Genomic DNA, 57,671 nt, shown 5'->3' on the forward strand with positions numbered 1-57,671 from the left:
GCCCGTTCTTCAGCGCCTTGCCGTCGTACGGACGCAGCTCGACCACATCGCCGTGCTCCATCTGCGACACGTCCAGCTCGATCGGCAAGGCGCCTGCGTCTTCCATCGTGTTGTAGAAGATCGGGGCGATCTTGCTGCCCAGGCACACGCCGCCGAAGCGCTTGTTGGGAATGTACGGAATGTCTTCGCCGGTCCACCACAGCACCGAGTTGGTCGCCGACTTGCGCGAGGAACCGGTACCGACCACATCGCCCACGTAGGCGACCAGATGGCCCTTGTCCTTGAGATCGGCAATGGCCTGGATCGGGCCGCGCTTGCCGTCTTCTTCCGGCTCGAAGGCCGCGCCGTCGCGCTTGTTCTTCAGCATCGCCAGCGCGTGCAGCGGGATGTCCGGGCGGGTGGTCGCATCCGGGGCCGGCGACAGGTCGTCGGTGTTGGTTTCGCCCGGCACCTTGAACACCGTGACGGTCATGCTCTGCGGCACTTCCGGCTTGCTGGTGAACCACTCGGCATCGGCCCAGCTCTGCAGCACGGCCTTGGCGTGCGCATTGCCGGCTTCGGCCTTTTCCTGCACGTCGTGGAAGGCGTCGAACACCAGCAAGGTGTGCTTGAGCGCTTCGGCGGCGGTGGCGCCCAACTCTGCGTTGTCCAGCAGGTCGATCAGCGGCTGGATGTTGTAGCCGCCCAGCATGGTGCCGAGCAGCTCGGTTGCACGCGTGGGGCTGATCAACGCGGTTTTCTCGGTGCCAAAGGCGACAGCGGCCAGGTATGAGGCCTTGACCTTGGCAGCGTCATCGACGCCGGCCGGCACGCGCTGGCTGAGCAGATCGACCAGGAATTCTTCTTCGCCCGCCGGCGGAGCCTTCAGCAGCTCGATGACCTCGGCGGTCTGCTGCGCGGTCAGCGGCAGCGGCGGGATACCGAGCGCGGCGCGCTCTGCAACGTGGTGGCGATAGGCTTCCAACATGCGGGTTCTCCAAAAAGGACAGCAGTGAATGTGTAAAAGGTCAGGCGTGGATCGGAAGGCGTGGATCAGGCAACGGGCTTGGGGACGGTGATCTTCAAGCCCTTGAAGTAGTCGCGGAAGAAGCCCTCGTCGCGGGTGATCAACCCATCGCACTGCAGCATCGCGTGGGCGCCGATCAGAAAATCCGCCACCACCCGCTCGCGCTTGCCGCCGCGTGCACGGAAGCGCTTGTTCATATGGCCGGCGCGCACCGCCGCCGCTTCCTGGGTGGCTTCGTAGCGCACCCCGATCGAGGCCAGGGTTTCCATCAGGTCGACCTGGGTGTCGAGCATTGCCAGCACCTCGGCCACCACCGCATCGCAGACCACCACCTCGTCGCGCGCCAGCGCATCGCCGATGCAGATTTCCGACACCTCGCCGTAGACCGGGTCGCCGATGAGGATGTCCAGCAACACCGAGGAATCCAAGGCGATCATGGGTCGAACGGATCCCCGGGCGCGCGGCCGCGAATGGCGCGCATGGCCTCGTCGGTGCTGGTCAAGCCATCGACCAGCTTGAACTTGCCGCGCACCTTGCGCAGCGCCTCGCTGACATCTTTGCGCAAGATGATGCGGCCACCATCGAGTTCGATCTTGAGGGTGGTGCCCTTGGTCAGGCCCAGGGCATCGCGCACGGCCTTGGGCAGCGTGATCTGTCCGCGTTCGGCAACAGTGGCTTCCATGAGCATGCTCCAGAAAGTATGCACGCATGATACGTACTTATGCGATCGTACTCAAGCCGGCAGATCGACCTGGACACACCGTGCGTACACACTGAATCGCTCAGAATGGGGGCCTACCTAAAGCCTTCGACGCCATAGGAGTGACGCATGAGCGATTCCTTTTCCACCCGCACCTCATTTGAGGTCCACGGCAAGCGCTACGACTATTACAGCCTGCCCAAACTGGGCGAGCGCTTCGATATCGCCCACCTGCCCTACTCGATGAAGATCCTGCTGGAGAACCTGCTCCGGCACGAAGACGGCGGCGTGACCGTCGGCAAGGACCACATCGAGGCGGTTGCCAAGTGGGACCCAAAAGCAGAGCCGGATATCGAAATCGCCTTCATGCCCGCGCGCGTGGTGCTGCAGGATTTCACCGGCGTGCCCTGCGTGGTCGACCTGGCCGCGATGCGCGATGCGGTGGTCAAGCTGGGCGGCAAGGCCGACCAGATCAATCCGCAGATCCCCTCCGAACTGGTCATCGACCACTCGGTGCAGGTGGACGTGTTCGGCAAGCCCGACGCGCTCGACCTCAATGGCAAGATCGAATTCCAGCGCAACCAGGAACGCTACGGCTTCCTGCGTTGGGGCCAGAAGGCGTTCGAGAACTTCAAGGTGGTGCCGCCCAATACCGGCATCGTTCACCAGGTGAACCTGGAAAATCTGGCGCGCGTGGTGATGAGTGCGGACAAGGACGGTAGCTTGGTCGCCTACCCCGACACCGTGTTCGGCACCGACAGCCACACCACCATGATCAATGGCATCGGCGTGCTGGGCTGGGGCGTGGGCGGTATCGAGGCCGAAGCCGCGATGCTGGGCCAGCCCTCCTCGATGCTGATTCCGCAGGTGGTGGGCTTCAAGCTCACCGGTAAACTGCCCGAAGGCGCCACCGCCACCGATCTGGTGCTCACCGTCACCCAGATGCTGCGCAAGGCCGGCGTGGTGGGCAAGTTCGTCGAGTTCTTCGGCGAAGGCCTGCAGCACCTGCCGTTGGCCGACCGCGCCACCATCGGCAACATGGCACCGGAATACGGCGCCACCTGCGGCATCTTCCCGGTCGACGAAGAATCGCTGACCTACCTGCGCCTGTCCGGCCGCAGCGAGGAGCAGATTGCGCTGGCGGAAGCCTACGCAAAGGCGCAGGGCCTGTGGCACGACGCCACCACCCCGCCGGCGCAGTACAGCGCCACGCTGGAGCTGGACATGGGTGAGGTCAAGCCGTCCCTGGCCGGCCCCAAGCGTCCGCAGGACCGCGTGCTGCTGGAAGACATGCAGCGCAACTACCGGGAAAGCCTCAAGCCGTTTGCCGAGGCGCGCAGCAAGAAGCTGACCGATCTCAAGCAGGAAGACCGGCTGAAGAACGAAGGTGGCGGTGGCACTGCCGTTGGCGCCAAGGCCGCACACGCCGAGCACGCCTCCGATAGTGGCGCCGGCTGGCAGTTGCGCGATGGCTCGGTGGTGATCGCCGCGATCACCTCGTGCACCAACACCTCCAACCCGGCGGTGATGCTCGGTGCCGGCCTGCTTGCACGTAATGCCGCGGCCAAGGGGCTGAAGGCGCAGCCGTGGGTCAAGACCTCACTCGGGCCGGGCTCGCGCGTGGTCACCGACTATCTCGAAAAGGCCGGCGTTCTCACCGACCTGGAAAAACTTGGGTTCTATGTGGTCGGCTACGGCTGCACCACCTGCATCGGCAACTCCGGCCCGCTGCCGGAAGACGTGTCCGCCGCGATCGCCAAGGACGATCTGGTGGTGACCTCGGTGTTGTCGGGCAACCGCAACTTCGAAGGCCGCGTGCACCCGGAAGTCAAAATGAACTACCTGGCCTCGCCGCCGCTGGTCGTGGCGTATGCGATTGCCGGCACCACTGACATCGACCTGACCACCGAGCCGCTGGGCACCGGCAGCGATGGCCAGCCGGTGTACCTGCGCGACATCTGGCCGAGCAACAAGGAGATCGGCGACACCATCGCCGCCACCGTCGGCCCGGAGATGTTCAAGCAGAACTACGCCGACGTGTTCAAGGGCGATACGCGCTGGAACACCATCGCCTCGCCGGATGGCGCGCTGTACGAATGGGACGCCGCATCCACCTACATCAAGAACCCGCCCTATTTCGACGGCATGACCATGCAGGTGGGCAACGTGGATGACGTGCACGGCGCGCGCATCATGGGCCTGTTCGGCGACTCGATCACCACCGACCACATTTCGCCGGCCGGCAATATCAAGAAGGATTCGCCGGCAGGACGCTTCCTGCAGGAACGCGGCGTGCAGCCGGCCGACTTCAACAGCTACGGCAGCCGCCGCGGCAATGACGATGTGATGGTCCGTGGCACCTTCGCCAATATCCGCATCAAGAACCTGATGTTCGGCGGCGAAGAAGGCGGCAACACGCTGTACCACCCCGCCGACGGCGGCCAGCCGGAAAAGCTGGCGATCTACGATGCCGCCATGAAGTACAAGGCCGACGGCGTGCCGCTGGTGGTACTGGCCGGCAAGGAATACGGCACTGGGTCGTCGCGCGACTGGGCGGCCAAGGGTACCAACCTGCTCGGGGTCAAGGCGGTGATCGCCGAGAGCTTCGAGCGCATCCACCGCTCCAACCTGGTCGGCATGGGCGTGCTGCCGCTGCAGTTCCTGGAAAACGAGAATGCCCAGACCTTGGGTCTGGATGGCTCGGAGGTCCTGGACATCACCGGCCTGCAGGATGGCGCCAGCCGCCGCGCCACAGTGGATGCCAAAAAATCCGACGGCAGCGTCAAGCAGTTCCAGGTCAAGGTGCTGCTGCTGACGCCCAAGGAAGTGGAGTACTTCAAGCACGGTGGTCTGTTGCAATACGTGCTGCGTCAGCTGGCTGCACGCAAGACGGCGTAATCCCGCCTGCCGTGTCGCTTCGACATTCCCGCCTGCTGGCGGGAATGTCGTTTTGGGAGCGTCACTGCGTCGTGATGCAACGATGGCGGCCTCTGCCCCGTTTTGGCATACGGCGGCCATGCCCGAACCCGCCACGCAGCCCACACGACGACACGGACCCGACGGCTGGGACACGGGCGTTGCTGACCAGCGCAACGCACGCACCACTCTCCGCAAGGCACGTCAGGTGCGGATGCGCGGTCGTGAGCATCTGTCGCGGCGCCCCGCCCTTATCAGCCCTACTGCCCTGCCGGCGCCCATTGCGCGTGGTAGAGCTGCCAGTCGCCGTCCTGCAGACGCCAGCCGGTGGTGAGCTGATAGGTCTGTGCCTGCTCGGGCAGCCAGCGGCCATCGCCCCCGGTGACCAGCGCGGTGAAGCTGGCGGTGGCGGTCGTGCCCTGCAGTTGCACGTCCACCGGTCCCAGGGTGACGCCGATCTTGCGGTTGCCCAGCAGTTGCAGTTGCAGCAGGCGACGCAGGCCGGCGGCATCCAGGCCGTGCTCGCCCACGAAATCGGCCGCCACCGGCTGCATCGCCTTGCCGACATCACGCGCCTCGATCGCCGCCTGCATCTGCGTCACGGTCTGGCGCAAGCGCTGCTCCGGCGCCGGCCGCGCGCACCCGGCAAGCAGCGCCATCCATGCGAGCACCAGCCCCCATTGCCACCAACGAATATTGCCCTGCATCACGCTTCGCCTTTTCCATGCATGACGGTATGCTGCCAGCTGTTGTAGCGCCGTGGAACACACTGCGGCGCGTCGAGAACACCCTGGAGGGGGGCAGATGAATCAGGCACGTCCTTGGTTGCAAAGTTATCCGGCCGGCGTAGCTGCCGAGATCGATCTGGAGCAGTTCCGCACGGTGGCCGAGGTGTTCGCCACCTCCGTCGCGCGCTTTGCCGATCGTCCTGCGTATCACAGCTTCGGCAAGACCATCACCTATCGCGAGGCCGACCAGCTGGTCGAACAATTCGCCGCCTACCTGCTGGGCGAGCTGCAATTGAAGAAGGGCGACCGCGTTGCGCTGATGATGCCCAACTGCCTGCAATATCCGATCGCCACCTTCGGCGTGCTGCGTGCCGGGCTGACCGTGGTCAACGTCAACCCGCTCTACACCCCGCGCGAACTCAAGCACCAGCTAATCGACTCCGGCGCCAGCGTGCTGGTGGTCATCGATAACTTCGGCACCACCGTGCAGCAGGTCATCGCCGATACGCCGGTCAAGCAGGTGATCACCACCGGCCTGGGCGACATGCTGGGCTTTCCCAAGGCAGCCGTGGTCAACTTCGTCGTCAAGTACGTCAAGAAGTTGGTGCCGGACTACCGCATCAACGGCGCGATCCGCTTCCGCGAGGCGCTGGCGCTGGGCCGCAGGCACAGCGTGCCCACCCTGCAGATCGAACCGGACGACATCGCCTTCCTGCAGTACACCGGTGGTACCACCGGCGTGGCCAAGGGCGCGATGCTGACCCACCGCAACCTGGTCGCCAACATGCAGCAGGCGCACCAATGGCTGTCCGGCACCGGCGAGCTGGAAGAAGGCAAGGAGGTGGTGATCACCGCCCTGCCGCTGTACCACATCTTCGCATTGACGGCCAACGGCCTGGTCTTCATGAAGATCGGCGGCTGCAATCACCTGATCAGCAATCCGCGCGACATGCCTGGCTTCATCAAGGAACTGAAGAAGACTCGCTTCACCGCGTTTACCGGCGTCAACACGCTGTTCAACGGCCTGCTCAACACGCCCGGCTTCGACCAGATCGATTTTTCTTCGCTCAAGATGACCCTGGGCGGCGGCATGGCGGTGCAGCGTTCGGTGGCCGAGCGCTGGAAGAAAGTCACCGGGCGCACCCTGGTCGAGGCCTACGGCCTGACCGAAACCTCGCCGGCCGCCTGCATCAACCCGATGGACCTGAAGGACTACAACGGCTCGATCGGCCTGCCAATTCCCTCCACCGATGCCTGTATCAAGGACGACGCCGGCACGGCGTTGGCGATCGGCGAGATCGGCGAGTTGTGCATCAAGGGCCCGCAGGTGATGAAGGGCTACTGGAAGAAGGCCGACGAGACCGCCAAGGTGATGGATGCCGAAGGCTGGCTGCACACCGGCGACATCGCCCGCATGGACGAGCAAGGCTTCGTCTACATCGTCGACCGCAAGAAGGACATGATCCTGGTCTCGGGCTTCAACGTGTATCCGAACGAGATCGAAGACGTGATTGCCACCATGCCCGGCGTGCTGGAAGTGGCAGCGGTCGGCGTGCCGGACGAAAAGTCCGGCGAGATCGTCAAGGCGGTCATCGTGAAGAAGGACCCTGCTCTCACCGCCGACGACGTGAAGGCACACTGCCGCGCCAATCTCACCGGCTACAAGCAGCCCCGGGTAATCGAATTCCGCAAGGAATTGCCCAAGACCAACGTCGGCAAGATCCTGCGCCGCGAATTGCGCGACGCACCCAAAAGCTAGTCAGGCGCGCCGCGAAGGCGGTCATTCAGCCTCAAACAACGCCCGCAACGCCGCCAGGCCTTGCGGGCGTTCGCTTTTGCACGCATAGAATCAGCAGTCGGCGCACATTCATGCCTCCATCATCATCTCCGTCCGCAAGGCGGCCGGCCGGACGGTCTTCACGGAGAATCACCATGTCTGCAGTTCAACCTTTCATTCGCACCAACATCGGCTCGACCCTACGCATCATCGAAGAACCGCAGCGTGACGTGTACTGGATCCACATGCATGCCGACCTGGCCATCAACCCGGGCCGTGCCTGCTTCTCGACCCGCCTGGTCGACGACATCACCGGCTACCAGACCAACCTTGGGCAGCGCCTGACCAGCGCCGGTGTGCTGGCGCCGCACGTAGTGCTGGCGTCCGACAGCGACGTCTTCAACCTGGGCGGCGATCTGGCGCTGTTTTGCCAACTCATTCGCGAAGGCGACCGCGCGCGCCTGCTGGACTACGCGCAGCGCTGCGTACGTGGCGTGCACGCCTTCCATGTCGGCCTTGGCGCACGCGCGCACAGCATCGCGCTGGTCCAGGGCAATGCGCTCGGCGGCGGTTTCGAAGCGGCCCTCAGCTGCCACACCATCATTGCCGAGGAAGGCGTGATGATGGGCCTGCCCGAAGTGTTGTTCGATCTGTTTCCCGGCATGGGCGCCTACTCCTTCATGTGCCAACGCGTCAGCGCGCAGCTGGCGCAGAAGATCATGCTTGAAGGCAATCTGTATTCGGCCGAGGAGTTGCTCGGCATGGGCCTGGTCGATCGCGTGGTGCCGCGCGGTCAGGGCGTGGCCGCGGTGGAACAGGTCATCCGCGAAAGCAAGCGCACGCCGCATGCCTGGGCCGCGATGCAGCAGGTGCGTGAAATGACCACCGCCGTGCCGCTGGAGGAGATGATGCGCATCACCGAGATATGGGTGGATACGGCGATGCAACTCGGCGAAAAATCGCTGCGTACCATGGACCGCCTGGTGCGCGCGCAGTCGCGTCGCTCAGGGCTCGACGCGGGCTGATGCGCCGGCGGTCTATTCGCTTCTACGGGGGGAGCACTCGTCGTCCTTGACGCCTTGCAGGCGTGCGCCGAGTGCATCCTTTCCCGCTTGCAGGTGCTCACGTAACGCGGACAGCCGCTGCCGCCACTCCGCCTGCAGCTGCCAGTCGGCCATGCGCATCAGCTCGCCACCGTGGGTGGCCACCTGCGCCAGCCCCAGGTTACTGGCCACGCCGCGCAGCGCGTGCGCGCTTTCGCGCAATTGTTCCCAGTCCGAACGCATGCCGTCGCGCTCGATCGCGTCCACGCAGTTATGCGCGTCGTCCAGGCATTGCCGGATGAACTGACGTTCGAACTCATCGCCCATGCCCAGCGCGGCAAGTTCGTCCAGCACGCTCACGTCGAGCACGCCTTCGAAACTGGCGGGGGCCTGCACGCCGGTGGCCGGCGTCGCCAGCGGACGGGTACTGACAGCCAGATCGGCCAGGGTGTCGAGCAGCTTGGTTGCCACCACCGGCTTGGCCAGGAACGCGCGCGCGCCGGCCTGTTCGCAACTGCGGATGGCCTCCGGCGTGACATCGGCGCTGAGCACCACCACCGGGGTGTAGCGCATGCCGCTGGCCTGCATCACCCGCAACTGCTTGAGCATGTCCAGGCCATTCATGCCCGGCATGTGCAGGTCGACGATCACCGCATCGAAATCCTCTTCGGCCATCGCATCCAGCACCTGCTCGGCACCGTTGACGCACAGCACCTTGTGTCCGGCCTTTTCCAGCAGGCGCTGCAACACCATGCGGTTGGCCTCATGGTCGTCGGCCACGAGCATGCGCATGCTGCGCACGCGGGCACGATGACGCAGGAACGGGTTGGAGAATGCAATGACGTTGGACGCTTCCAGCTCGTCGGGAGCGTCTGCCGGCTCGCCGGTCGACGCCCGCGCAGGCGTGGCCTTGACCGCCTCGCCAAGCGTCATCGGCAGTTCGAACCAGAAGATGCTGCCGCCAGGCCGGTTTTCCTTGAACCCGATAGTACCGCCCATGGCCTCGACCAGCCCCTTGGCGATCGTGGTGCCCAGGCCAGTGCCCTCGTAACGACGCGACAGACCGACATCGGCCTGCTCGAACGCTTCGAACAGCCGCGGACGCATGTCCATCGGCACGCCGATGCCGCTGTCTTCGACATCGAAACGCAGCCGCACCGTCTCATCGCCACTGCCGCCGATGCGCGTGACCCGCAGCAGCACGTGGCCATGTTCGGTGAACTTGACGGCATTGCCGAGCAGGTTGAGCAAGACCTGGCGCAGGTGGCCGGTGTCGCCCTTGAGCAGGTCCGGCACATCATCGGCCACCTGCGTGCCGTACTCCAGCCGGCGCCCCCTGGCCTGCGGCTGCAAGATCATGTTGACCGAGCCGATCATCTCGCGCAGCGAGAAGTCACGGCGATCGATACGGATCTTGCCGGCCTCGATCGCCGAAATATCCAGCACCTCTTCCACCAGCGACAGCAGGCTGCGCGCCGATGCCTGGATGGTGTTGAGGCACTCCTTCTGCTCGGCATCCAGGCGTGTGGTCGCCAGTACTTCGGTCATGCCCGACAGCCCGTTGAGCGGCGTGCGGAACTCATGGCTCATATTGGCCAGGAAGCGACTCTTGGCCTGGTTGGCATGCCGTGCCTCGCGCACTGCGCGGGTCATCGCACGCAACAGCGAATCGAAGTACAGGGGCACGGCGATCAGGCCCAGCAGCAAGCCCCAACTCAGATAGGGATTGGCTTTCCAGTAAGGCGAAATCAGGATGGCGCTGAGAAAACACAGGCTGCCCATCGCGGTCGCCGCCCGCAGATAGTTGCTGCCGTAGCGCAGGCCGTTGCCGATGGTCACCCACATGCACACCGCATACAGCGGCGAGGCCGGCTCGCCCTGGATGGCCATGATCGCGCCGGTGCAGGTGTAGTCGAGCAGCATGCCGATCAGCCGCCGGGTGTGCGAAACCTGCGGCCGCAACAGGATCGCCACCATCAAGCCCAGTGACACCACCAGCTCGCCGACCAGGATCAACCAAGTGGCCATCAAGGTGTCGCCATGGGTGTGCTGATAGCGCCAGCCCAGGTAGGAGATGAACAGCGTGGTGATGATGATGCGGATCAGGTTCTGCGCGTGTTCCGAATCCGCCCGCCCCGAAAGGCGCTGCTTGAGCCATGGCAATGGAGACTTCATAGACGCCTCAGACGCACGGCGGCGTCGATGGGGTTGGGATCCTTCCGTGCTGCAATTGCAGCGTCGATACCTGCTACAGGCGTCGCCCCGGCCATTGCCTGGTCGCGCTCGCGTAGCGTACGCAACAATGACATAGGAACCATGATCAACGCACCCAGGAGCGCGATCCCCAGACCTAGCTGGCCCTGCCAGTAATCGCTGTTCGCAAGCGTCGTGCCAAAGCTAAGCGTGGCCATCGACATCGCAGTATGCAGCGCCTCGCTGCCGAAACGCAGCCCGTTGCCGATCGTGATCCAGAGCAGCACCACGTACAGACAGGCCATCGGAGCGCCCATCCAGGTCATTGCCAGCCCGATCAAGCCATAGTCGGCGAGCATCCCCAGTGTGCGCCGTAGATGCGAGCGCTGCGGACTTGCCACGATCCAGCAAAAGATCAGCAGTGCCGTCGCCTGACCGATCGCGATCAGGCAGAACAGCTGCTGCAACCTGCGCCCGGAGATCTCCCACCGGGGCGCGCAGATCAGCGTGTAGGCCAGGATCAGCGCAACCAGCGTGATGCGTACCAGGGCCTGACCGTGCTCGCTGTCGGAACGACGGGCAAGTCGAGCACGTAGCTGGCCGAGCACCGCCCTCACCTCACACCCCGGGACGCGCCGATGCGGTGGAGAACTCGCCGCAGATCTGCTCCAGCTGCGCACGACCGCGCAACAGCGCATCCACGCAGCGCGGGTCGAACAGGCGGCCGCGCTGCGCATACAGATAGGCCAGTGCAGCGTCCATGGTCCACGCTTCCTTGTAGGGCCGCGGCGACAACAGGGCGTCGAACACATCCGCCACTGCAACGATGCGCGCCTCCAGCGGAATCGCCTCGCCAACCAGGCCGTCGGGATAGCCGGTACCGTCGTAGCGCTCGTGATGGCGCAGCGCGATCAGCGCGCCCACCTGGATGAAACGGTTCTGGCTGCCGCTGAGCAACTCGTAGCCGATGCGCGGATGGCGCTTCATGATGCTCATTTCGTCGTCGGTGAGCTTGCCCGGCTTGAGCAGCACCGAATCGGGAATGGCAATCTTGCCCATGTCGTGCAGCGGTGCGGCCATCTCGATGATGCGCACCTCTTCTTCAGACAGCCCTAGTTGCTCGGCGATCAGGCCGGCCACATGCGACATGCGCTCAAGGAACGCACTGGTGCCCGAATCGCGGTATTCGATGGCGCGTGCCAGCCGCGACAAGGTTTCGCGCTCGCGCTCCTCGACCTCGTTCATGCTGGCCAGCAGCCGCTGCTCCAGCGACAGCGCGCGTTGCTTGACGCTCTCGCTCTGCTGGCGCAGCTGCAACAGGTTGGCGCAGCGCGCGCGCAATTCGCGCGGGCGGATCGGCTTGACCAGGAAATCGATCACTCCGGCTTCCAGCGCGGCCTGCCGGATCGGCTCATCGCCGACGATGGTGATCAGGATGATCGGGATGTCGCGGTGGCTGGGCAGCCGGCGCAGGCGCCGCGCGAACTCCAGGCCATCCATGCCAGGCATGCGGTAGTCGAGCAGCAACAGGTCCACGCGCCCGGCCTCGCACCAGGCCAGCGCATCCAGCGGGTCGCCGAAGTCATAGACCTTCAGTTCCGGCGCGATGTCCTCGATGACATGGCGCAGCATCGTCCGCGCGGACATCTGGTCATCGACAATGACGATGTTCAATCCCAGATCCGCCTTTTCCGCCCAGCTTCCCCATGTATCCGCCGACACCACGCCGTGCGGACTCCCTGAAACATCCTGCATAGCCGTTGCTCCTCTATCTCGAGAACGGAAAAGCGATGACGTCGACCCCTGTGTCGACTCCCCCGGACGATACGCTGTCCGGGGCTCTGCCCTAGCATATGCAGTATCTGTGCCGTCGGCACGCGGTTCGCACAAAAAAGTCAGGCTTCCGGGCGCATGTAGGGAAACAGCAGGACGTCACGGATCGAGGTGCTACCGGTCAGCAGCATCACCAGGCGGTCGATGCCGATGCCCAGGCCGCCGGTCGGCGCCATGCCGTACTCCAGCGCACGGATGTAGTCGGCGTCGTAATGCATCGCTTCGTCGTCGCCACCGTCTTTGGCCTGCACCTGCGCCTGGAAGCGCGCGGCCTGGTCTTCGGGGTCGTTGAGCTCGGAGAAGCCGTTGGCCAGCTCCTTGCCATTGATGAATAGTTCGAAGCGATCGGTGTAGCCAGGCTCGGTATCGCTGGAACGCGCCAGCGGCGACACCTCGACCGGATGGTCGGTGATGAAGGTCGGCTGCACCAGGGTGTGTTCCACGGTGGCCTCGAAGATTTCCAGCAGCAGCTTGCCCCAGCCGTAGGACGGTTTGACCCGGATCTTGAGCCGCTCGCAATGGCGCAGCAGCGCCTCGCGATCGGTGCAATCGGCCGCGCTGATCTCCGGATTATGGTGACGAACGGCCTCATCCATGCGCCAGCGCCGGAAAGCCGGCGCCAGATCGATGGCGGCGCCGTCCCAGCTGACCTGCGTGGTGCCCAGCACCGACTGGGCGGTGTCGCGGATCACCTGCTCGGTCAGGTCCATGATCTCGTGGTACGTGGCGTAGGCCTCGTAGAGCTCGAGCATGGTGAACTCGGGGTTGTGCCGGGTCGACACGCCTTCGTTGCGGAAGTTGCGGTTGATCTCGTAGACGCGCTCCAACCCGCCGACCACCAGGCGCTTGAGATACAGCTCCGGTGCCACGCGCAGATACAGATCCAGATCCAGCGCGTTGTGGTGGGTGGTGAACGGCTTGGCGGTGGCGCCGCCGGGGATGTAATGCATCATCGGCGTCTCCACTTCCAGGAAGCGGCGCGCGTCCAGCCAGGCGCGCATGGCGCGGATGATCTTGGAGCGCTTGATGAAGACCTCGCGCGCCTCCGGCGTCACGATCAGGTCGACGTAGCGCTGGCGGTAGCGCTGCTCCACGTCCGACAGCCCGTGCCACTTGTCCGGCAACGGCCGCAGCGACTTGGTCAGCAGCCGCAGCGCAGTGGCCTTGACCGACAGCTCGCCGGTCTTGGTGCGGGTCAGCCCGCCCTCCACTGCCACGATGTCGCCCACGTCCCAGCCCTTGAACGCGGTATAGGCATCGCCGAGCACATTGCCCTGCAGGAACAGCTGCACGCGCCCGGACTCGTCCTGGATCTGCGCGAAGCTGGCCTTGCCCATCACCCGCTTGGCCATCAGCCGGCCGGCCATGCGCACCTGGCGCCCGCCGGCTTCCAGCGCATCGGCGGTCCAGGTGTCGGCATCGGCAAATTCGGCCTTCAGGTCGCCGGCGAAGTGCTCGCGGACGAAGTCATTCGGATACGCGATGCCCTGGCCGCGCAATGCGCCCAGTTTCGCGCGACGCTCGGCGATGAGGCTGTTCTCGTCGGCGGGGATCTGTAGCGCGGGGGTCTGCTCGGTCATGGCGGGAATCGGTCTGCAATAGGTCGGGCGGTGCCCGGTGGGGAGTGAGCAACCGGCAGCGCCGGCACTCTCTTTTACGTTGGAGGTGTGAAGAACGCACGCTGTCGCCGGATCGCCCGGGGCTGCGTGCATTGCCGCCGCTGCGATGCAGGCACCGCAGCGGTGCGCCAGGATGCCGTCTCCGCGACGGCTGCGTGGCGCGGCGGTCAGGCGTCCAGGCGTTTGGAGCCTGCTGCCAGACCGGCTTTCAGGCTGGCCTCGACGAATTCGTCCAAGTCGCCGTCCAGCACTTTCTGCGTGTCGCTGCGTTCGACGCCGGTGCGCAGATCCTTGATGCGGCTCTGGTCGAGCACGTAGTTGCGGATCTGGCTGCCCCAGCCGATGTCGGACTTGGTGGCTTCCAGCGCGTCGCGCTCGACGTTGCGCTTCTGCACTTCCAGCTCGTACAACTTGGCGGCCAGCATCTTCATCGCGTTGTCGCGGTTCTGGTGCTGGCTGCGACCGGTCTGGCAGGCCACCACCGTATTGGTCGGGATATGCGTAATACGCACCGCCGATTCGGTCTTGTTGACGTGCTGACCACCGGCGCCGGACGAGCGATACACGTCGGTGCGCAGGTCGGCCGGGTTGATGTCGATCTCGATGTTGTCATCCACTTCCGGCGACACGAACACCGAGGTGAAGCTGGTATGCCGGCGGTTGTCCGAGTCGAACGGCGACTTGCGCACCAGCCGGTGCACGCCGATCTCGGTCTTCAACCAGCCATAGGCGTACTCGCCCTCGATGCGCACCGTGGCCGACTTGATGCCCGCGACTTCGCCGCCGGAGACTTCCATCAGCTCGGTTTTCCAGCCGCGCGACTCGGCCCAGCGCAGGTACATGCGCAACAGGATTTCGGCCCAGTCCTGCGCCTCGGTACCACCGGCGCCGGCCTGGATGTCGACGAACGCATTGGCGCCGTCCATCTGCCCGGAGAACATGCGCTGGAATTCCAGCTTCTCCACATGCGCCTGGTACTTGTCCAGATCGGCGATCACCGCCACCGCGGTGTCTTCGTCCTGCTCGCTGTCGGCCAGCTCCAGCAGATCGCCGGCATCGGCCAGGCCGGCCAGCACATCGGCAATGCCGATGACGGTTTTCTCGAGCATCGACCGTTCACGCCCCAGGGCCTGGGCACGCTCGGCGTCGTTCCACACGTCCGGGCTCTCAAGCTCCCGGCTGACTTCCTCTAGACGCTCCTTCTTGGCGTCGTAGTCAAAGATACCCCCTGAGCGAGAGCACGCGATCGTTGAGATCGGTGATGCGCTGGCGGATCGGATTGGTTTCGATCATGACGAATTTCCGGCAAACAAGCTGGCTAGTTTAGCAAGCGGGCCGCATGCGCGGAACGCAGCAGTGGCCAGCGTGCGCGCCGCGGCCCGGCACCATCCCATTGACTCACCCGCGACGTCCAACCCTCATCCAACGCGCATCGGCTGCCTCGCTGAGAGAGGCCATGCCCGCCGCTTGGTGTCGCCAGCACAAACAACAGGACACGCCGCCGGCGCCTCACTCCCGTACGACTCCGGCTATGCCCGTCAGACAACGGCACCGCCACTCGCGGGCGCCTGCGTCAGACCGTCGCCACGTCCGGCCTGGGCGTGCCGGCCACCTGCCCGGCCCGCGCCCTTAGGCCGGCCAGATGGCTGCGACTGCAGGGCAGCACCGTGGCGTCGCGCAGGTGTACGCGCGCGTCGCCGGAATCGGCCGGTTCGATCGCCTGCACCTGGCCCAGATTGACCAGATAGCTGCGATGGATCCGTACGAAGACGGACGCATCCAGCCTGGCCTCGATCGCCGCCATGGTGCTGCGCAAGGGATAATCGTGACCGCGGACGCGCAGGTTGACGTAGTTGCCGGAGGCCTGGATCCATTCGATGTCGGCAGTGGCCACCAGGAAATCGCGGCCGAGCTTGCGCACCAGAAAGCGTTCCGGGCGATCCAGTGGCTCCACGGGCGGCCCCTCGTCCGGCGCGGCGAGCAAATGTGCCTCGCCCTGACGCCGCCGCGCATACCAGCCCAGCGCATGCTGCACCGCTACCAGCAGCGCAAAGGTGCGCAGGTCCTTGGATAGCTCGTACACCCACTGCAGCCAGCCGCCAAAATCGTAGTGCGCGCCAGCCAAGACGTAGACCAGCTTGCGCAACAGCACCATGCCGGCGACGTGCGCCAGCCACCACCCCAGGGCGGCGGCCAGGTACAGCGGCACACGTCGCAGCCAGGCATCGGCATGCAGCGGCCAGCGCGCGCACAGCCACACCACCACCGGCAGCAGCAACAGCGCGGCGGTGGCGCTGCTCAGCTCCCAGCACAGCACCTGCCACAGCACGATCGGCTGGCCGTCGCGGCGCGCGGCCAGGCAGGCGGTCCAGACGTTGCCCAGCGCACTCAGGTAAAACACCAGCGACCAGATCACGACGGCCCAGCGCGTGGCGGCACGTCCGGCCCCGTCCCGGGCGATTGGCGGGCGCGACCCGGTCGATTCCATTGCACACGTCCGCAGTTATCAGGTGCCGATCATAGAGGCCCGCGCAGCAAGGCGAAACCGCCACCCCGGCTGTCCCCATTCGTCCCTGGGTGGGCGCAACTGGTCACTGCGAGCGGTGGTTTCCACCCCTGGCCCCACCTGCGGCAAGGGCTGGCGGGCAGGATGCGTCCACTCCTCCAGCAACCGCCGACCATGACCGAGCGCCGCCACGATATCGATGCCCTGCGCGTCTTCGCCTTTGCCCTGCTGATCCTCTATCACGTGGGCATGGCCTACGTGGCCGGCTGGGACTTCCATTTAAAGAGTGCCTACACCACCGACTGGCTGCAGCCGCCGATGATTGCGCTCAACCGCTGGCGGATGCCGCTGCTGTTCATGATCTCCGGCATCGCGATCGGCCTGGCGCGTGCCGAACGTGCGCCCTGGCAGTTCGCCTGGCGGCGCTGTGGGCGCTTGCTGCCGCCGCTGCTGTTCGGCATGTTCGTGGTGGTGTCGGTGCAGGCTTACTGCCAGGGCGTGAGCAACGGCAAGGTGGTCCCCGGCTTTGGCAGCTTCCTGCTGCGCTACTGGCAGGTACAGCCGTGGCCGGCCGGCAGCTTCGATGGCTGGGAACATGGCATCACCTGGAACCACCTGTGGTACCTGGCCTATCTGCTGCCCTACACCTTGGTGTTGATGGCGATGATTGCACTGCGCCGCGCCTTGCCGGTCACCCTGCCGCAGCTGCCCGCCTCCATTGCGGCCCCTGCCCTGCTGCTGGTGCCGATCGTGTGGGAAGCCTTCTGTGTGCTGTGGGTGCTGCCACGTCATCCACCGAGCCATGCCCTGGTCGGCGACTGGTTCGTGCATGCCGAATCGTTCCCGCTGTTCGTGCTTGGGTATGTGCTGGCCCACACCAGCCGGTTCTGGACCTGGGTGGTGCAGTTGCGCTGGCCGACGCTGGTTGCCGCGCTGCTGGCGATCGCCACCGAGCTGAGCATTCGTCACCTGGGCCGTACCCTGGAGACGGCCCAGCTCAGCGCGATGCTGGCCAGCGTGCGCTGGGATGTGATCGAACGGCTGGCGCGCGCAGCCTATACCTGGCTGGCCTTGCTGGCGCTGCTGGGCTGGGCGCGGCATCGTCTGAACCGCCCGTTCGCCTGGCTGCCGTACTGCACCCAGGCAGTGTTTCCCTGGTACATCCTGCACCAGAGCCTGATCATCCTGGCGCTGTACTGGCTGGCACCGCTGCAGTTGGGCCCCTGGCTGGAGCCGGCGCTGGTCCTGCTTGCCACCGTGGCGGGTTGCCTGCTGTTGCACGAGTACCTGATCCGCCGCGTGCGCTGGTTGCGGCCGTTGTTCGGCATGCCGATGCGCGCGCCGGAGACCCGCATGCGCCAGACCACACCAGCGATGACGGTGTAATGGCGCGCGGTCCTGTCCTGCGTGGTCGTGCAGACACGTTGGCGTGCGCGACACCGCATGGCAGCGGCCTCGAGGCGATGGGGAACACGCATCGACGACCATGTGTAGGCGTGCGGCACCCGAATCGAGTGTCAGCACTGCCTGCATCCAGCCCGGCTGCAGGCGATCTGCTCCCACACGATGAATGGTGTTCACCGCCTGTCACCGGCCTGGCTGGACGCATGGCGGAGGGCACCGCAAGATGCCGGCCCGACCTGCGTTGAAGGAACCACAATGCGTCCCGCCCTGCTTGCTGCAGCACTGCTGCTCAGCCCCGCGTTCGTCCATGCCGCACCGGCCACCAGCGTCGACTTCACCCATGACGATTGGACCATCGCCTGCGACAACACCCGTACCTGCCGAGCCGCCGGGTATCAGCCGGACGAAGGCGAGCATTTGCCGGTGTCGGTGCTAATCACCCGCAAGGCCGGTGCCGGTGAGGCGGCCACTGCGGAGCTGATGCTGGGCCAGTATGACGAGGTCAAGCTGCCGGCGTCGCTCAGCCTGCAGATCGATCAGCGCAACCTGGGCAAGCTGGCGCTGGATGGGAACAGCGGCACCGCGTCGCTGAGCAGCACCCAGGTCGCCGCACTGCTGGCCGCCCTGCCGCGCAGCAGCACGATCGTCGCACTCGGCAACGATGGCCGCCGCTGGCAGCTGTCCGACAAGGGCGCGTCGGCGGTGCTGTTGAAGATGGATGAGTTCCAGGGTCGGCTCGGTACGCGCGGCGCGCTGGTGCGCAAGGGCGACCGCGACGAATCCGCTGTGCTGCCGCCATTGCCGGTGCCGCAGGTCCGCCAGGCCAGGCTCGTCGCAGCGCAGCCAGGCGATGCACGCCTGGGCACGTTGCCGGCGCTGTATCAGGCGCTGCGTGCCACGCTTCCTGCCGATGAGCAGTGCAAGGGACTCGACACCAGCGAAGCCTCCGAACCGCTGACCATCACCCGCCTGAGCAGCGACAAGCTGCTGGTCTCCACCGACTGCTGGATGGGCGCCTACAACGTCGGCACCGGCTTCTGGGTGGTCAACGCGCGTGCGCCGTTTGCACCGACGTTGATCACCACGCATGCCAGCGATCTGGATGGCTCCTCCATCCTGTCCTCGCAAAAGGGCCGCGGCCTGGGAGATTGCTACAGCGAGGAACGCTGGACCTGGGACGGCCGTCGCTTCGTGCAGACCTCCAAATCCACCTCGGGGCTGTGCCGGTTGGTCGCCGCCGGCGGCGCGTGGGAGCTGCCGACCCTGGTCACCGAGGTCAAGCAGTCGCCTTGATTGAAGCGAACACGCTGCATGCCTGCGCTGTCTTGCGCGAGGACCAATGGCGATGATCACACCCTCGCGCTTTTCGCGTTTGCTGCTGGGCCCTTGCCCGCCCACCGCCGCGGGATACGCTGCAAGTACGTCCTTGTAAGCTCCTTGGCGGCATCCATGCCGCCAAGGGTCCCGCGACGGTGAGCGGGCAAGGACCGGTCGAGATGGTCGGCGCGCAGGGCTTTCAATAAAGCAAGCACCGTTGTCCTCGTTCTCCAACAGCAACCAGCCAACTATCTAGGGGCGGTGCCCTCGCCGATTGCGGGACCGTTGGCGGCATGGATGCTGCCATCGAGCCTCCACGGACGGATTCACGGCGTGTGCCGTGAGCGGTGAGGGCATCGCATCCTCGGGCTTTTCGCATTTGCTGCTGGGCCCTTGCCCGCCCACCATCGCGGGACACGCTGCAAGGACGTCCTTGTAAGCTCCGTGGCGGCATCCATGCCGCCAAGGGTCCCGCGACGGTGAGGGGGCAAGGACCGGTCGAGATGGTCGGCGCGCAGGGCTTTCAATAAAGCAAGCACCGTTGTCCTCGTTCTCCAACACCAACCAGCCAACTATCTAGGGGCGGTGCCCTCGCCGATTGCGGGACCGTTGGCGGCATGGATGCCGCCACCGAGCCTCCACGGACGGATTCACGGCGTGTCCCGCGAGCGGTGAGGGCATCGCACCCTCGGGCTTTTCGCATTTGCTGCCGAGCCCTTGCCCGCCCACCATCGCGGGACACGCTGCAAGTACGTCCTTGTAAGCTCCGTGGCGGCATCCATGCCGCCAAGGGTCCCGCGACGGTGAGCGGGCAAGGACCGGTCGAGATGGTCGGCACGCAGGGCTTTCAATAAAGCAAGCAGCGTTGTCCTCGCTCTCCAACAGCAACCAGCCAACTATCTAGGGCGGTGCCCTCGCCGATTGCGGGACCGTTGGCGGCATGGATGCCGCCATCGAGCCTCCACGGACGGATTCACGGCGTGTCCCGCAAGCGGGTAGGGCATCGCACACCCGACGCTTCGCATTTGCTGCTGGCCCTTGCCCGCCTACCGCCGCGGGACACGCTGCAAGGACGTCCTTGTAAGCTCCGTGGCGGCATCCATGCCGCCAAGGGTCCCGCGACGGTGAGCGGGCAAGGGCCGGTCGAGGTGGTCGGCTTGTCAGGGCAAACGATACTGATTGCGGTGCCTGGATGACGACGCGCGCGAAGCCCTCAGATCAACCCGTGCCCGTTGCCGGCTCGCAATGCTCGACGATCAATTGCACTGCCGTGCCGCCGCGATAGTCATCACTGACCAGCCGATAGGCCAGCCGCACCATGCGCGCCGGCTCGCTGCCGTGCCAGCCGTTGAAATGGATGGCATTGAGCGGCTCGGCACGGCCGGCGCAGCGCAGCGTCAGCTTGAGGTGACGCTCCTTGAGCACGCGGTATTGCAGCACTTCGAACTGCCCGTCGAACAACGGCTCCGGAAAGCCCTGCCCCCACGGACCGGCCACACGCAGCGCTTCGGCATGCACGTGATCGAGTTCGTGCGCGGCCAGTTCGCCATCGCTATGCAGTTCGGCATGCAACAGCGAGGCATCCACCATCGTCTGTACCTGCGATCGAAACGCCTGCTCGAAGGTCGGCAACGCGGCAAGTTCGATGCTCAGCCCGGCGGCCATCGCATGGCCGCCGAACTTCTGGATGACGCCGGGATGCCGGGCATCCACCGCTGCCAGCACATCGCGGATATGCAGGCCCGGAATCGAGCGCGCCGAACCGCGCAACTGGCTGCTGCCCGGCTCGGCCGGGGCCAACGCGATCACCGGGCGATGCAGCCGGTCCTTCAATTTGGAGGCGACCAGACCGATCACCCCGGGATGCCAGTCGGGATCGAACAGGCAGGCGGCGATCGGCAAGGCGCCGTCGGCGTCCAGCACCACCTTGGTCACCGCCTGCTCGGCATCGTCGGTCATCAACTGCTGCACCGCGCGGCGTTCGGCGTTGATTTCTTCCAGGGTGCCTGCGATCTCGCGTGCGCGGTTCCAGTCTTCGCTGAGCAGTAGTTCAATGCCCAGCGCCATGTCTTCGAGACGGCCAGCCGCATTCAAGCGTGGGCCGAGCGCGAACCCGATATCGCTGGCGCTCAATCGCGCCACGTCGCGGCCACTGGCGTCGATCAAGGCGCGCAGGCCGATGCAGCCGCGCCCCTCGCGCAGCCGACGCAGGCCGGCCGATACCAGCGCACGATTATTGGTATCCAGCGGCACCAGATCGGCCACCGTGCCCACCGCCACCAGATCCAGCAAGACCGACAGATCCGGCTCGCTGCGGCCGGCAAACGCGCCACGCCCACGCAGCACACTGCGCAAGGCCAGCAGCACGTAAAAGATCACGCCCACGCCGGCCAGGGATTTGCTGGGGAAATCGTCAACCGCCAGGTTCGGATCCACGATCGCATCGGCCGGCGGTAGCACCTCGCCCGGCAGATGATGGTCGGTGACCAACACCGTCCAGCCGCGCGCCTTGGCCGCAGCCACGCCGGCATGGCAGGCGATGCCGTGATCGACGGTGACCAATACATCCGGCTGCAACACAGCCAGCTCATCCACCAGCGCCGGCGACAGGCCGTAGCCATGCACCATGCGATTGGGCACGGCGTGATGCACGTCCAGCGCGCCAAGCATGCGCAGGCCGCGCACGCCCACGGCGCAGGCGGTAGCGCCATCGCAATCGAAATCGCCCACCACCAGGATGCGTCGTTGCTGGGCGATGGCATCGGCCAACAGGTTGGCGGCCACGTCGCTGTTATGCAGCAGCTCCGGCGAGAGCAACTGCCCCAGTCGCGGCTGCGCGCCTTGCGCGTCGATCACGCCGCGTGCGGCATAGATGCGGCGCAACAGCGGCAACATGGCATCGGGCCAACTTCCGGCCTGCCCCGCAGGGCGCCGGACAATCCGTGGACTGCCCGTCATTGCGCCAGCTGCAACCGCGGCGACCGCCAGAACCGCCAGCGCTGCGTGCGTGCCAGCGACAGCGTTTCGCCGTCCTGGAAATCCAGCACCAGCCGATCCAGCTCGCCGCGGGTCATCGCCGCCAGCAGCGGTGCCACTGCGTCGTCGCCGAATTGCTGCAACGAGCGCAGATGGCGCAGGTCCACCAGCGCATCCACGCGCTGCTCCCCCTGCGCATCGGCACCGGCTGCCAGGGCCAGCGCACGCAGCAGCGACTCGCGGCTGCGCACCTGGCGATGCGGCGATGTCACTGCCTGCGGCAACACGCCGCCGCCCCAAAACCACAGCGAGTTGATCGCCGGTTTGCCGCTGGCCACGCGCCCCTCATTCCAGGGATGTTGGTGCAGCACCACCTGCGCCTCGGTCAGCAGCGCGCGCCAGCGCCGGCCAAGATCGCCGGCCGGCAGATGGTCGAACAGGTCATCGCCGATCGCCACATCCGGCGGCACGAAGTCGGGCAGCTTGGCATCGGGCGAGAGCCGCAGATACCAGCGCGACGGCGTGGGGGCATCGAGCAGGAATCCGGCGTCGCCGAACATCGGCTTGAGGATCGGCAGCAGCATTGCCAGATCTTCGGCGGTGGCGCCGAGCGCCTCGCCATAGCCCATCAGCCGCGCGCCCTGCATGTCCGGCACCACATAGGCCGGGTCGGCGCGCACCCAGGTGGCGCCAGCGGCATCGCCAGCGTCCAGCTGCCGCGTCAACGCGGCCACCGGCCAGTGCGACGGGGTCAGGGTGAAGTGGCGCTGCAGCTGCGCCACCTCGCCTGCCTCGGCGGCGTGCTGGTCGGCGCGCGCCAGCGCACGCGTCACCACCGCATTGTCCAGGGCTCCGGGCAGGCGGCGTTTTTCCGGCAGCAGCAGCGTTGCGGTGGTCATCGCTCAGGCGTGCCTGCGATCAATCCAGGTACGCGACGCTGACCACTTCATATTCGCGCTGGCCAGCCGGCGCGTCGATGGTCACCGCATCGCCTTCCAGCTTGCCGATCAACGCGCGTGCCAGCGGCGAGGAGATCGCGATCAGGCCCATCTTGATGTCGGCTTCCAGGTCGCCGACGATCTGATAGCGTTTTTCTTCGTCGGTCTCGACGTCGGCCAGCGTCACCGTGGCACCGAACACGATCTTGCTGCCGGCACCCAGCTTGGTGATGTCGATGATCTCCGCGTGCGAGAGCTCGCCTTCGAGTTGCTTGATGCGGCCCTCGATGAAGCTCTGCTGCTCGCGCGCAGCGTGGTACTCGGCGTTTTCTTTCAGATCGCCGTGCGCGCGCGCCTCGGCGATCGCGGCGATCACCGCCGGACGCTTGACCGATTTCAGTTGATCCAGTTCCTCGCGCAAGCGCTGCGCGCCCTTGGATGTCATGGGTGCTCTCATGCTTGAAGCTCCTTGTGCAGTTCCTGCAGCGACCAGACGGGGCCGGTGCCGCGGAATTCCAGCGAATGCACCAGCGCCTTGGCGCCGGCGACAGTGGTCGAATAGGTCACGCGGTGCTGCAGCGCTTCACGCCGGATCGAGAACGAGTCGGAGATGGCGGCGCGACCTTCGGTGGTGTTGACGATATAGACGATCTCGCCGTTCTTGATCGAATCGACAATATGCGGGCGGCCTTCGGCCACCTTGTTGACGATCTCGCAGCTCAGGCCATTCTGCTGCAACCAGGCACCGGTGCCGCGCGTAGCCACCAGGGTGAAGCCGCGTTCCACCAGCGCCTGCGCCACCGGCAACACGCGCTGCTTGTCCGGGTCACGCACCGACACGAAGGCCTTGCCCACCGGCGGTGCCTTGATGCCGCCGGCTTCCTGCGCGCGCGCGAAGGCGGCGCTGAAGCTGCGGCCCACGCCCATCACCTCACCGGTGGAGCGCATTTCCGGCCCGAGGATCGGGTCCACGCCCTGGAACTTGGCGAACGGGAAAATCGCTTCCTTGACCGAGTAATAATCCGGCACGATTTCCTTGGTGGCGCCCTGCTCGGCCAGCGTCTTGCCGGCCATGCAACGAGCGGCGATCTTGGCCAGCGGGATGCCGATGGCCTTGGACACGAACGGCACGGTACGCGAGGCACGCGGGTTTACTTCCAGCAAAAACACCACATCGTCGCCGGCCTCGTTGACCTGCACTGCGAACTGGGTGTTCATCAGGCCGACCACGTTCAAGCCTTCGGCCAGCATCACCACCTGGCGACGCAGCTCGGCCTGGGTTTTGGGCGAAAGCGAATACGGCGGCAGCGAGCACGACGAATCGCCCGAGTGCACGCCGGCTTCTTCGATGTGCTCCATCAGCCCGCCGATCAGCACGTTGCCGTCCTTGTCGGCAATGATGTCCACATCCACTTCCACCGCATTGTCGAGGAAGCGGTCCAGCAGCACCGGCGAATCGTTGGAAACCTTCACCGCATCGCGCACGTAGCGCGCCAGATCCGATTCGCCGTACACGATTTCCATCGCGCGGCCGCCCAACACATAGCTCGGACGCACCACCAGCGGGTAGCCGATCTCGCGCGCCAGCACCAAGGCTTCTTCGGCATTGCGGGCAATGCGATTGGGCGGCTGCTTCAGGCCCAGCTTGTCGACCAGCTGCTGGAAGCGTTCGCGGTCTTCGGCCAGGTCGATCGAATCCGGCGAGGTGCCGATCACCGGCACACCGTTGGCTTCCAGCGCACGCGCCAGCTTCAGCGGGGTCTGGCCGCCGTACTGCACGATCACGCCCTTGGGCTGTTCCAGCTCGACGATTTCCAGCACGTCTTCCAGCGTCAGCGGCTCGAAATACAGGCGGTCGGAGGTGTCGTAGTCGGTGGAGACGGTTTCCGGGTTGCAGTTGACCATGATGGTTTCGAACCCATCGTCGCGCAGCGCCAGTGCCGCGTGCACGCAGCAATAGTCGAACTCGATACCCTGGCCGATGCGGTTGGGGCCGCCGCCCAGGATCATGATCTTGTCGCGGCTGGTGGGCAGCGCTTCGCACTCGTCCTCGTAGGTCGAATACAGGTAGGCGGTGCTGGTGGCGAACTCGGCCGCGCACGAGTCCACGCGCTTGTACACCGGGCGCACCTTGAGCGCGCGGCGCAGCGTGCGCACCGATTCTTCGTTGCTGCCGATCAGCTGCGCCAGACGGGCATCCGAGAAACCGGCGCGCTTGAGCAGGCGCAGGCGCGGCGCATCCAGCGCGGCCATGCCGTCGTCGGTCAGCTGCTGCTCATGGCTGATGAGTTCTTCGATCTGGTCCAGGAACCAGGGATCGATGAACGACAGCGCATACACCTCGTCCACCGTCATGCCGGCGCGAAACGCATCGGCCACGTAGAACAAACGCTCCGGGCCCGGCGCCTTGAGCTCACGCTTGAGCGCGGCCATGTCTTCCTCGCTGCCCAGGTCCAGGCCGGTCGGGTCCAGCCCGATCTTGCCGGTTTCCAGCCCGCGCAGCGCTTTTTGCAGCGATTCCTGGAAGGTGCGGCCCATCGCCATCACCTCGCCCACCGACTTCATCTGGGTGGTCAGGCGCGCGTCGGCCTGCGGGAATTTCTCGAACGCAAAGCGCGGAATCTTGGTCACGACGTAGTCGATCGACGGCTCGAACGAGGCCGGGGTCAGCCCGCCGGTGATCTCGTTGCGCAATTCGTCCAGCGTGTAGCCCACCGCCAGCTTGGCGGCGACCTTGGCGATCGGGAAACCGGTGGCCTTGGAGGCCAGCGCCGACGAACGCGACACGCGCGGATTCATCTCGATCACCACCACCCGGCCAGTGGTCGGGCTGATGCCGAACTGCACGTTGGAGCCGCCGGTATCCACGCCGATCTTGCGCAGCACCGCGATCGAGGCATCGCGAAGGCGCTGGTATTCCTTGTCGGTCAGCGTCTGCGCCGGCGCCACGGTGATCGAGTCGCCGGTATGCACGCCCATCGGATCGAGGTTTTCGATCGCGCAGACGATGATGCAGTTGTCCGCGGTGTCGCGGACCACTTCCATCTCGAATTCCTTCCAGCCCAGCACCGATTCTTCCACCAGCACTTCGGTGGTCGGCGACAGTTCCAGGCCACGGCCCACGATCTCGATCAGCTCTTCGCGGTTATAGGCGATGCCGCCGCCGCTGCCGCCCAGGGTGAAGCTGGGACGGATGATGGTCGGGTAGCCGACCCGGGTCTGGATATCCAGCGCCTCTTCCAGCGTGTGCGCCACTTCGGCGCGGGGGCAATCCAGGCCGATCTCGCCCATCGCCACGCGGAACAGCTCGCGGTCTTCGGCCATGCGGATGGCTTCGCGCTTGGCGCCGATCAGCTCGACGTTGTACTTCTCCAGCACGCCGTGGTCGGCCAGATCCAGCGCGCAGTTCAGCGCGGTCTGTCCGCCCATGGTGGGCAGCAGCGCATCGGGCTTTTCCTTGGCGATGATCTTTTCGACCGTCTGCCAGTTGATCGGCTCGATGTACACCGCGTCGGCCATGTTCGGGTCGGTCATGATGGTGGCCGGGTTGCTGTTGACCAGCACCACGCGGTAGCCCTCGTCGCGCAACGCCTTGCACGCCTGCGCGCCGGAGTAGTCGAACTCGCAGGCCTGGCCGATGACGATCGGGCCGGCGCCGATGATGAGGATGGTTTTAAGGTCGGTGCGCTTTGGCATGGGGGTCCTCAGTAAAGTCGGTCCTGCCACGCTGCGGGAGCGCGCCAGGTGATCTGGTCGGGCGATCGGGCATCGATCGCGCCATGGTCGACCGCGGCGCGAACCTCTCGCTGCATCGCGGCCCAGCTTGGAGCGGCCGCGCCGATACGCGCGCCGATCGCATTGTTGTGGGCATCCATCGCCCGGCTGGCATTGCCCTGCCCGCCGCGCTCCATGACCGCCGTGACCAGATCCACGCAGCGCGGGGACAAGGTGTAGGCGACGATGGCGCTTGCAAGGCTGTGTCGATAGGCATCGGCCGGCCCGTTGCGTCCGCCCGCCAGGCCGGCGCCGAGCCACTGCGCATACACCGCAATCAGCACGAACGCCGGATAGGCAGCCAGCACCAGCGCCGCCAACACGATCACACGCCAGCGGCGCGGTCGCGACGGCAGGGCCAGCGCGGCCTTCATCAGGCCGTGGCCGCCATCAGCGCAGTGAACCGATCGAACAACGGCCCCACATCGCGCGGGCCCGGCGATGCTTCCGGGTGGCCCTGGAACGAGAACGCCGGTGCGTCGGTCAGCGCGATGCCCTGATTGGTGCCATCGAACAACGAGCGATGGGTCACGCGCACGTTGGCTGGCAGCGTGCTCTCATCGACCGCAAAGCCATGGTTCTGCGAGGTGATCATCACCCGACCGCCATCCAGATCCTGCACCGGGTGATTGGCGCCGTGGTGGCCGGTGGTCATCTTCACCGTCCTGGCGCCAGCAGCCAGTGCCAGCAACTGATGCCCCAGGCAGATGCCGAAGGTCGGGACCTTCCTGGCGACCAGCTCCCTGATCGCGGCGATGGCGTAATCGCAGGGCTCCGGATCACCGGGGCCATTGGACAGGAACACGCCGTCCGGATTCATCGCCAGCACCTCGGCCACCGGGGTCTGCGCCGGCACCACGGTGACATCGCAGCCGCGCTCGGCGAGCATGCGCAGGATGTTGATCTTGACGCCATAGTCGTACGCAACGACCTTGAATGTTTGCCCCTGTGCGGACGTTCCAGCATTCAAGGCGCCGAGGCCGAGGAAGGCATCGGAGTTCAGATCCAGCGAGCCTTCCTGCCAGGTGTAGCTGGTCTCAGTCGAGACCACCTTGGCCAGGTCCATGCCTTTCAGGCCGGGGAACTTGCGCGCGGCGTCCAGTGCCTTTTCCACGTCGATCTCGCCGGCCATCAGCGCCCCGTTCTGGGCGCCCTTCTCGCGCAGCAGACGGGTCAGCTTGCGGGTATCGATGCCGGAGATGGCGACCACGCCGCGGGCCTGCAGCCATTCCGGCAAGGCCACCTGGCTGCGCCAGTTGCTGGGGCGGCGCGGCACATCGCGCACGATCAGGCCGGCGGCCCAGATCTTGCGGGCCTCATCGTCCTGATCGGTAAAACCGGTATTGCCGATGTGCGGATAGGTCAGCGTGACCATCTGGCGGGCGTAGGAGGGATCGGTCAGGACTTCCTGGTAACCGGTCATGGCGGTGTTGAACACCACTTCGCCGACGGAAAGCCCGTTGGCGCCTACGGATTCGCCCTCGAACACGGTGCCGTCTTCGAGGACAAGGATTGCGGGTTGGGTCACGTGGGGTCTCGCTCTGGCTGCCTGGGACTCCGATGCGCTTCCGGCCAAATTCCGGTTGCAGCAAAGCGCGGACGCGGTGCTGGGGACCGGTCCGACGCTGGTTCGGGCAAGCGAGAATTGTAATGGCAAGTGCTCCGGCTTGCCAGCCTGACGAGCGAGACCAGCGCCTGCACGGCGGCGCACCCGCATGAATACGCGGCACGTACCGCGCGTGTGCGTTCACACGCGGTTGCGCTGCGCTACAGCACCAGGTCGCGCACCCGGTAACTGCCGGCAGGCCGGCCGATCAGGCGCTTGGCGGCATGCAGCGCGCCACGCGCGAAGATGTCGCGGTTGGTGGCCCGGTGCACCAGCTCCACCCGCTCGCCCAGCCCGGTGAACTGCACCGTATGCTCGCCGACGATGTCGCCGGCACGCAGGCTGGCAAAGCGCGGCTGCGCACCGCTGCCGGTGGCCGCCTCGCCCAACGTCAGTGCGGTCCCGGATGGCGCGTCCTGCTTGTGCACGTGATGCGCTTCGACGATGTCGCAATCCCATCCTGGCAAGGTACCGGCGGCGCGCTCGACCAGCTCGGTGAGCACCGCCACGCCCAGGCTGAAGTTGGATGCCCACACCAGCGGAATCTGTTGCGCCGCCTCCAGCAATGCCGACCGCTGCGCCTCGTCCAGCCCGGTGGTGCCGGACACCAGCGGTCTGCCGCGCTGCGCGCACAACGCCAGGATCGGCGCAAAGCCCTGCGGCAAACTGAAATCGATCGCCACATCGAAGGCCGGCGCGCCGCCCAGCTCGCTGGCGGCGAAGAACGGCACGCCGTCCACCACCCGCTGCGCAGGCGAGCGCCCCACCACTGCACCGACGACCTGCAAGGCCTCGTCTTCAGCCGCCAGGCGCAGCAAGGCCTTGCCCATCCGCCCGGAGGCGCCGTGGATCAACACTTTTACAGGGGACGTTGTCATGCCCGCAGGCTAGCGAGGCTGCGGGGGTTGTACAAGGTGCTGGGATTCGGGATTCGGGATTCGGGATTCGGGAATCGGGAATCGGAAAGCATGAGGCCTGAAGCCGCGTGTAGATGCAGGAGCTGTTTTGGAGTTGGCTGCGGGGCCTGGGCTGATGGCGGATGATTTGCTCGTCACTTGGGTTTGCGGTTGATCAGTCGCTTGGCGATCGAGGATCGCGCGTTTGGACTGCCCATGCCTGCGCCGGGCTGGCAGCGGTCAGCGTGTGGTGATGTGTTGGAAAGCGCGCATTGCGCGCCGCTGCAGAGCGCGCTTGCGAGAGAGCACTGCGGGCGCTGGCTGGAGTGTATGCGCCGTGTCGGCGCGGCAGCGTGCGGGACGACGTTGTTGCGACGGTGGTTCGGTGTGCGGTGCGCTGGTGGTTTAGCGCCAGCCCATGAACGAGCCGCATCAATCGAGACAATCCGCGTGGGCGCTGTCAGCACCGCTACCTGAAGCGGGCTACAGAACGCGGCGAGCAGTCGTCTGTTGGGTGTGGACGGAGCGCAGCATTCGAAGTGGAGAAGTGGCCTGCCGATGGCGGGCACCGCCGTACCCGCATGGCTGTCGAGTAACCGCGTTGTCAGCTGGCCTCAGTCTTCCACGCCATCCAGGCGTTTGCTCCAGCTTTCGACCTGGCTGCGTTGCAGGCGGCGTTCGAACAAGATGCGCCACGACGGCACCAACGGCAGCGTCAGCACCTCGGCGATGGCGGTTTCGTCCACCGCGCGTGCGTAGAGCAGGTGTTGCAGGCGCGACAGCGACCAGTGTGGATGCGGACGTGCCTGCAAGGCCAGGATGTCGCCTGCAGCCACGATGCCGGATTGCAGCACGCGGTAGTACCAGCCGGTACGGCCGGTGTCCTGTACCCGGCGTGCCATGTCGCGCACGCCGAAACGGTCCGAGAGTTTCCAGCACGGCTGGCGCACTTGCGACACCTCCACCACCGCCGTGCCCAACGCGAAGCGATCGCCCAGGCAAATATCGGCTTCGGTCAGCCCGACGGTGCTCAGGTTCTCGCCGAAGGCACCGGCGTTCTCCAGCAATGCATGCGCACCGAGTTCGCTGCGCCAGGCGGCGTAGTGGTCGCGCGGATAGTGGTGGATGGCCTTGTCCGGCCCGCCATGAACGCGGCGGTCGCCCTGCTCGTCGCCATCCAGCCCGTGAATGCCCACCCGCACCGGCCCGGGCACCGCACGCTTGTCGATGGCGCTGCGCGTGCCGGGGCGGCTGAAATCGCACGCCACGCCAATGGCCACGCTGTCGATCGGCGTGGACGATGGCGTCTGCGCTGTCTTTGCGGATGCCGTCATGCACCCTGCCCTGGCAGCTCGGCCAATGCCTCGCGCAACACCTCGCCCAGCACCTGAATGCCGGCGTCGATCTTTTCGGCCGGCACGGTCACGAACGACAGGCGCAAGGTGTTGGCCTGCGGCAAGGTGGCGAAGAACGGCGCACCTGGCACAAAGGCAACGTTGCGTGCGATGGCGCGCGCCAGCAGCGCCGTGCCGTCCAGCCCTGGCGGCAGGCTGACCCACAGGAACATCCCGCCTTCGGGGCGGTTCCATTGCACCTGTTCCGGGAAGTGCAGGTCCAGCGCTTCCAGCATCAGGCTGCATTGGCGCGCGTAGAGCGCGCGAATCTGCGGGATATGGGTGTCGAGAAAATCGTCCTGCAAGGTCTGATACACCACGCGCTGGGTGAACGATGGCGTATGCAGATCGGCTGCCTGCTTGGCCTGGATCAGCTTGCCCAGCACCGCCTCCGGCGCAACCACGTAACCCAGTCGCAAGCCCGGCGCGAGCACCTTGGAGAACGACCCCATGTAGATGACGCCTTCGGGGTTCATCGACAACAGGCTCGGCAGCGGCTCACCGCTGTAATACAACTCGCCATACGGATCGTCTTCGACAATCGGCACGCCTGCCCGCGCAGCACGCTCCACCAGCGCCTGGCGCCGGGCCAGCGGCAGACGGCGGCCGGTGGGATTCTGGAAGTTGGGCAGGCAGTACAGAAAGCGTGCATCGGCCAGCAGGGCCGGATCCAGTGCATCCACCACCACGCCCTCCTCGTCCGACGGCATGCCGACGAAGCTTGGCTGGAACAGCGAAAACGCCTGCAATGCGCCGAGGTAGCTCGGCGTCTCCACCAGCACCTTGCTGCCTTCGTCGATGAACACCTTGCCTAGCAGGTCCAGGCCCTGCTGCGACCCGGTGGTGATCAGCACCTGGCTGGGCCGAATGCTGGTGCCATCGCGGCTCAGGCGCGCAGCCACCCACTCGCGCAGCGGCGCATAGCCTTCGGTCGGGCCGTATTGCAACGCGGCCTGCGGCGCATCGCGCAAGACCTGGTCGCTGGCCGCGCGCATGCGCTCCACCGGAAAGGTGGCCGGCGATGGCAGGCCACCGGCGAAGGAAATGACCTCCGGGCGCTCGGTCACCTTGAGAATTTCGCGAATCGCCGAACTGGTCAGCGCCTGCGCACGTCGGGAAATCTGGAAGGAAGTGGTCATGGCATAAGCATACCCAACGGCCGCTGCGCAGGTGCTGTGCACTGCAGCGTGCGCTGGCATCGCCGGACCCGTCAGGCGGCAACGGAGAAAACGTTCGGCACCGTCTGCAAAGGCCATGCGTCAACGACCTGCACTGACGGCGATTGGAACAAGCGCAGCTGCAAGCAGTCTGCACAGCGAACAGCCGGACGCCGGCGGCCTCGGAGTCGGCGTGCTCGTAATCGGCATCATCGTAATCGGCATGCGCCAGTCGTACACCACAGCCGTGAACTCGTCGTCCACGCCCCACTTGGTCACTGCTCGCCATGCGCCAGTGCAATAGACAGCGTCAGCGCCCAGCGCCGCCTCAACAGATCAGCCGGCATGGGAGCGCACTGCGCGGCGAGCTTTCCTGGGAACCCAGCCACTGACGCATCCAGGCAACCAGACAACATCGGCGGGCAGGATCACGGCGCAGACCTTGGGAGCTCAGGCAGCCGGCTCCCGCTACGCACATCGCGAGTCGGCCAGCAAGCGCAGCCACTACCGATGCCTGCGGTCGCCATCGCGCGGCAGCGCGCATTCAATCAATCGAAAATACGCCATCCGCCGCATCTGCAGGCGGCATCGCGCTTCCAGCGCCAAACCCGCAGCGGCAGGCCTGGATCCACGCCGACGATCCGAAGCCCCGCCGCTAGTGCGGGCACCCGGCTATTGGTAAGCCGGCCCGACCCAGGCGGTGCCCTCGCTGCGCGTAATCAACGTTTTCCAGCGTTTGCGAATCAGCTTGTCACGCGAGCGGAAGGTCATGCGCATGCCCGGCAGGCCGAGCGTGGCGCGCGTTTCCACCATCGCCGACTGCTCGTCGGGCGCAATCTCGATCTTGGTGATCGTCTGCTTGTAGTCGATTAGTTCTTCCGGCTCCGCCACATGCCGCATCTGGCTCAGCACCTGCGCCCATTCGCCGTTGGATTTGCAGTATTTGGCGCGGTTGGTGGTCTCGCGCTTCTGGTGGGAATCCATGCGGTACAGGACCACCATTTCGAATTCCGGCGCCGTCATCTTGCACAGGGCCTCGCCATCCTGCCCCATCATCGCCTTGTCCTGGGCGGCGTAGAAATCGCGCACCTGTTTTTCGTCCAGCGAGTTACCGCCGTAGTTGTACAGCCCGGCCACCGCGGCCAGGATCGCCAGCAACACCAGCAAACGCATTCCCATCCCCCTGTCATGCCGCGTCCTGCGGCCGCGCAAGTGTAGCCGAGGTTGCGTGCGTCAGTGCTTGCGTGACGGCGTCGGGCCGCAACTGTCGCAACCGCCGCAGGACGCGCCGCCCTGCGTGGCCGGCGGTGCGATGCGGCGGCCGAGTCCGTGCATCCAGGCCGGCCGGCCGGCGCGCAGCAGAGCGAGCGCAAGCGACCCGCGCAGGCGGCGCAAGATGCCGGGAAACTGCTTCTTCATCACCACCCACAGGCTGAGCAGCACCGCGACCGCGATGACCAGGTATTGCAGGGTGAGCGACAGGTCCATCTCAGCCAGCCCCGAGCGCGACTGCCAGCTGGTAGGTCACCAGCGAGGCCAGGTAGGCCAGCGCGAACAGGTACACCGCGCTGATGGTCATCTGCTTCCACGAATTGGTTTCGCGCTTGATCGTGGCCAGCGTGGAGATGCACATCGGCGCGTAGATGTACCAGACCAGCAGCGACAGCGCGGTGGCCAGCGACCAGCCATCGCTGATCAGCGGCGACAGGGCCTGCGCTGCAGCATCGTCATCGGCGGCCGACAGCGCGTACACCGTGGCCAGCGAGGCCACCGCCACTTCGCGCGCAGCCAGGCCGGGAATCAGTGCAATGCAGATCTGCCAGTTGAAGCCCAGCGGTGCGAAGAACACCGCCATCGCATGGCCGATGCGGCCGGCAAAGCTGTAGTCGATTGCCGGCAAGGTGGCATTGGCCGGCGCCGCCGGGAACGACAACAGGAACCACAACAGGATGGTCAGCGCCAGGATGATGCCGCCCACGCGCTTGAGGAAGATCCAGGCGCGCTCCCACAATCCCAGCGCCAGATCGCGCAGGTGCGGCACGCGGTAGGACGGCAGCTCCAGCATCAGCGGGTGCTCGCTCTTGTCGCGGCGCCACTTCTTCATCGTCCACGACACCAGCAGTGCACTGACGATGGCCGCGGCATACAGCCCGAACAACACCAGCCCCTGCTGGTTGAAGATGCCCCACACCGTTTTTTGCGGAATGAAGGCGCCGATCAGCAGCGCATACACCGGCAAGCGCGCCGAGCACGTCATCAGCGGCGCAACCATGATGGTGGCGAGCCGGTCGCGCGGGTCCTGGATGCTGCGGGTGGACATGATGCCCGGCACCGCACACGCAAAACTCGACAGCAACGGAATGAACGAGCGCCCGGACAACCCGGCCGCCGCCATCATGCGATCGAGCAGGAACGCCGCGCGCGGCAGGTAGCCGGATTCTTCCAATGCCAGGATGAAGGCGAACAGGATCAGGATCTGCGGCAAGAACACGATCACCCCGCCCAGGCCGGCGATGATGCCGTCCTTGAGCAGGCTGTTGAGCGGCCCTTCCGGCAAGGTGGTGCCTACCCACTCGCCCAGCATCGCGGTACCGGCATCGATCAGGTCCATCACCGGGGTGGCCCAGGCGTATACCGCCTGGAAGATCAGGAACATCACCACCGCCAGCGTCACCAAGCCCAAGATCGGGTGCAGCAGCCAGCGGTCCAGCGCGTCGTCCACCCGCGAGGTGCGCGTGGGCATGGTCACTGCCGCACTCAGGATCTGCCGCACCTGCGCGTGGTAGTTGCCATCGGCCAGGGGCGCAGCCGTCGGCGCGGCCAGGCTGGCCGCCTGCGTGTCGAGCCGTTCCACCAGGGCCCTGGCGCCGCCGCGACGCACCGCCACGGTTTCCACCACCGGCACGCCCAGCGCCTGCTCCAGCGCCGGCAGGTCGATGACGATGCCGCGTCGCTGCGCAGCATCGACCATGTTCAATGCCACGATCATCGGCCGACCCAGTTCGCGCAGCTCCAGCGCAAAGCGCAGGTGCAGGCGCAGATTGGTCGCATCCATCACGCACACCAGCACGTCCGGTGCCGGTTCGCCGGGATAGAAGCCGCGGCACAGGTCGCGGGTGATCGCCTCGTCCAGGCTGGCCGGCTGCAGGCTGTAGGCACCGGGCAGATCCAGCACCGCGAAATCGCGTCCGGACGGCGCGCGGAAGTGGCCTTCCTTGCGCTCGACGGTGACGCCGGTGTAGTTGGCCACCTTCTGGCGGCTGCCGGTCAGCTGATTGAACAGCGCGGTCTTGCCACTGTTGGGATTGCCCACCAACGCCAGACGCAAGGGAACCACTGCCGCGTTCATGCCGATGCTCCGTCCCGTCGCACCTGCACCCGTGCCGCCTCGCTGCGGCGCAGGGCAAAGCGCGTATAGCCCACCTGCACCAGCAGCGGCTCGCGGCCCACCGGCCCGGTCGCCAGCACGGTGACCTCCTCGCCCGCGACAAAACCGAGCTCGCGCAGGCGCCGTGCGATCGTGTCGTTGGGGAGGCGATCCTCCACGGAATCCACGATGGCGGCGCAATGCAGGGGCATGTCGGACAACGTCACAAAGACGGCCTGATTGATAGGAATGGTTCTCAATTCTAGCATCGACGCACCGCGTCATGGCTGCGGCGACCCGTCCCGCTATGATGGTTCGCATCCCATTCATGGACGTACGCAATGCAGGACACCGGCTTGATCGTCGAGGACCAGGGACCGGTCCGCACCTTGCGCCTGCACCGCCCCACGGTGCACAACGCCTTCGATGCGACGCTGATCGCGGCGCTCACCGAGGCCTTGCTGCAGGCTGGCAGCGCGCCGCAGATCCGCGTGGTAGTGGTGACCGGTGCCGGCGCTGCGTTTTCCGCGGGCGCGGACCTGAACTGGATGCGTGGCATGGCCGGCGCCAGCGAAACGGAGAATGCCGCCGATGCACTGGCACTGGCGCGACTGATGCGCACGCTGGATGAACTGCCCAAGCCCACCATCGCGCGGGTCAATGGCGCGGCCTTCGGTGGTGGCGTGGGCCTGGTGGCCTGTTGCGATATCGCCATCGGCTGCACCGAGGCGCGCTTCGGCCTGACCGAAAGCAAGCTGGGGCTGTTGCCGGCGGTGATCTCGCCCTATGTCATTGCCGCCATCGGTGCGCGCCAGGCGCGGCGCTGGTTCGCCACCGCCGAAATCTTCGATGCCGGCACGGCGCAGTTGCTGGGCTTGCTGCACCAGCTGGTGGCGGCCGATCAATTGGATGCCGCGGTGGAACGCCAGGTTCGCCTGCTGTTGGCCGCCGCGCCGCTGGCCGCCAGCCACGCCAAGGCCTTGGTACGCTCGGTCATGCCGCCCGCCGACCGCGATGCCATCGATGCCGCCAACGCGGCCTGGATCGCCCGTCTGCGCGTGTCGCCCGAGGGCCAGGAAGGCCTCGGGGCGTTCCTGGACAAGCGCGCTCCCGCCTGGGTGCCGGAGAGCGTGGCGTGAGCGCGATCGACCACGTGGGCATGGCCTGCAGCGACCTGCAGACCAGTGTGGCGTTCTATCGCGTGGCGCTGGCGCCGCTGGGCATCACGCTGCTGGCCGAACTGACCGCTGCCGACACTGGCGGCCGCGCGCACGCCGGTTTCGGCATCGAACGGCCATTCCTGTGGCTGGGTGCCGAGGCGCAAGCCTCCGGCGCTATGCATCTGGCGCTGACGGCGACCGACCGCGCCAGCGTGGAGGCCTTTCATCAGGCTGCGCTCGCCGCCGGCGGCCGCAATCACGGCGCCCCCGGCCTGCGCCCGCATTACCACCCGCACTACTACAGCGCCTTCGTGCTCGACCCCGATGGCAACAACCTCGAAGCGGTCTGTCACCGCGCAGCATGAGCACCGTTCCGATGTCCTTGATCCCGTCATCTCCTTGCGCCGAAGTGGGCGCACATAACAAGGCTGCTGTGTCGGCCGCATCCGGTCATGCATGTGCGGACGTGGGCGCATGAGCGACTTCGTCCGCATCGTCGAAGTGGGCCCACGCGATGGACTGCAGAACGAGGCGCAACCGATCGCCACCGCCGACAAGATCGCGCTGATCGATCAATTGTCGGCCACCGGCCTGCGCACCATCGAAGCCACCAGCTTCGTCAGCCCACGCTGGGTGCCGCAACTGGCCGACGCCGCCGACGTGTTCGCCGGTATCACCCAGCTGCCGGGCATCGCCTACCCGGTGCTGGTGCCGAACCTGCAGGGCTATACCCGTGCGCAGGCCGCCGGCGCGCGCGAGGTGGCAGTCTTCACGGCCGCGTCGGAGACGTTCAACCGCACCAACACCAACGCCGGCATCGACGAATCGATCGAGCGGTTCCGCCCGATCCTGGAGCAGGCCGCCATCGATGGCGTGCGCGTGCGCGGCTATGTCTCCACCGTACTCGGCTGCCCCTACCAGGGCGAGGTGCCGGTAGCCGACGTGGTGGATGTCGCGCAACGGCTGTACGCACTGGGCTGCTATGAGATCTCGCTGGGCGACACCATCGGGGTCGGCACGCCACGCAAGGCGCAGCAGATGCTGGCCGCGGTCGCGCAGCAGGTGCCGATGCAGGCACTGGCCGTGCATTTCCACGATACCTATGGCCAGGCGCTGGCCAATATCGCCGCCTGCCTTGAGCAAGGCGTGCGCGTGGTCGATGCCGCCGTCTCCGGTGCCGGCGGTTGCCCGTACGCCAAGGGCGCCAGCGGCAACGTCGCCAGCGAAGACGTGGTGTACCTGCTGCATGGCCTGGGTATGTCCACCGGCATCGACCTGCCCGCCCTGGCCCGCACCGGCCGCTGGCTGGCGCAACTGCTCGGCCGCGACACCGGCAGCAAGACCGGCAAGGCACTGGCTGCGGCTGGCTGAGGGTCGCAAGGCCGTTACCACCACCACGATCGCGCCAGGGCTTCGGCTAGAATTGCCGGCCGCGCGCCAACCCGCTCGCGAGCCGACCTGCGTCGGCCCGCAGCGCTTCTTCAGGGGAACCCACCATGCAGCCAACATCTGTCCTTGCCGTGATCACCGGTGGCGTCTCCGGGTTGGGCCTGGCCGTGGCGCAGCGCATCGTTGCCGACGGCGGCAAGGTCGCGCTGTTCGACGTCAATGCCGACAAGGCCGATGCGGCGCTTGCATCGCTCGGTGCCGGCAACGCGCATTACTTTGCCACCGATGTCACCGATGAGGCGCAGGTGTCGGCCAATATCGCGCAGGCCGCGCAGGCATTGGGCGGACTGAATCTTGTGGTGAACTGCGCCGGCATCCTGGGCGCTGGCCGCGTGCTGGGCAAGGAGGCGCCGATGCCGCTGGCGACCTTCCGCACCACCGTGCTGGTCAACCTGGTCGGCAGCTTCAATGTCGCCAAGGCTGCGGCCGATGTCATGCAGCACAACACCGCCGGCGACGATGGCGAGCGCGGGGTCATCATCCACACCGCATCGGTGGCCGCCTATGAGGGCCAGATCGGCCAGGCCGCGTATGCCGCCAGCAAGGGCGGCGTGGTCGGCATGACCCTGCCGATGGCACGCGAGCTGGCGCGTTTCGGCATCCGCGTGATGACGATTGCCCCCGGCGTATTCTGGACCCCGATGGTCGACGGCATGCCCGAAGCGGTACAGCAATCGCTGTCCGCGGCAATCCCGTTCCCTTCTCGCCTGGGCCAACCCGACGAATACGCCGACACCGTCGCCTTCATCCTGCGCAATCGCTATCTCAACGGCGAAGTGATCCGCCTGGACGGCGGCGTGCGGTTGGCACCCAAGTAGCCGGGAATCGGGAGACGGGAATAGGGAATCGCAACGGCACCCTGCTTCCACTACCCCGGTCACGGCGTTTCCAATTTCCCATTCTCAATTCCCGATTCCCATGAAAGCCAACGACATCAAGAAAGGCAACGTCGTCGAATACAACGGCGGCATTTACCAGATCCGCGACATCGAGCGCAGCTCGCCGCAAGGGCGCGGTGGCAACGTGCGCTTCCGCTTCATCATGTATAGCGTGCCCGGCGGCGCCAAGCTGGATGCCAGCTTCGATGCCGACGACAATCTGCCGGACGTCGAGCTGCTGCGCCGTCAGTCCACGTTCTCGTACAAGGATGGCGAGGCGTTCGTGTTCATGGACGACGAAGACTTCACTCCCTACACGCTGGATGCGGATGTGATCGGCAACGATGCCGGCTACATCACCGATGGCCTGGCCGGCATCTACGTGCAGGTGATCGACGACCAGCCGGTGGCGGTGCAACTGCCGCAGACGGTGACGCTGGAAGTGGTGGAAACCCCGCCCGAACTCAAGGGGGGCACCGCCACCAAGCGCCCGAAGCCGGCCAAGCTCAGTACCGGCATGGAAATCATGGTGCCCGAGTACATCAGCAACGGCGAACGCGTGCTGGTCAACACCACCACCGGCGAATTCGCCGGTCGCGCCGACTGATGCGGCCCCTGCTCGCAGCCCTGTCGCTGGGGCTGCTGGCTGCCTGCACCGCCAAACCGGTACCGACGCCCGCGTCGGCGCCGGCTGCGGCAACCTGCACCGACCCCAAGGTGGAGGAAGAATGGCTGCAGCACCCGGCCGGCCTGTGCGGCATGCCCGACGACGTGCGTGCGCTGGTGGACGACTACGACACCTGCGTGCATTTCGCTGGCGAAGAACCCTACGACGCTGATCGCCGCCACGAGATCGAAGTGGCAGTTGCGCAGTTCTGCACACCGGCACCGGCACGTCTGGCCAAGCTGATGCAGCAGTACCGCAACGATGCGCACATCAGCCAATGGCTGCGCCAGTACGCGGTGCAAGCGGAACTGCAACCAGCGGACTAAGGTATCCCTTCACCCCTCGGGACACTGTTTCCCTTATGCGGAGAAGGTGGCGCCTAGGGCCGGATGAACGTAAGCGCGAAGCCTCGTGCAATTGGACCTACACGATAGCCTCGCCCCATACCCTCACCCCAACCTCCTCCCCACGGGAGAGGGGTTCGTAGCACGTGCTGAGGTGCGCGCGGTGTATCTCTTCTCCCTTCACCCCCTTTATAGAGGAGAAGGTGGAGCGTAGCGCCCGATGAGGGGCGCCGCAGAGAACTGTCAGTGGCCGCGATGATAAACGCGTCGCCACGCGTCGTCAGAGGTAAATCGCCGACGGCTTCACGCACGATCCCCCGCTCCGCGCCCCTGCCGCGCTTGCATCGCAGGCGCGCCAGTGGCGCGCAAGACTGCTTCCTCACCCCGGCGGGAGAGAGGCTCCTACTGCGCGCCCTTCGCGCCGCCCGATCGCTATTGCACCTGCAGAGGCAGGCGCATGTCCGGCTGCACGTTGTCGGCGGCCGCATCACCGCGCGCAAGCACACGCAGGCGCGTGCGCAACTGCGCCACATTCGCCTCACCCTGCTCCAATCCACTGCGCAGGCTGGCCGGCAAGTGCTGGCGGCCCAGGAGCTGCAGCTGCTTCCAGCCACCGACCAGCACATCGCTGTCCTGCGCCACGCGCGCGCTCAGTTGCTGCTGCTCGTCTGCCTGCGGCAAGCCGTATCCAGTGCTCCCCAACAGGATCGCGGGATGACTGAGTTGCGCTTCGCGCACAAACAGCGACTGCAGCTGCCCCTGCATTGTTTCGCGCCCCACTACGCCCGCTTGCAGCAGGCGTTTGAGCGCATCGCGCGCCAGTAACTCCTGGCGTCGCAACGCGGCCTGTTCCAGCAACAAGGCCGCTGCGGTTTCGCGCAGGCCGCCGCGATCGAACCACTGCGCGCGCGTTTGCGGCGCCGCATCCAGCCACTGCGCCACGCTGGTCTGCGGCACCGGCAGGCCACGCCGGAGCACATCGAACATGGCCTGGTAATGCGTGGCCGCCGATTCGAAGTAATAGCCCTGACGCGTGGCCTGCGCGCGATCGTCCAGCACGGCCATGTCGGCAATGCCCGCGCGTTGCAGGCGCTGGCGCACGCCGCGCGGAGTGATCGACGACAGGCGGGCGGCGGCCAGACGCGGCACGCCGTCATGCAACAGTTTGTAGGTCTCCACCGCACAGTTGTTGCTGATGAAGTAATAGCGCCCGTCGTAACTCCAATGCACCTGCGCCGCACGCGCGAGCAGCGCAGCGATCTCCACCGGTGTCAACGCCAACGGCACCGACGACAGGGCGCGCAATTCCACCTTGGTGTATTCGTCCACCACCTGGTTCAACGGCAGCACGAACAGGCGCGAGGGATACGAGCCGGTGAGCCCACGCCAGCTGGAAATCTGCACATCGCCAACGAAGGCACGGAACGACAGCACGCGGTGGTACTGCAGGTCCAGCCGGCACGCCGGCCCGGGCGCACGGCCGGGCGCGCAGATCACCAGCCGCAACATGCTGTGGCCCCAGCGGCTCATCGGCTGTTCGTTGCCCTCGGCAAGCAGGTAGTCCACCGCATAGACGCGCGCCGGGTCCAGCGTCAGCAAAGACATCGCACCGGCATCGTTGTCGGCCTGCAGATACGGCAGCGCCGGCGTACACGCCGCGGCAGCCTGGGGCGGGCCCAGCTGCTGCGACAACCACGCCGCCAGTGCCGGCCGCCGGCAGGCGTAGTCCGGGTCCAGTACGAAATGTTCCAGATTGACCGCGACAAACTCGGCCGGGCTGCGTCGCTCATAGTCGTCAGGGCTGCGGTCGCTGAAACGGTTGACGCCACGTCCGATGCGCCAGGGCCGCACCTGCCAGCCGGCCAAGTCGCGCAACCGCGGATCGCGCGACAAGGCGCTGCCACTGCTGCGGTCGAGGACATGCGCCAACTCGTGCACCAACGCCGCCATGGCGGCGCGCGTGGGCGGTGCTGTGACATCACTGCGCGCAGTGTCCGGCTGCGCGCGCCATGCCTGCAACAAGGCGCGGTCGAGCAGAATGCGCTGACCGATGGCACGGCCATGCACCCGGGCCGGCAAATCGTCTCGCCACTGCAAGGTGATCGGCGCCTTCAAACGCTCGGCCCAACGCGGCGACAGGCGCCACACCACCTGCTGTACCAGCGCGTCGCTGGCCGCGCGGTCGGCCGGTTCCGATACCGACGACACGATGTTGACCTGCGAGGCCGGCGCGGCGGAGGCTTCAAGCTGTGCGGCCGCAGCGATTGCCGCGGCCAACCACCAACCGCAGCGTCGGCGTGGACTCACTGCGCCAGGATGGACTGCGCCAGTTCCAGGTCGCTGGCCAGGCGCGCTGCATCGCTGCGCGTGCGCAGCTGCAGCAGCGCCGCTTCCAGACGTGCGCCCCGGATGGCGCCATTGCTGGCGACGAAGCCGGCGGCATCCTCGCGGGCATCGGCCACCACCTTGTCATCGCCGGAGCTGCTGCTGTTGGACGACCCGGCCGACGAAGCGCCGGCCGACGTGCCGGCCAGGCTGGAAGCGAACGCCGCCAGCGGCAGCAAGGTCAGTGCACAAAACACAAGTGAGCGAATCATCGGCGCGCCGTTTCCATGTGAAGGTTCCGAAAGACTAACCGGCGTGCGCACTGCCGGGCGCGTCGTCCATCTCGAACAGCTTGCCGGGATTCAGCAAAAGATGGGGGTCAAGCACATGTTTGACGCCACGCATCAATGCGATCTCCGCGCCGGAACGCGTGCTCCACAAATATGGCTTCTTGACCAAGCCGATGCCGTGCTCGGCCGAAATGCTGCCGCCGAAGCGCTGCAGCGCCTGCGCCAGCAGCTTGGTGACCTGATCGCAGGCCGCCACGAACTCGGCCTGGCTGGTGGCATCGGGCTTGAGCACATTGATGTGCAGGTTGCCATCGCCGATATGGCCGAACCACACCACATCGAAATGCGGGTACGCCGCGTGCAGCAAGGCCTGGGTTTCGGCCAGGAACGCCGGCATCGCCGAGATGCGCACCGACACGTCGTTCTTGTATGGCGTATAGCGCGCCAGCGCCTCGGTGATGCCTTCGCGCAGGCGCCACAGCTGCGCGGCCTGCGCATCGCTCTGGCTGATCACGCCGTCGCTGACCCAACCCTGCTCCATGCAGGTCTCGAACGCCGCCATCGCGGCCGCTTCCTGCGCCTCATCGCCGGCGGCGAATTCGGTGACCACGTAGTACGGATGCACCTCGGCAAAGGGCGCCTGCGCGCCATGCGCCAACACGTGTTCCAGTGCGCGGTCGGTGAAGAATTCGAAGGCCTCCAGGCGCAGCTGCGCTCGGAAGGCGGCAAACACCTGCATCAGCACATCGAACGAGGGCAGCGCCAGCAGCATCACATTGCTGGGCGGCGGCGGATCGGTCAGCCGCAACGTCGCCTCGACCACAATGCCCAGCGTGCCTTCGGAGCCGATCATCAGGTGCCGGAAGTCGTAGCCGCTGGAATTTTTCACCAATGCGTTGTTGAGCTCCAGCAGCTCGCCGCCGCCGGTGACCACTTTCAGCCCAGCAATCCATTCGCGGGTGTTGCCATAACGGATCACGCGAATCCCGCCGGCATTGGTGGCGATGTTGCCGCCGATCGAGCACGAACCACGTGCGGCGAAATCCACCGGATAGATCAGGCCCTGCTCGCGTGCAGCGTTGTGCACCGCCTCCAGCGGCATGCCCGCCTGCACGGTGAGCGTGCGATCCACCGCATTGAAGTCCAGCGGCTTGTTCAGGCGCTCCAGGCTGAGCACCAGCTCGCCATTGGCCGCCACCGCACCACCGGACAAGCCGGTGCGGCCGCCCGAGGGCACCACCGCCACAGCTTGCGCGTTGGCCCAGCGCATCACGGCCTGCACCTCCTCCACCGACCCGGGCAGCGCGATGGCCAGCGGATTGGGCGTCCAGCGACGCGTCCAGTCGCGGCCGTAATGTTCCAGGTCGGCCGGCTCGGTCTTCAGACGCAGTGCCGGCACGGCCTGTTGCAACGAAAGAATGCGGGGATCGGTCATGGCACGCGGCGCTGCAGATAGGAACCGCACAGCGTGCCAGCGTGCGCCGGCCTCGTCCAGTTACACCGCCAGCCGCCATCGGCTCGTTGGATTCAGCTGAAACCGTTGCGGCACAAGGGCTTTAGGACTGCGAATAGTGCGTTGCGAGCACCCAATCGCGCACCCCATCTGGCATAGTTGCCGACCCGATTGCTGCATTGCGTTCCCCCATGTCGCCGAAGAAGACCTCGTTTCCCAAGCAGGACATCCGCGTACTGTTGCTGGAAGGCATCAGCCCGACCGCGGTGGATGTGTTCCGCGCCGCCGGTTACTCGCAGATCGAATTGCACGCCAAGTCGTTGCCGGAAGACGAGTTGATCGCCCGCATCGCCGACGCGCATATCGTTGGCATCCGCTCGCGCACGCAGCTGAGCGCCGAGGTGCTGGCGCACGCCAAGCGCCTGATCGCGGTGGGCTGCTTCTGCATCGGCACCAATCAGGTGGACCTGGAGGCGGCGGAGCTGGCCGGCATTCCGGTGTTCAACGCGCCCTACTCCAATACCCGCAGCGTAGCCGAGCTGGTGATCGCCGAGGCGATCCTGCTGCTGCGTGGCATTCCGCAGAAAAACGCCGAATGCCATCGCGGCGGCTGGTCCAAGTCAGCCGCCGGCAGCCACGAAACGCGCGGCAAGGTGCTGGGCATCGTCGGCTACGGGCATATCGGCACCCAGGTCGGGGTGCTGGCCGAATCGTTAGGGATGCAGGTGATCTTCCACGACATCGAAACCAAGTTGTCGCTGGGTAATGCACGTGCGGCCATCGACCTGGACGACCTGCTGGCGCGTTCGGACGTGGTCACCTTGCACGTGCCGGAAACCCCGTCGACCAAGGACATGATCGGCGCGACCGAAATCGCCCGCATGAAGCCTGGCGCGCACCTGATCAACGCCTCGCGCGGCACCGTCATCGACATCGACGCGCTGGATGCGGCGCTCAGCTCCGGCCAGATCGGCGGCGCGGCGGTGGACGTGTTTCCGATCGAGCCCAAGGGCAATGGCGATGCGTTCGAATCGCCATTGACCGCACACGACAACGTGATCCTGACCCCGCACGTGGGCGGCAGCACGCTGGAAGCGCAGGACAATATCGGCATCGAGGTCGCCGCCAAGCTGGTGCGCTACAGCGATAACGGCAGCACCTTGTCGGCAGTGAATTTCCCCGAAGTGACGCTGCCGGAGCACCCCGACAGCCTGCGACTGCTGCACATCCACCGCAACGTGCCGGGCGTGCTGTCCAAGATCAACGAGCTGTTCTCGCGCCACAACGTCAACATCGACGGCCAGTTCCTGCGTACCGACGCCAAGGTCGGCTACGTGGTAATCGATGTCAGCGCCAGCGAGGCGCAGGCCACCGCGTTGAAGGAAGGCCTGGCGTTGATCGAAGGCACCTTGCGGACTCGGGTCTTGTATTGATCTGTTGTTGCACGAGCGCCCTCATCCGGCGCTTTGCGCCACCTTCTCCCGCAAGCGGGAGAAGACAGTGCAGGTCATCGGCCTCCCGCTTGCGGGAGGAGAAAATGCAGGTCGTCGATCTCCCGCTTGCGGCAGGAGAAAAATGCAGGTCGTCGATCTCCCGCTTGCGGGAGGAGAAAATGCAGGTCTTCGGCCTCCCGCTTGCGGGAAGAGAAAAATGCAGGTCGTCGATCTCCCGCTTGCTCCCTTCTCCCGCTTGCGGGAGAAGGTGCCCGCAGGGCGGATGAGGGCGCATACCCTCAACACCCATCACACGCCTCGGGCCATCCACTTCTCGGCCATGCGCCGCAGCGACAGATCCAGCTCCGGTTCTGCAAGTAGCTCGACGATCAGGCGCCAGGCTAGGGCCAGCGATTCCTCGCTGACCTGGAAGTCTTCGTCAGCGCCGGCCACCACCACATAGCGCGCATCGTAGTGCCAGTGGCCTGCCACCTCGCCGCGTGCCGGGATCCAGTGACGGTCCAGATCGAATAGGTCTGCATCCGCCAGCCTCAGGCCAGGCAAACCGGATTCTTCTTCCGCTTCGCGGAGCCCAACCTGCGCCAAGTCGCGGTCGCCATCGGCGTGCCCGCCCAGTTGCAGCCAGCGCTGCAACTTGCGGTGATGGGTCAGCAGCGTGCGGCTGCCGTCGGCGCTGACGACCCAGGCCGAGCCGGTGAAATGACCTTCGACACGCTCGCGCACGAATGGATCGGTGGCATCGTCCAGCAGCTGCACGAACTGGTCGGCCACGTCGGCCTCGTCCGGCCAGCGCGTGCGGTAGGCAGCCAGTTGCTGCCGCAGGGTTGCATCCACCATCTGTTGTTCTCGGTCGCCCGTGGGCCAGGCGGCCATTATCGCCATTCATGCTGCGTACGCGCTTGTCGTGAGCGTGTAGCTTTGGCAAGGTAGGCCGCTTGCCTGTCCCTTCGGGACGCGGCGCACACCTTCGCCCAGGCGCCAGCGCCTTGGCTTTGCCACTTAGGGATGTACCGAATGCTGAAGTCTCTGTTGAGGGTCAAACCGATCGAGCCCGCTGGACATGTGGATGCGGGCGAACCGGTGGAAGGCAGCCTGCAGGGCGAAGCCACGCTGCAACGGACCCTCACCGCCAAGCATCTGATCATGCTGGGCATCGGCGCAGTGATCGGCGCCGGCATTTTCGTGCTGACCGGCCAGGCCGCGGCCAACCATGCCGGCCCGGCGGTGATGCTGTCCTTCGTCTTTGCCGGCATCGCCTGCGCCTTCGCCGGCCTGTGCTACGCCGAATTCGCCGCGATGATGCCGGTCTCCGGCAGCGCCTATTCGTATTCATACGCCACGCTCGGCGAAGGCATCGCCTGGTTCATCGGCTGGTGCCTGGTGCTGGAATATCTGTTTGCCGGCTCCAGCGTCGCGGTCGGTTGGTCCGCCTACCTGATCAGCTTCCTGACCGGCACGCTCGGGCTGCCGTTCCCGGCAGAACTGGCAGGCGCGCCACTGGCCTGGGACGGACACGGCTTCGTCAGCTCCGGCAACATCATCAACCTGCCGGCGGTGCTGATCGTCGCTGCAGTGAGCATGCTGTGCTATGTCGGCGTCACCCAATCGGCGTTCGCCAATGCGATCGTGGTGGCGATCAAGGTGGTGGTGATCTGCCTGTTCGTCGGCTTCGGCATCGCCTATATCGACCCGGCCAACTGGCACCCCTTCATCCCGGAAAACACCGGCCCGGGCCAGTTCGGCTGGGACGGGGTGTTCCGCGCGGCGTCCATCGTGTTCTTCTCGTATATCGGGTTCGACGCGGTTTCAACCTCGGCCGGCGAAACCAAGGATCCGCAGAAGAACATGCCGATCGGCATCCTGGTGTCGCTGGCGATCTGCACGGTGATCTACATCATCGTCTGCGCAGTGCTGACCGGGCTGCTGCCCTACACCCAGCTGGGCACCGCCAAGCCGGTGGCGACCGCGCTGGAAGCGCACCCGCAACTGAGCTGGCTCAAGACCGCGGTGGAGATCGGCGCGATCGCCGGCCTGTCCTCGGTGGTGCTGGTGATGTTGATGGCGCAGCCGCGCATCTTCTACACCATGGCCAAGGACGGGTTGATGCCCAAGCTGTTCGGCAAGGTGCACCCGAAGTTCCACACACCCTACGTCGGCACCATCTTCGTCGGTGTGGTCGCGGCGCTGCTGGCCGGAGTCATCCCGCTGAACGTGCTGGGCGAACTGGTGTCGATGGGCACCCTGCTCGCCTTCGCCACCGTCTGCGCCGGCGTCATGGTGCTGCGCTTCACCAAGCCCGAGCTGCCGCGCCCGTTCCGGGTACCGTTGGCGATGGTGATCTGCCCGCTGGGCGCACTGGCCTGCCTGTTCCTGTTCTTCCAGGCCTTCCAGGAACACTGGAAGGTGTTCGTGGGCTGGACCGTGATCGGCCTGTGCATTTATTTCGGCTACGGCATCCACCATAGCCGTCTGGCCCGCAAGGCCTGACCCTCTCAAGACCGGCGTTCGCGCCGGTCTTCTCGTTCAACGATCGCGCGCAGCGCCAAGCCGGAACCGCTTCATGCTCAAACAACTCTGGGCCACCAAACACCCGCACGCCAGCCATGAGGCGGCCGACGGGCTGGGCCTGCAACGCGCGCTTGGCCCCTGGGGGCTGACCGCCCTGGGCATCGGCGCGGTGATCGGCGGCGGCATCTTCGTGATTACCGGCCAAGCCGCGGCCGACCATGCCGGCCCGGCGATCGTGCTGTCGTTCGTGCTCGCGGCGATCTGCTGCGCGTTCTGCGCGATGGCCTACGCCGAGTTCGCCGCGATGGTGCCGGTGTCCGGCAGCGCCTATACCTATACCTACGCCACCTTCGGCGAACTGGCGGCCTGGTTCATCGGCTGGATGCTGGTGCTGGAATACGGCGTGTCGGCCTCGGCGGTGGCGGTCAGCTGGACCGGCTATTTCCTCAGTCTGCTGGAACACTTCAACATCCATCTCCCTGCCGCCCTGGTCAGTGCGCCGCTGGACGGCAAGCTGCAGCGTACCGGTGCAATCGCCAACCTGCCCGCCGCCGGCATCGTGTTGTTGCTGACCTGGCTGTGCTATGTCGGCATCCGCAAGTCGTCGGCGATGAACATGGCGATGGTGATCCTCAAGACCGGGCTGATCATCCTGGTCATTGCGGCCGGCTGGAAGTATGTGGACCCGGCCAACTGGCATCCCTTCATCCCCGCCAACGAAGCACCGGGCAAGTACGGCATGGAAGGCGTGCTGCGTGGCGCGGCGATGGTGTTCTTCGCCTACATCGGCTTCGAGGCGGTCTCGGTGGCGGCGCAGGAATCGCACCGGCCGCAGCGCGATCTGCCGATCGGCATGATGCTGTCGCTGGTGATCTGTACCGTGCTGTACATCGCCATGGCCGCGGTGATGACGGGCCTGGTCCCCTACACCCTGCTGGGCACCGACGAGCCGGTGGTGACGGCGGTGGCCGCGCATCCGCAGCTGGCCTGGCTGCGCGTGGTGGTGGAAGTGGGCGCGTTGATCGGGTTGTCGTCGGTAGTGCTGGTGATGATCATCGGCCAGCCGCGCATCTTCATGATCATCGCCCGCGACGGTCTGCTGCCATCGATCTTCACCCGCATCCACCCCAAGTACCGCACGCCGCATATCAATACCGTCATCACCGGTGTGGGCATCGCACTCCTGGCCGCCGTCTTCCCGCTGGATGTGCTGGGCGAGCTGACCTCGATGGGCACGCTGATCGCCTTCGCCGCCGTCTGCGCCGGCGTGATGATCCTGCGTTACACCCATCCGGAACTGCCGCGTCCGTTCCGCATTCCGTTCGCCTGGCCGATCTGCATCGCCGGTGTGCTGAGCTGCCTTGCCTTGCTGTCGGCAATGACCCTGCACAACTGGATGCTGATGGGGGTGTGGACGCTGGTCGGGCTGGTGGTCTATTTCGGCTACGGCTATCGCCACAGCCGCCTGCGCGACGGTCGCTGAGCAAACGCACGAGCCATCCGTGGCTGACGCAAAGATCGCGCATTGGCGCATGGTAGTGCAGATGACCCCGATCTTCGTTGCAGAGCGGCTGATCTGGCGCTTGGCTTGAGAGTGCTGATCTGCCCGTTTGCTTGAAGTGCTGATCTGTCGCTTGAATGCAGGGCCCTTGCCCGCCCACCGTCTCGGGATACGCCGTGAATCCATCCATGGAGGCTCTTATGCGGCATCCATGCCGCGTAAGGTCCCACGAAGATGGGCGGGCAAGGACCACTCAAGATGGTCGGTGTACTGGGTAACAGCAGGCTCGGTGCCCTGCTGTTCCGACAGGCGCGCCTGCCTAACGCCAGCCGATCAACGAACATGCTTTTCAGCAAGCCACCGACCAGCAGTCTGACTCGGTGTCCTCGCCGATTGCGGGACCGTTGGCGGCATGGATGCCTCCACCGAGCCCCCATTGACGGATTCACGGCATGTCCAGCAAGCGGTGAGAGCGCCGCGCCCCCGACCCACTCAGCATTTGACTTTGGCTTCCAACTGCACCCAACCAGAGACGGCTTGCAACACCACCGCGCTCGCTGCCGGACGCGCGCTCGCCACATTCTGTCAGCCACGCGTGATCCGAGCGTGGCAGGAACACACCCTGCTACGCTGCACCTGACCGTAATCCAGCGGGGCAGTAGAATAGGTGCATGAATGCGACCACTGCCCCCCTGCCTTATAGCGCCGCCCGTCTGCACGAGTTGGCGCAGTTGCTGATCGGCAATATCCGCGAGCTGGCCCAGGCCGGCTGGACGCCCGCCACCAGCAGCAATTTTTCCCATCGCCTGGACGAGCAGCACGCTGCGATCACCGTCTCCGGACGCGACAAGGGCCGCCTGGTCGAAGAAGACATCATGGTGGTGGACTTCGATGGCCAGGCGGTTGGCCGCCCGCTGCGCCCGTCTGCCGAAACCTTGCTGCACACCCAGCTGTATCGCCGGTTTCCGGAGATCGGTTGCGTGCTGCATACCCACTCGCCGGTACAGACGATTGCGTCCCGCCTGTATGCAGGCAGCGGCGTGATCCGCCTGGAAGGCTACGAACTGCTCAAGGCCTTCGAAGGCAATACCACCCACGAAACCGCGGTGGACGTGCCGGTGTTCGCTAACACCCAGGACATGCAGGTGCTCGCCGCGCAAGTGGAGGCCTTGCTGGACAAACAGAGCATGTGGGGGTATCTCATCGAAGGACACGGCCTGTACGCCTGGGGCCGCAACATGGCCGAGGCACGCCGCCATCTGGAGGCATTCGAATTCCTGCTGCACTGCGAACTCGAACTGCTGAAATTGCGCGGCCCGCGCTAAGTTCTGCCCGTCCCCCTTCGTGAGCCAGACCGCCATGAGCCGACTGCGTATCTTCGCCGACACCAACCCCACCACCCCGGACTTCGACAGCCGCGACGGCGATGCGATTGCAACCGAGCTGAAGAAGATCGGCGTGACCTTCGAGCGCTGGCACGCCAGCCAGCCGGTCGAACCCGGCGCCACGCCCGAGCAGGTGATGGACGCCTACCGCGCCGACATCGACCGCATCAGCGCCGAGCGCGGCTTCAAGACCGTGGACGTGGTCAGCATCGCCCCTGACAACCCCAAGCGCGAGGAAATGCGCGCCAAGTTCCTGGATGAGCACTTCCACAAGGAAGACGAAGTACGCTTCTTTGTCGCCGGCTCGGGCCTGTTTACCCTGCACGTGCAGGACAAGGTCTACGAGATCGAGTGCGTCAAGGACGACCTGATTGCCGTGCCCGACAGTACCCTGCACTGGTTCGACATGGGGCCGGAACCGCATTTTGTGGCGATCCGCTTCTTCACCGAGCCGGATGGCTGGGTCGGCCACTTCACCGGTACCGAAATCGCCAAACAATTCCCCCGCTACGCCCCCGAGAAACCTCACAAGGCCAGCTGACGATGACACGACCGCAAGCGATCCTCACCGATATCGAAGGTACGACCAGCAGCATCTCGTTCGTCAAGGACGTGCTGTTTCCGTATGCACGTCGTGCCATGCCCGCCTATGTGCGCGAGCACGGCAATCACCCGCAGGTGCGTCACTGGCTCAATCAGGTGGCCGACGAGATCGGCGAGGACGTGCCGGACGAGGTTTTGATCACCACGCTGCAGACCTGGATCGACGAGGACCGCAAGCACACCGCGCTCAAGGCCCTGCAAGGGCTGATCTGGGGCGATGGTTACAAGACCGCCGACTTCACCGCGCACATCTATGCCGATGCGGCGATCCAGCTGCAGGCCTGGCATGCGCAGGGTATCCCGCTGTATGTGTATTCGTCCGGCTCGGTGCCGGCGCAGAAGTTGTTCTTCGCCCATAGCGATGCGGGCGATCTGAGCGGGCTGGTCACCGACTGGTTCGATACCGAAGTCGGCCCCAAGCGCGAGGCCGCCAGCTACCGCCGCATCGCCGAACGCATCGGCGTACCTGCCACCGAGATCCTGTTCCTGTCGGACGTGATCGAGGAGCTGGATGCGGCCAAGCGTACCGGCATGCGGACCGCCCTGCTGGATCGCCGCGAGGACTACCCCACGCCGCGTTCTGCAGACGACATCGGCAGCCACCAGCGCGTGGAGAGTTTTTCGCAGCTGGTGTTCTGAACACCGCCTGGTAATGGAGCACACCCGGCTGCGCGCACCGCAGCCGGATGTGCAGCCGGGCCCATTGTCCGAGGTTTTGCGGGTTTTCCTGAGGTCGGTCCCGGCAGGCGCGGTGTTTGTGCAAGAGTGATGCGCAGCCTGCATCGCCACTGCGGATTGCGGAGCGCTGCCGCCATTGATCTGTGTCTGCCGTGTGTGGAGGTCACGCCATCGCTGCAGCGACGCTGCCTTGCGATCAATGCGGGTCGCCTGCCAGACAAGCTGGACCGGTGATCGATGACTGCCCGCAAGATGTCCTCACGCCGCGGCCAAGCAGGCAAGGAGCAGGAAGCAGGAAGATTGCTGGACGGCACCGCATGCGCCCTGCGCATACAGGCGGACAACCGCCGCCTACGTTGTTGTCGTCGTACCGCAGAATGCTGTTGACCACGCCGACCGCGCGCACTCTCCAGATTCTGCGTCCATCCGTCTTCGAGAGGCATCGGTGTTGTTCCTATCGCCCCACCCCACCTCGCCAATGCCAGCTGTAATCCGCCGCATGCTGGTGCTGCTGGTCATGGCCGTGCTGCTGGCCGGATGCCACCCGGATGCAGGCGCAGCCTTGCCGGCACCGGCCGCACAACAAACCGCCGAGGCCGACCCGGTCGATCAGGCCGCACTGATCAAGGCGCTGTCTGCGTTGCAGCCGCAGCGCCCTGGTGTGACCGATCTCTACGTGGTCGGATTTGCCGGCGATGCCAGCGACGATGTATTCCGCAACGAAACGCTCTACCTCAAGCAGTTGTTCGAGCAACGCTTCGATGCGCGCGGCCGCGTGGTCACCCTGGTCAACAACCCCGACAATCTGGGCGAGCAACCGTACGCGCCACTGGCGACCTACGACAATCTCTACGACACGCTCGCTGCGGTCGGCAAACGCATGGATCGCAAGGAAGACGCGCTGTTGTTGTTCGTCACCACCCACGGCACCGAAGACCACGCCCTGTATGTGCAGGTGGACGAGAACGAAGAAGACTTCATCAGCCCGCAGGATTTACGCAAGGCCCTGGACGATGCCGGGATCGACCACCGCATCATCGTGTTGTCGGCCTGCTATTCCGGCGGCTTCATCCCTGCACTGCGCTCGCCGGACACGCTGATCCTGACCGCGGCGCGCGCCGACCGCCCCTCGTTTGGCTGCGGCAATACCTCCAACGCCACCTATTTTGGCCAGGCCTGGCTGATCGATGCGATGAACCAGACCGACGATCCGCTGGCGGCCTTTACCATGGCCAAGGCAGCGATCACGGCGCGGGAAACGCAGGACGGCGAGCTTCCCTCGTTGCCGCAGCAATCGCTCGGCAAGCGCATGGCGCCGGTGTTGGCCCGCTGGCGGGCGGGGCTGACGCCGGGGCCGGCGGTCGCGTATCCCTATCCGCCGGTCGAGAACGCGGCCGATGCCGATCCGGACGACAGCCGCGACGGGGCTCCCGAATCCGAACCCGAATCTGGCGCCGACAGGCCAACCGCACCCAAGACTGCAGCGCCCGGCGCCCGCTCATCTGCCACGCACCCACCGTGACACGCTGAGACTAATTCTCATTTCGTCAGCGCGTACGCGGCCTCGCTACACTCGCCGGGCCAGCCAGCATCACGCCAGCCAGCACCGATCCCGCCAGCGCGCCATCGCCTGCCAGCCCGGATCCTCAAAACGCCTCCCTCGTGGAGGCGTTTGCGTTTCGGGCATCCCCTGCGTTTTGAGCATTACGCGATGCGGCCCGCTCCGTTCAAAGCAGCTGGCAACAACGGCTACGCAGCCGCCAGGCAGCGCGGCCGGGGCGCGGAATCGGCATGAACCCCTGTGACACTCCGGATCTGAGCGCGGCTTGCATCTGCACCTGACGAGTGCTCGCTACGTTTGGCTAGCCACGCTCAAGGGTCGGCACGCTGCAGGCGATACACGGTGCGCGCACTGTACTGACCGGTCGGCAGGCTCGCGCGGACCTCGACGGTGTGCTCCCCCGCCGCGAGCTTGGTGGGCAACGCACCGCGCCATAGATGGGTGGACGGCGTGGCCTCGGGCGAGCGGTCGTAACCGCGCAACGCGTCAGCGGCATCGTCGCGCACGTTCTCGGCCAGCAGGCGCGGGTCCGGGCGCTCCTGCCGCTTCATGGGCTGCCACGCGCCGTTGTCGATACGCATCTCCACCGTGGTGTTGTCCTGGCCCATGAACACATTGGCGTAGACGCCCCAGGCCGGATACGCGCCCTGCCGCAACACCTTGGGTGCATGCAACGCCAGTTGTGCATCGTCGGCCGCCCGCGCCGCGTGGTAAGCCAGCGTGTAGTCGCCACCGGGCGCGACCTTCAGCACGGCATAGCCATTGGGCGTGCCGTCGCTCATGGTCGTATCGGGAATGCCGTCGGCATCCTTCACGCCCGACCAGAACGCACCGCAGGCGGCACCCACGTTGTACTCGTGCAGCGGCTGCGCACCGGCCCAGCCCTCGTCGGCGCCGTGTTCCACCTGCCGTTGCGTGTGGCTGTGCGCGCTCAGCACCAGCACATGCGGAAACTCCTTGAGCAAGGCGAACAGCCGGCGACGATCCGCATGCCGGAAGGTCTCCTGCCCGGGTGCGGCATCGAACAACGGGATGTGCATGCCCAGCACCACCAGCCGCTCGCGCGGCAACTGCGCCAGATAGGCCTGCAGGAATACGAACTGGTCCTCGCGCAGGCCGCCGACATAGTCCGGCTCGCTGCCCGGCATGTAGATCACATCGTCCAGAAACACGAAGCTGGCATTGGCCTGTTCCACCGCATAGGTGTCCGGGCCGTAGACGGCGCGCCAGCTATCCAGTGAATGCAGATCGTCGCCGGCGTCGACATTGAGGTCGTGGTTGCCCGGCACATGGAACCAGGGCACCCCGAGCTGGGTAGTGACGGCATTCAACGCCGGATACAGGCTCAAATCGTCGCTGACGATATCGCCGAGTGTGGTTCCCAGCCGTGCCGGTATCTTGCCAACGATGGGCGCAACGATATCGCGGCGGTAATAGTCCACGTCGGTGAGCGTGGCGGTCTGGCTGTCGGCAAAGACCAGCATCTCAAAGCCACCGTCTTGCGCGGCGACGCGCGGCGTCAGCGCGAAATTCCAGTTGCGGGTGCTGCTGCCGGTGGCGGCAATGCCGCGATACTTGCGCGTGGGCGAGCCCGAGCCTTTGGGCGCGTAGTGGCGCCAGAACCCGGGCAGGCCATCGGCATTGGGAACGAAGTTGCGGTCGCCCGGCTTGATCACAAAGACCGTCTGCCCCTCGCGCACCGGCAGCCGGTAGTGCCCCTGCGCATCGGTGCGCACCAGCTGCTGGCCATTGGAGACGATCACATCGGCAAGCCCGGGCTCATCACGGCCCCGCCCCGGCGCGCCATCGCGCTCTTCGAATACCACGCCTTCGACAACGACATCGCGCGCATGCGCACTGCCTGCGAGCAGGCCTAGGGCCAGGAGGGCGAGACGAAGCGGCATGGAAGTTCCTGCGATGACCAGCGGCAATTGTAGCGGGGCTGGGTCGGCTTACCGCAATGCCGGGCTGGCGATTGCAGCCTTCCGCTATGTGCAACGCGGTGTGTCGGGGCCCGGTTGCGCAGGAGTGCGCCTGCGCGTGCTGAGGGTGTATCGGTAAAGCCTGTCGCGCTCGGGCGCGCTCCTACGGGGTGCGCTGCATGCGAGGTGCTACGTGAGCCTTGATTCCGGCAGCGCTAACGCATCGCCCCACAGTCGAGGTGCACGCGTGCAGCAGGACGGTCAGTAGGTAACGCGGATTGGCCGCGATGAGCGACCAGGCGACGCCCCGCGCATGAAGGCGCCTGCGTGTACTGACACGTTATTGGTAACGCCGGGCGCGCTCTTGCAGTGCCTAGTGCATGGGATGCGATTATGTGTGCCGCGATTCCAGCAGCGCCACCGCATCGCCCAGTCCCAGGCCGCGCGCGCGCAGCAGCACGATCAGGTGATACAGCAGGTCGGCCGACTCGCCGAGCAGCTCGGCATCGCCCTGCACCACCCCGGCCAGCGCGGTTTCCACGCCCTCCTCGCCCACCTTCTGCGCGATGCGGCGAATGCCCTGCTCAAACAGTGAGGTGGTGTAGCTGCCGTGCGGACGCTCCTGCTCGCGAGTGGCGATCAGGGCATCCAGGCTGCCCAGGAACTGGCCAGGCGCACTCGGGAAACAGCTGGTGCGGCCCAGATGGCAGGTGGGCCCGTGCGGGCGCGCCAGCACCAGCAGCGTGTCGGCGTCGCAGTCGGCCTCGATGGAAACCGCGCGCAGCACGTTGCCCGAGCTCTCGCCCTTGGTCCACAGGCGCTGCTTGCTGCGGCTGAAGAAGGTGACCTCGCCGCGCTGCTGCGTGACAGCCAGGGCTTCGGAGTTCATGTAACCCAGCATCAACACGCGCAGGTTGTCGGCGTCCTGCACGACCACCGGCAGCAGGCCGTCGCCCTTGCTCCAGTCCAGCGCTTGCAGCGCATCGTCGGTTGCCACGGTGTCACTGCCCATCACGTACCTCGATCTGTTGCGCCCGCAAAAATTGCTTGAGTTCGGGAATCGGAATCGCGCCGCTATGGAACACGCTGGCGGCCAGCGCGCCATCCACGTCGGCCTGGTCGAACACATCGGCAAAGTGCTGCATCTCGCCGGCACCGCCGGAGGCGATCAACGGCACCCGGCACAACGCACGCACCTGACGCAGTTGTGCGATGTCGTAACCGCGCCGCACCCCATCATTGTCCATGCAGTTGAGCACGATCTCGCCAGCGCCCAGGCGCTGCGCTTCGGCCACCCAGTCCAGCGTGCGCATCGGCAGCGCCTGGGTCTTGCTGGGGTCGCCGGTGTAGCGACGCACCCGCCACTGGCCGTCTTCTTCGCGAATGGAATCGATGCCGACCACCACGCACTGCACGCCGAAGGCGTCGGCCAGTTCGGAGATCAGTTGCGGGCGGCCCAGCGCCGGAGAATTGATTGAAATCTTGTCGGCACCGGCATGCAGCACCGCACGCGCGGTGTCGACATCCCGAATGCCGCCGGCCACACAGAACGGGATATCGATCAGCCGCGCCACCCGCTCCACCCAGGTGTAATCGACCGAACGCCCTTCCGGGCTGGCACCGATGTCGTAGAACACCAGCTCATCGGCGCCTTGCTCCCGGTAACGCAGCGCCAGTTCGACGATGTCGCCCATGTCGATGTGGTCGCGGAACTTGACGCCCTTGACCACGCGGCCATCGCGCACGTCCAGGCACGGAATGATGCGCCGGCTCAGCATGCCAATGCCTCGTTGAGATTCAGGTGACCTTCGAGCAAGGCCTTGCCCAGCACGATGCCGGCGCAGCCCGATGCCTTGGCCGCAGCCACATCGGCAAGATTGCGCGCGCCGCCGGAGACCTGCACCTGCAACTGCGGCGCAAGCGCACGCAGATGCGCGTACAACGCCATGTTCGGCCCGGACAGCATGCCGTCGCGCGCGATGTCGGTGCACAGCAGGTGCTGCAGGCCGGCCTGCGCATAACGCACCGCCAGTTGATCCAGGGTGGCCTCGGCCGCCTCGGTCCAGCCATGCACCGGCAATTGCCACACACCGGCGGCATCCTGGCGCGTGTCCAGCGCAATGGTCAGCCGCTGGGCGCCAAATTCCTGCAACCAGGCGATCACGGTGTCGGCCTCGCGCACCGCCAATGAGCCGATCACCACACGCGCCGCACCTGCGTCGAGGATGCGCGCCACGTCGTCGCGCGAACGGACGCCGCCGCCGGTCTGCACCTGCAAGCCGGTGGCCCGCGCGATCTCGCCCAGCGTGCCGGCCAAGGTATAGCCGCCAGCCTTGGCCGCAT

48 protein-coding genes and 1 pseudogene (2 of these 49 cut by a window edge) are annotated in these 57,671 nt (G+C 65.9%); 18 read left to right on the forward strand and 31 right to left on the reverse strand.

Features of this window, described 5'->3' with window-relative positions; all coding sequences use genetic code 11:
- From acnB to A7D17_RS09015, 3 genes are all read right to left on the reverse strand, one after another.
- A protein-coding gene (gene acnB, locus A7D17_RS09005; protein ID WP_064508757.1) for a bifunctional aconitate hydratase 2/2-methylisocitrate dehydratase crosses the window boundary here: on the reverse strand, positions 1–967 show its 5' end (the start). 1,625 nt of this gene lie to the left of the window's left edge; the window shows 967 of its 2,592 coding nt (coding positions 1–967); its start codon is at positions 965–967; its stop codon lies off the left edge, out of view.
- 65 nt (positions 968–1,032) lie between these two features.
- Positions 1,033–1,443, reverse strand: a complete 411-nt coding sequence (locus A7D17_RS09010; RefSeq protein ID WP_011259444.1) for a type II toxin-antitoxin system VapC family toxin — start codon at positions 1,441–1,443, stop codon at positions 1,033–1,035.
- Positions 1,440–1,688, reverse strand: a complete 249-nt coding sequence (locus A7D17_RS09015; RefSeq protein WP_016903180.1) for an AbrB/MazE/SpoVT family DNA-binding domain-containing protein — start codon at positions 1,686–1,688, stop codon at positions 1,440–1,442. The genes A7D17_RS09010 and A7D17_RS09015 overlap by 4 nt, the downstream gene beginning before the upstream one ends.
- 147 nt (positions 1,689–1,835) lie before the next feature.
- Here A7D17_RS09015 and acnA point away from each other — a divergent pair, with 147 nt between their 5' ends.
- Positions 1,836–4,604, forward strand: a complete 2,769-nt coding sequence (acnA, locus tag A7D17_RS09020; protein WP_064508758.1) for an aconitate hydratase AcnA — start codon at positions 1,836–1,838, stop codon at positions 4,602–4,604.
- A gap of 278 nt (positions 4,605–4,882) precedes the next feature.
- Here the strand turns inward: acnA and A7D17_RS09025 are convergent, their stop codons facing one another.
- A complete protein-coding gene (locus A7D17_RS09025) occupies positions 4,883–5,329 on the reverse strand; it encodes a hypothetical protein (protein WP_064508759.1) in 447 nt (148 codons plus the stop codon).
- A gap of 97 nt (positions 5,330–5,426) precedes the next feature.
- On the opposite strand from A7D17_RS09025, the gene rpfB reads away from it, so the two are divergent.
- Together rpfB and rpfF are read left to right on the forward strand one after the other, a co-directional pair.
- A complete protein-coding gene (gene rpfB / locus A7D17_RS09030) occupies positions 5,427–7,109 on the forward strand; it encodes a fatty acyl-CoA ligase RpfB (RefSeq protein WP_064508760.1) in 1,683 nt (560 codons plus the stop codon).
- Between the two features lie 173 nt (positions 7,110–7,282).
- A complete protein-coding gene (gene rpfF, locus A7D17_RS09035; protein WP_064508761.1) occupies positions 7,283–8,152 on the forward strand; it encodes a diffusible signal factor synthase RpfF in 870 nt (289 codons plus the stop codon).
- Positions 8,153–8,164: 12 nt separating this feature from the next.
- Here rpfF and rpfC read toward each other — a convergent pair whose 3' ends face one another.
- From rpfC to A7D17_RS09065, 6 genes and pseudogenes are all read right to left on the reverse strand, one after another.
- Positions 8,165–10,345 carry a sensor histidine kinase RpfC gene (rpfC, locus tag A7D17_RS09040; RefSeq protein ID WP_064508762.1) on the reverse strand — a complete coding sequence of 727 codons (2,181 nt, stop codon included), beginning with the start codon at positions 10,343–10,345 and terminating at the stop codon, positions 8,165–8,167.
- 7 nt (positions 10,346–10,352) lie between these two features.
- Positions 10,353–10,971 (reverse strand): annotated as a pseudogene (locus A7D17_RS09045) (RpfH protein).
- 10 nt (positions 10,972–10,981) lie between these two features.
- Positions 10,982–12,118, reverse strand: coding sequence for a cyclic di-GMP phosphodiesterase response regulator RpfG (gene rpfG, locus A7D17_RS09050; protein ID WP_064508763.1), 1,137 nt, complete (start codon positions 12,116–12,118; stop codon positions 10,982–10,984).
- Between the two features lie 140 nt (positions 12,119–12,258).
- Entirely contained in the window at positions 12,259–13,776 is a 1,518-nt protein-coding gene (gene lysS, locus A7D17_RS09055) for a lysine--tRNA ligase (protein WP_064508764.1), read from the reverse strand.
- A 206-nt stretch (positions 13,777–13,982) separates the two neighbouring features.
- Positions 13,983–15,108 (reverse strand): peptide chain release factor 2 gene (gene prfB / locus A7D17_RS09060; RefSeq protein ID WP_153041919.1). Its coding sequence is split into 2 segments (ribosomal slippage): positions 13,983–15,032 and positions 15,034–15,108, totalling 1,125 coding nucleotides; the frame shifts between segments, so codons are not numbered across the junction.
- A gap of 280 nt (positions 15,109–15,388) precedes the next feature.
- A complete protein-coding gene (locus A7D17_RS09065; protein WP_064508765.1) occupies positions 15,389–16,303 on the reverse strand; it encodes a LytTR family DNA-binding domain-containing protein in 915 nt (304 codons plus the stop codon).
- Positions 16,304–16,495: 192 nt separating this feature from the next.
- On the opposite strand from A7D17_RS09065, the gene A7D17_RS09070 reads away from it, so the two are divergent.
- Positions 16,496–17,707, forward strand: a complete 1,212-nt coding sequence (locus A7D17_RS09070) for an acyltransferase family protein (protein WP_064508766.1) — start codon at positions 16,496–16,498, stop codon at positions 17,705–17,707.
- A 273-nt stretch (positions 17,708–17,980) separates the two neighbouring features.
- A complete protein-coding gene (locus A7D17_RS09075; RefSeq protein WP_064508767.1) occupies positions 17,981–19,018 on the forward strand; it encodes a DUF1176 domain-containing protein in 1,038 nt (345 codons plus the stop codon).
- Positions 19,019–20,260: 1,242 nt separating this feature from the next.
- On the opposite strand, the gene recJ is transcribed toward A7D17_RS09075, so the two are convergent.
- The 13 genes from recJ to A7D17_RS09140 form a co-directional block, all read right to left on the reverse strand.
- Positions 20,261–22,000 (reverse strand): single-stranded-DNA-specific exonuclease RecJ, encoded by a 1,740-nt coding sequence (gene recJ, locus A7D17_RS09080; RefSeq protein ID WP_064508768.1) that lies wholly within the window; start codon positions 21,998–22,000, stop codon positions 20,261–20,263.
- Positions 21,997–22,917: a hypothetical protein gene (locus A7D17_RS09085; RefSeq protein WP_064508769.1), complete on the reverse strand. Its 921-nt coding sequence runs from the start codon at positions 22,915–22,917 to the stop codon at positions 21,997–21,999. Before A7D17_RS09085 ends, recJ begins: the two co-directional genes overlap by 4 nt.
- A 19-nt stretch (positions 22,918–22,936) precedes the next feature.
- The gene (greA, locus tag A7D17_RS09090) at positions 22,937–23,401 is read right to left on the reverse strand and encodes a transcription elongation factor GreA (RefSeq protein ID WP_029219710.1); all 465 of its coding nucleotides are present in this window, start codon (positions 23,399–23,401) and stop codon (positions 22,937–22,939) included.
- A gap of 8 nt (positions 23,402–23,409) precedes the next feature.
- The gene (gene carB / locus A7D17_RS09095) at positions 23,410–26,652 is read right to left on the reverse strand and encodes a carbamoyl-phosphate synthase large subunit (RefSeq protein ID WP_064508770.1); all 3,243 of its coding nucleotides are present in this window, start codon (positions 26,650–26,652) and stop codon (positions 23,410–23,412) included.
- Positions 26,653–26,660: 8 nt separating this feature from the next.
- The gene (locus A7D17_RS09100) at positions 26,661–27,104 is read right to left on the reverse strand and encodes a DUF6973 domain-containing protein (RefSeq protein ID WP_064508771.1); all 444 of its coding nucleotides are present in this window, start codon (positions 27,102–27,104) and stop codon (positions 26,661–26,663) included.
- Positions 27,104–28,258, reverse strand: a complete 1,155-nt coding sequence (gene carA / locus A7D17_RS09105; protein ID WP_064508772.1) for a glutamine-hydrolyzing carbamoyl-phosphate synthase small subunit — start codon at positions 28,256–28,258, stop codon at positions 27,104–27,106. The genes A7D17_RS09100 and carA overlap by 1 nt, the downstream gene beginning before the upstream one ends.
- Positions 28,259–28,497: 239 nt before the next feature.
- A complete protein-coding gene (dapB, locus tag A7D17_RS09110) occupies positions 28,498–29,214 on the reverse strand; it encodes a 4-hydroxy-tetrahydrodipicolinate reductase (protein WP_064508773.1) in 717 nt (238 codons plus the stop codon).
- A 632-nt stretch (positions 29,215–29,846) separates the two neighbouring features.
- Positions 29,847–30,566, reverse strand: coding sequence for an MOSC domain-containing protein (locus A7D17_RS09115; RefSeq protein WP_064508774.1), 720 nt, complete (start codon positions 30,564–30,566; stop codon positions 29,847–29,849).
- A complete protein-coding gene (locus tag A7D17_RS09120) occupies positions 30,563–31,765 on the reverse strand; it encodes an aminotransferase class I/II-fold pyridoxal phosphate-dependent enzyme (protein WP_095522584.1) in 1,203 nt (400 codons plus the stop codon). The genes A7D17_RS09115 and A7D17_RS09120 overlap by 4 nt, the downstream gene beginning before the upstream one ends.
- Before the next feature lie 690 nt (positions 31,766–32,455).
- Entirely contained in the window at positions 32,456–32,956 is a 501-nt protein-coding gene (locus A7D17_RS09125) for a hypothetical protein (protein WP_064508775.1), read from the reverse strand.
- A 60-nt stretch (positions 32,957–33,016) separates the two neighbouring features.
- Entirely contained in the window at positions 33,017–33,271 is a 255-nt protein-coding gene (locus A7D17_RS09130; protein ID WP_064508776.1) for a DUF6587 family protein, read from the reverse strand.
- 1 nt (position 33,272) lies between these two features.
- The gene (gene feoB / locus A7D17_RS09135; RefSeq protein ID WP_064508777.1) at positions 33,273–35,132 is read right to left on the reverse strand and encodes a ferrous iron transporter B; all 1,860 of its coding nucleotides are present in this window, start codon (positions 35,130–35,132) and stop codon (positions 33,273–33,275) included.
- Positions 35,129–35,377: a FeoA family protein gene (locus A7D17_RS09140; protein ID WP_064508778.1), complete on the reverse strand. Its 249-nt coding sequence runs from the start codon at positions 35,375–35,377 to the stop codon at positions 35,129–35,131. The genes feoB and A7D17_RS09140 overlap by 4 nt, the downstream gene beginning before the upstream one ends.
- 114 nt (positions 35,378–35,491) lie before the next feature.
- Between A7D17_RS09140 and A7D17_RS09145 the strand changes: the two genes are divergently transcribed.
- From A7D17_RS09145 to A7D17_RS09170, 6 genes are all read left to right on the forward strand, one after another.
- Entirely contained in the window at positions 35,492–36,289 is a 798-nt protein-coding gene (locus tag A7D17_RS09145; protein ID WP_064508779.1) for an enoyl-CoA hydratase-related protein, read from the forward strand.
- The gene (locus A7D17_RS09150) at positions 36,286–36,675 is read left to right on the forward strand and encodes a VOC family protein (protein WP_064508780.1); all 390 of its coding nucleotides are present in this window, start codon (positions 36,286–36,288) and stop codon (positions 36,673–36,675) included. Before A7D17_RS09145 ends, A7D17_RS09150 begins: the two co-directional genes overlap by 4 nt.
- 109 nt (positions 36,676–36,784) lie before the next feature.
- Entirely contained in the window at positions 36,785–37,681 is an 897-nt protein-coding gene (locus A7D17_RS09155; protein ID WP_064508781.1) for a hydroxymethylglutaryl-CoA lyase, read from the forward strand.
- 125 nt (positions 37,682–37,806) lie between these two features.
- Positions 37,807–38,577: an SDR family NAD(P)-dependent oxidoreductase gene (locus tag A7D17_RS09160; protein ID WP_064508782.1), complete on the forward strand. Its 771-nt coding sequence runs from the start codon at positions 37,807–37,809 to the stop codon at positions 38,575–38,577.
- A gap of 100 nt (positions 38,578–38,677) precedes the next feature.
- Positions 38,678–39,244 carry an elongation factor P-like protein YeiP gene (gene yeiP / locus A7D17_RS09165; RefSeq protein ID WP_064508783.1) on the forward strand — a complete coding sequence of 189 codons (567 nt, stop codon included), beginning with the start codon at positions 38,678–38,680 and terminating at the stop codon, positions 39,242–39,244.
- Positions 39,244–39,630 carry a hypothetical protein gene (locus tag A7D17_RS09170; protein WP_064508784.1) on the forward strand — a complete coding sequence of 129 codons (387 nt, stop codon included), beginning with the start codon at positions 39,244–39,246 and terminating at the stop codon, positions 39,628–39,630. The genes yeiP and A7D17_RS09170 overlap by 1 nt, the downstream gene beginning before the upstream one ends.
- Positions 39,631–40,080: 450 nt before the next feature.
- On the opposite strand, the gene A7D17_RS09175 is transcribed toward A7D17_RS09170, so the two are convergent.
- The 3 genes from A7D17_RS09175 to A7D17_RS09185 are packed head-to-tail and all read right to left on the reverse strand — an operon-like array spanning position 40,081 to position 43,698.
- A complete protein-coding gene (locus A7D17_RS09175) occupies positions 40,081–41,955 on the reverse strand; it encodes a DUF7844 domain-containing protein (protein ID WP_064508785.1) in 1,875 nt (624 codons plus the stop codon).
- On the reverse strand, positions 41,952–42,245 hold the full coding sequence (locus tag A7D17_RS09180; protein ID WP_064508786.1) for a DUF2388 domain-containing protein: 294 nt from the start codon (positions 42,243–42,245) through the stop codon (positions 41,952–41,954). Before A7D17_RS09180 ends, A7D17_RS09175 begins: the two co-directional genes overlap by 4 nt.
- A gap of 34 nt (positions 42,246–42,279) precedes the next feature.
- Complete coding sequence (locus A7D17_RS09185; RefSeq protein ID WP_064508787.1) at positions 42,280–43,698, reverse strand: FAD-binding oxidoreductase; 1,419 nt, start codon at positions 43,696–43,698, stop codon at positions 42,280–42,282.
- A 209-nt stretch (positions 43,699–43,907) separates the two neighbouring features.
- Between A7D17_RS09185 and serA the strand changes: the two genes are divergently transcribed.
- Positions 43,908–45,149 carry a phosphoglycerate dehydrogenase gene (gene serA / locus A7D17_RS09190; RefSeq protein WP_064508788.1) on the forward strand — a complete coding sequence of 414 codons (1,242 nt, stop codon included), beginning with the start codon at positions 43,908–43,910 and terminating at the stop codon, positions 45,147–45,149.
- A 309-nt stretch (positions 45,150–45,458) separates the two neighbouring features.
- Here the strand turns inward: serA and A7D17_RS09195 are convergent, their stop codons facing one another.
- Positions 45,459–46,043, reverse strand: a complete 585-nt coding sequence (locus A7D17_RS09195) for an NUDIX hydrolase (protein WP_064508789.1) — start codon at positions 46,041–46,043, stop codon at positions 45,459–45,461.
- A gap of 141 nt (positions 46,044–46,184) precedes the next feature.
- Here A7D17_RS09195 and A7D17_RS09200 point away from each other — a divergent pair, with 141 nt between their 5' ends.
- From A7D17_RS09200 to A7D17_RS09225, 6 genes are all read left to right on the forward strand, one after another.
- Positions 46,185–47,657 carry an amino acid permease gene (locus tag A7D17_RS09200; RefSeq protein ID WP_064508790.1) on the forward strand — a complete coding sequence of 491 codons (1,473 nt, stop codon included), beginning with the start codon at positions 46,185–46,187 and terminating at the stop codon, positions 47,655–47,657.
- A gap of 73 nt (positions 47,658–47,730) precedes the next feature.
- Positions 47,731–49,161 (forward strand): amino acid permease, encoded by a 1,431-nt coding sequence (locus tag A7D17_RS09205; protein ID WP_064508791.1) that lies wholly within the window; start codon positions 47,731–47,733, stop codon positions 49,159–49,161.
- 689 nt (positions 49,162–49,850) lie between these two features.
- Entirely contained in the window at positions 49,851–50,504 is a 654-nt protein-coding gene (locus tag A7D17_RS09210) for a methylthioribulose 1-phosphate dehydratase (protein ID WP_064508792.1), read from the forward strand.
- Between the two features lie 34 nt (positions 50,505–50,538).
- Entirely contained in the window at positions 50,539–51,105 is a 567-nt protein-coding gene (locus A7D17_RS09215; RefSeq protein ID WP_064508793.1) for a 1,2-dihydroxy-3-keto-5-methylthiopentene dioxygenase, read from the forward strand.
- Positions 51,106–51,107: 2 nt separating this feature from the next.
- On the forward strand, positions 51,108–51,806 hold the full coding sequence (gene mtnC / locus A7D17_RS09220) for an acireductone synthase (RefSeq protein WP_064508794.1): 699 nt from the start codon (positions 51,108–51,110) through the stop codon (positions 51,804–51,806).
- Between the two features lie 517 nt (positions 51,807–52,323).
- On the forward strand, positions 52,324–53,367 hold the full coding sequence (locus A7D17_RS09225) for a C13 family peptidase (RefSeq protein ID WP_064508795.1): 1,044 nt from the start codon (positions 52,324–52,326) through the stop codon (positions 53,365–53,367).
- A 350-nt stretch (positions 53,368–53,717) separates the two neighbouring features.
- Here the strand turns inward: A7D17_RS09225 and A7D17_RS09230 are convergent, their stop codons facing one another.
- The 4 genes from A7D17_RS09230 to hisA form a co-directional block, all read right to left on the reverse strand.
- The gene (locus A7D17_RS09230) at positions 53,718–55,310 is read right to left on the reverse strand and encodes a calcineurin-like phosphoesterase C-terminal domain-containing protein (protein ID WP_064508796.1); all 1,593 of its coding nucleotides are present in this window, start codon (positions 55,308–55,310) and stop codon (positions 53,718–53,720) included.
- 409 nt (positions 55,311–55,719) lie between these two features.
- Positions 55,720–56,340: a bifunctional phosphoribosyl-AMP cyclohydrolase/phosphoribosyl-ATP diphosphatase HisIE gene (gene hisIE, locus A7D17_RS09235; protein ID WP_064508797.1), complete on the reverse strand. Its 621-nt coding sequence runs from the start codon at positions 56,338–56,340 to the stop codon at positions 55,720–55,722.
- On the reverse strand, positions 56,330–57,106 hold the full coding sequence (gene hisF / locus A7D17_RS09240) for an imidazole glycerol phosphate synthase subunit HisF (protein ID WP_064508798.1): 777 nt from the start codon (positions 57,104–57,106) through the stop codon (positions 56,330–56,332). Before hisF ends, hisIE begins: the two co-directional genes overlap by 11 nt.
- Positions 57,100–57,671, reverse strand: partial view of a 1-(5-phosphoribosyl)-5-[(5-phosphoribosylamino)methylideneamino]imidazole-4-carboxamide isomerase gene (hisA, locus tag A7D17_RS09245; RefSeq protein ID WP_064508799.1) — the 3' portion only. 163 nt of this gene lie beyond the right edge of the window; the window shows 572 of its 735 coding nt (coding positions 164–735); its start codon lies off the right edge, out of view; its stop codon occupies positions 57,100–57,102. The genes hisF and hisA overlap by 7 nt, the downstream gene beginning before the upstream one ends.

This window comes from Xanthomonas floridensis (assembly GCF_001642575.1).
In the GTDB taxonomy this organism is placed as follows: Bacteria; Pseudomonadota; Gammaproteobacteria; order Xanthomonadales; family Xanthomonadaceae; genus Xanthomonas; species Xanthomonas floridensis.

What these genes read in the sequence shown, in the direction of transcription:
- A7D17_RS09010 (WP_011259444.1), bottom strand. Translation starts at nt 1,443, where the DNA reads ATGATCGCCTTGGATTCCTCGGTGTTGCTGGACATCCTCATCGGCGAC.
- A7D17_RS09015 (WP_016903180.1), bottom strand. Translation starts at nt 1,688, where the DNA reads ATGGAAGCCACTGTTGCCGAACGCGGACAGATCACGCTGCCCAAGGCC.
- acnA (WP_064508758.1), top strand. Translation starts at nt 1,836, where the DNA reads ATGAGCGATTCCTTTTCCACCCGCACCTCATTTGAGGTCCACGGCAAG.
- A7D17_RS09025 (WP_064508759.1), bottom strand. Translation starts at nt 5,329, where the DNA reads ATGCAGGGCAATATTCGTTGGTGGCAATGGGGGCTGGTGCTCGCATGG.
- rpfB (WP_064508760.1), top strand. Translation starts at nt 5,427, where the DNA reads ATGAATCAGGCACGTCCTTGGTTGCAAAGTTATCCGGCCGGCGTAGCT.
- rpfF (WP_064508761.1), top strand. Translation starts at nt 7,283, where the DNA reads ATGTCTGCAGTTCAACCTTTCATTCGCACCAACATCGGCTCGACCCTA.
- rpfC (WP_064508762.1), bottom strand. Translation starts at nt 10,345, where the DNA reads ATGAAGTCTCCATTGCCATGGCTCAAGCAGCGCCTTTCGGGGCGGGCG.
- rpfG (WP_064508763.1), bottom strand. Translation starts at nt 12,118, where the DNA reads ATGCAGGATGTTTCAGGGAGTCCGCACGGCGTGGTGTCGGCGGATACA.
- lysS (WP_064508764.1), bottom strand. Translation starts at nt 13,776, where the DNA reads ATGACCGAGCAGACCCCCGCGCTACAGATCCCCGCCGACGAGAACAGC.
- A7D17_RS09065 (WP_064508765.1), bottom strand. Translation starts at nt 16,303, where the DNA reads ATGGAATCGACCGGGTCGCGCCCGCCAATCGCCCGGGACGGGGCCGGA.
- A7D17_RS09070 (WP_064508766.1), top strand. Translation starts at nt 16,496, where the DNA reads ATGACCGAGCGCCGCCACGATATCGATGCCCTGCGCGTCTTCGCCTTT.
- A7D17_RS09075 (WP_064508767.1), top strand. Translation starts at nt 17,981, where the DNA reads ATGCGTCCCGCCCTGCTTGCTGCAGCACTGCTGCTCAGCCCCGCGTTC.
- recJ (WP_064508768.1), bottom strand. Translation starts at nt 22,000, where the DNA reads ATGACGGGCAGTCCACGGATTGTCCGGCGCCCTGCGGGGCAGGCCGGA.
- A7D17_RS09085 (WP_064508769.1), bottom strand. Translation starts at nt 22,917, where the DNA reads ATGACCACCGCAACGCTGCTGCTGCCGGAAAAACGCCGCCTGCCCGGA.
- greA (WP_029219710.1), bottom strand. Translation starts at nt 23,401, where the DNA reads ATGACATCCAAGGGCGCGCAGCGCTTGCGCGAGGAACTGGATCAACTG.
- carB (WP_064508770.1), bottom strand. Translation starts at nt 26,652, where the DNA reads ATGCCAAAGCGCACCGACCTTAAAACCATCCTCATCATCGGCGCCGGC.
- A7D17_RS09100 (WP_064508771.1), bottom strand. Translation starts at nt 27,104, where the DNA reads ATGAAGGCCGCGCTGGCCCTGCCGTCGCGACCGCGCCGCTGGCGTGTG.
- dapB (WP_064508773.1), bottom strand. Translation starts at nt 29,214, where the DNA reads ATGACAACGTCCCCTGTAAAAGTGTTGATCCACGGCGCCTCCGGGCGG.
- A7D17_RS09115 (WP_064508774.1), bottom strand. Translation starts at nt 30,566, where the DNA reads ATGACGGCATCCGCAAAGACAGCGCAGACGCCATCGTCCACGCCGATC.
- A7D17_RS09120 (WP_095522584.1), bottom strand. Translation starts at nt 31,765, where the DNA reads ATGACCACTTCCTTCCAGATTTCCCGACGTGCGCAGGCGCTGACCAGT.
- A7D17_RS09125 (WP_064508775.1), bottom strand. Translation starts at nt 32,956, where the DNA reads ATGCGTTTGCTGGTGTTGCTGGCGATCCTGGCCGCGGTGGCCGGGCTG.
- A7D17_RS09130 (WP_064508776.1), bottom strand. Translation starts at nt 33,271, where the DNA reads ATGGACCTGTCGCTCACCCTGCAATACCTGGTCATCGCGGTCGCGGTG.
- feoB (WP_064508777.1), bottom strand. Translation starts at nt 35,132, where the DNA reads ATGAACGCGGCAGTGGTTCCCTTGCGTCTGGCGTTGGTGGGCAATCCC.
- A7D17_RS09145 (WP_064508779.1), top strand. Translation starts at nt 35,492, where the DNA reads ATGCAGGACACCGGCTTGATCGTCGAGGACCAGGGACCGGTCCGCACC.
- A7D17_RS09155 (WP_064508781.1), top strand. Translation starts at nt 36,785, where the DNA reads ATGAGCGACTTCGTCCGCATCGTCGAAGTGGGCCCACGCGATGGACTG.
- A7D17_RS09160 (WP_064508782.1), top strand. Translation starts at nt 37,807, where the DNA reads ATGCAGCCAACATCTGTCCTTGCCGTGATCACCGGTGGCGTCTCCGGG.
- yeiP (WP_064508783.1), top strand. Translation starts at nt 38,678, where the DNA reads ATGAAAGCCAACGACATCAAGAAAGGCAACGTCGTCGAATACAACGGC.
- A7D17_RS09170 (WP_064508784.1), top strand. Translation starts at nt 39,244, where the DNA reads ATGCGGCCCCTGCTCGCAGCCCTGTCGCTGGGGCTGCTGGCTGCCTGC.
- A7D17_RS09180 (WP_064508786.1), bottom strand. Translation starts at nt 42,245, where the DNA reads ATGATTCGCTCACTTGTGTTTTGTGCACTGACCTTGCTGCCGCTGGCG.
- A7D17_RS09185 (WP_064508787.1), bottom strand. Translation starts at nt 43,698, where the DNA reads ATGACCGATCCCCGCATTCTTTCGTTGCAACAGGCCGTGCCGGCACTG.
- serA (WP_064508788.1), top strand. Translation starts at nt 43,908, where the DNA reads ATGTCGCCGAAGAAGACCTCGTTTCCCAAGCAGGACATCCGCGTACTG.
- A7D17_RS09195 (WP_064508789.1), bottom strand. Translation starts at nt 46,043, where the DNA reads ATGGCCGCCTGGCCCACGGGCGACCGAGAACAACAGATGGTGGATGCA.
- A7D17_RS09200 (WP_064508790.1), top strand. Translation starts at nt 46,185, where the DNA reads ATGCTGAAGTCTCTGTTGAGGGTCAAACCGATCGAGCCCGCTGGACAT.
- A7D17_RS09205 (WP_064508791.1), top strand. Translation starts at nt 47,731, where the DNA reads ATGCTCAAACAACTCTGGGCCACCAAACACCCGCACGCCAGCCATGAG.
- A7D17_RS09210 (WP_064508792.1), top strand. Translation starts at nt 49,851, where the DNA reads ATGAATGCGACCACTGCCCCCCTGCCTTATAGCGCCGCCCGTCTGCAC.
- A7D17_RS09215 (WP_064508793.1), top strand. Translation starts at nt 50,539, where the DNA reads ATGAGCCGACTGCGTATCTTCGCCGACACCAACCCCACCACCCCGGAC.
- mtnC (WP_064508794.1), top strand. Translation starts at nt 51,108, where the DNA reads ATGACACGACCGCAAGCGATCCTCACCGATATCGAAGGTACGACCAGC.
- A7D17_RS09225 (WP_064508795.1), top strand. Translation starts at nt 52,324, where the DNA reads ATGCCAGCTGTAATCCGCCGCATGCTGGTGCTGCTGGTCATGGCCGTG.
- A7D17_RS09230 (WP_064508796.1), bottom strand. Translation starts at nt 55,310, where the DNA reads ATGCCGCTTCGTCTCGCCCTCCTGGCCCTAGGCCTGCTCGCAGGCAGT.
- hisIE (WP_064508797.1), bottom strand. Translation starts at nt 56,340, where the DNA reads ATGGGCAGTGACACCGTGGCAACCGACGATGCGCTGCAAGCGCTGGAC.
- hisF (WP_064508798.1), bottom strand. Translation starts at nt 57,106, where the DNA reads ATGCTGAGCCGGCGCATCATTCCGTGCCTGGACGTGCGCGATGGCCGC.